50 protein-coding genes and 1 tRNA gene (1 of these 51 running past the window's edge) are annotated in these 57,671 nt (G+C 60.2%); 36 read left to right on the top strand and 15 right to left on the bottom strand.

The window, feature by feature from the left end; translation table 11 throughout:
* The 3 genes in view from brnQ to HMPREF2912_RS00235 are tightly spaced (at most 38 nt apart) and all read right to left on the bottom strand, a layout consistent with a single transcriptional unit that may run on beyond the window.
* On the bottom strand, positions 1-739 hold the 5' portion of the coding sequence (gene brnQ / locus HMPREF2912_RS00245; protein WP_070682953.1) for a branched-chain amino acid transport system II carrier protein. The gene continues 602 nt to the left of window position 1, outside the view; 739 of the gene's 1,341 nt are visible here — the first part of the coding sequence; the start codon lies at positions 737-739; its stop codon lies beyond the left edge, outside the window.
* 38 nt (positions 740-777) lie between these two features.
* Positions 778-1,875, bottom strand: coding sequence for a MalY/PatB family protein (locus HMPREF2912_RS00240; RefSeq protein WP_070682951.1), 1,098 nt, complete (start codon positions 1,873-1,875; stop codon positions 778-780).
* Between the two features lie 10 nt (positions 1,876-1,885).
* Positions 1,886-3,718 (bottom strand): ABC transporter ATP-binding protein, encoded by a 1,833-nt coding sequence (locus HMPREF2912_RS00235; protein WP_070682949.1) that lies wholly within the window; start codon positions 3,716-3,718, stop codon positions 1,886-1,888.
* Between the two features lie 90 nt (positions 3,719-3,808).
* Here HMPREF2912_RS00235 and HMPREF2912_RS00230 point away from each other — a divergent pair, with 90 nt between their 5' ends.
* Positions 3,809-4,345: a hypothetical protein gene (locus tag HMPREF2912_RS00230; protein ID WP_070624492.1), complete on the top strand. Its 537-nt coding sequence runs from the start codon at positions 3,809-3,811 to the stop codon at positions 4,343-4,345.
* A complete protein-coding gene (idi, locus tag HMPREF2912_RS00225) occupies positions 4,342-4,866 on the top strand; it encodes an isopentenyl-diphosphate Delta-isomerase (RefSeq protein WP_070624491.1) in 525 nt (174 codons plus the stop codon). The genes HMPREF2912_RS00230 and idi overlap by 4 nt, the downstream gene beginning before the upstream one ends.
* Here idi and HMPREF2912_RS00220 read toward each other — a convergent pair.
* Positions 4,863-6,134 carry a carboxylesterase family protein gene (locus HMPREF2912_RS00220; RefSeq protein ID WP_070519574.1) on the bottom strand — a complete coding sequence of 424 codons (1,272 nt, stop codon included), beginning with the start codon at positions 6,132-6,134 and terminating at the stop codon, positions 4,863-4,865. The genes idi and HMPREF2912_RS00220 overlap by 4 nt on opposite strands.
* A 174-nt stretch (positions 6,135-6,308) precedes the next feature.
* On the opposite strand from HMPREF2912_RS00220, the gene HMPREF2912_RS12945 reads away from it, so the two are divergent.
* Positions 6,309-6,464, top strand: coding sequence for a hypothetical protein (locus tag HMPREF2912_RS12945; RefSeq protein ID WP_167595632.1), 156 nt, complete (start codon positions 6,309-6,311; stop codon positions 6,462-6,464).
* A 63-nt stretch (positions 6,465-6,527) separates the two neighbouring features.
* On the opposite strand, the gene malQ is transcribed toward HMPREF2912_RS12945, so the two are convergent.
* Positions 6,528-8,627 (bottom strand): 4-alpha-glucanotransferase, encoded by a 2,100-nt coding sequence (gene malQ / locus HMPREF2912_RS00215; RefSeq protein ID WP_198530941.1) that lies wholly within the window; start codon positions 8,625-8,627, stop codon positions 6,528-6,530.
* Positions 8,628-8,720: 93 nt separating this feature from the next.
* Between malQ and HMPREF2912_RS00210 the strand changes: the two genes are divergently transcribed.
* Positions 8,721-10,562, top strand: a complete 1,842-nt coding sequence (locus HMPREF2912_RS00210; RefSeq protein ID WP_070519578.1) for an AMP-dependent synthetase/ligase — start codon at positions 8,721-8,723, stop codon at positions 10,560-10,562.
* Between the two features lie 125 nt (positions 10,563-10,687).
* Positions 10,688-11,368 (top strand): hypothetical protein, encoded by a 681-nt coding sequence (locus HMPREF2912_RS00205; RefSeq protein WP_070519581.1) that lies wholly within the window; start codon positions 10,688-10,690, stop codon positions 11,366-11,368.
* A gap of 118 nt (positions 11,369-11,486) precedes the next feature.
* Here the strand turns inward: HMPREF2912_RS00205 and HMPREF2912_RS00200 are convergent, their stop codons facing one another.
* Entirely contained in the window at positions 11,487-12,554 is a 1,068-nt protein-coding gene (locus HMPREF2912_RS00200) for a CNNM domain-containing protein (RefSeq protein WP_070682947.1), read from the bottom strand.
* The gene (locus HMPREF2912_RS00195; protein WP_070682945.1) at positions 12,554-13,927 is read right to left on the bottom strand and encodes a hemolysin family protein; all 1,374 of its coding nucleotides are present in this window, start codon (positions 13,925-13,927) and stop codon (positions 12,554-12,556) included. The genes HMPREF2912_RS00200 and HMPREF2912_RS00195 overlap by 1 nt, the downstream gene beginning before the upstream one ends.
* A gap of 142 nt (positions 13,928-14,069) precedes the next feature.
* On the opposite strand from HMPREF2912_RS00195, the gene hemW reads away from it, so the two are divergent.
* The 11 genes from hemW to HMPREF2912_RS00140 all read left to right on the top strand — a co-directional run bounded on the left by hemW (position 14,070) and on the right by HMPREF2912_RS00140 (position 25,457).
* On the top strand, positions 14,070-15,218 hold the full coding sequence (gene hemW / locus HMPREF2912_RS00190) for a radical SAM family heme chaperone HemW (RefSeq protein WP_070519587.1): 1,149 nt from the start codon (positions 14,070-14,072) through the stop codon (positions 15,216-15,218).
* Positions 15,219-15,641: 423 nt separating this feature from the next.
* On the top strand, positions 15,642-16,814 hold the full coding sequence (locus tag HMPREF2912_RS00185; protein WP_070682975.1) for an ATP-binding protein: 1,173 nt from the start codon (positions 15,642-15,644) through the stop codon (positions 16,812-16,814).
* Positions 16,815-16,824: 10 nt separating this feature from the next.
* The gene (gene hrcA, locus HMPREF2912_RS00180) at positions 16,825-17,859 is read left to right on the top strand and encodes a heat-inducible transcriptional repressor HrcA (protein ID WP_070530209.1); all 1,035 of its coding nucleotides are present in this window, start codon (positions 16,825-16,827) and stop codon (positions 17,857-17,859) included.
* A gap of 54 nt (positions 17,860-17,913) precedes the next feature.
* The gene (gene dnaJ / locus HMPREF2912_RS00175; protein ID WP_070682943.1) at positions 17,914-19,056 is read left to right on the top strand and encodes a molecular chaperone DnaJ; all 1,143 of its coding nucleotides are present in this window, start codon (positions 17,914-17,916) and stop codon (positions 19,054-19,056) included.
* Positions 19,056-19,796, top strand: a complete 741-nt coding sequence (locus tag HMPREF2912_RS00170; RefSeq protein ID WP_070682941.1) for a 16S rRNA (uracil(1498)-N(3))-methyltransferase — start codon at positions 19,056-19,058, stop codon at positions 19,794-19,796. Before dnaJ ends, HMPREF2912_RS00170 begins: the two co-directional genes overlap by 1 nt.
* Positions 19,797-19,806: 10 nt before the next feature.
* Positions 19,807-20,772 (top strand): PhoH family protein, encoded by a 966-nt coding sequence (locus tag HMPREF2912_RS00165; RefSeq protein WP_070561478.1) that lies wholly within the window; start codon positions 19,807-19,809, stop codon positions 20,770-20,772.
* Entirely contained in the window at positions 20,769-21,344 is a 576-nt protein-coding gene (gene ybeY, locus HMPREF2912_RS00160; protein ID WP_070530222.1) for an rRNA maturation RNase YbeY, read from the top strand. Before HMPREF2912_RS00165 ends, ybeY begins: the two co-directional genes overlap by 4 nt.
* A 50-nt stretch (positions 21,345-21,394) precedes the next feature.
* A complete protein-coding gene (gene pdxY, locus HMPREF2912_RS00155; RefSeq protein ID WP_070564760.1) occupies positions 21,395-22,243 on the top strand; it encodes a pyridoxal kinase PdxY in 849 nt (282 codons plus the stop codon).
* A gap of 720 nt (positions 22,244-22,963) precedes the next feature.
* The gene (era, locus tag HMPREF2912_RS00150) at positions 22,964-23,959 is read left to right on the top strand and encodes a GTPase Era (RefSeq protein ID WP_070530228.1); all 996 of its coding nucleotides are present in this window, start codon (positions 22,964-22,966) and stop codon (positions 23,957-23,959) included.
* An 18-nt stretch (positions 23,960-23,977) separates the two neighbouring features.
* Positions 23,978-24,694: a DNA repair protein RecO gene (gene recO / locus HMPREF2912_RS00145; RefSeq protein ID WP_070682939.1), complete on the top strand. Its 717-nt coding sequence runs from the start codon at positions 23,978-23,980 to the stop codon at positions 24,692-24,694.
* A 10-nt stretch (positions 24,695-24,704) separates the two neighbouring features.
* Complete coding sequence (locus tag HMPREF2912_RS00140) at positions 24,705-25,457, top strand: isoprenyl transferase (RefSeq protein WP_070682937.1); 753 nt, start codon at positions 24,705-24,707, stop codon at positions 25,455-25,457.
* Positions 25,458-25,465: 8 nt separating this feature from the next.
* Here HMPREF2912_RS00140 and HMPREF2912_RS00135 read toward each other — a convergent pair whose 3' ends face one another.
* Positions 25,466-25,885, bottom strand: a complete 420-nt coding sequence (locus HMPREF2912_RS00135) for a Fur family transcriptional regulator (protein ID WP_070530236.1) — start codon at positions 25,883-25,885, stop codon at positions 25,466-25,468.
* Between the two features lie 28 nt (positions 25,886-25,913).
* Positions 25,914-26,213 carry an ArsR/SmtB family transcription factor gene (locus tag HMPREF2912_RS00130; RefSeq protein ID WP_070564773.1) on the bottom strand — a complete coding sequence of 100 codons (300 nt, stop codon included), beginning with the start codon at positions 26,211-26,213 and terminating at the stop codon, positions 25,914-25,916.
* Between the two features lie 190 nt (positions 26,214-26,403).
* Between HMPREF2912_RS00130 and HMPREF2912_RS00125 the strand changes: the two genes are divergently transcribed.
* From HMPREF2912_RS00125 to HMPREF2912_RS00115, 3 genes are read left to right on the top strand one after another with little or no spacing between them, the layout of a single operon-like run.
* Positions 26,404-27,783, top strand: a complete 1,380-nt coding sequence (locus HMPREF2912_RS00125; protein ID WP_070530241.1) for a glycine--tRNA ligase — start codon at positions 26,404-26,406, stop codon at positions 27,781-27,783.
* Positions 27,783-28,301, top strand: a complete 519-nt coding sequence (locus tag HMPREF2912_RS00120) for a hypothetical protein (RefSeq protein WP_070682936.1) — start codon at positions 27,783-27,785, stop codon at positions 28,299-28,301. The genes HMPREF2912_RS00125 and HMPREF2912_RS00120 overlap by 1 nt, the downstream gene beginning before the upstream one ends.
* Positions 28,301-28,720 (top strand): hypothetical protein, encoded by a 420-nt coding sequence (locus tag HMPREF2912_RS00115; RefSeq protein ID WP_070682934.1) that lies wholly within the window; start codon positions 28,301-28,303, stop codon positions 28,718-28,720. The genes HMPREF2912_RS00120 and HMPREF2912_RS00115 overlap by 1 nt, the downstream gene beginning before the upstream one ends.
* A 671-nt stretch (positions 28,721-29,391) precedes the next feature.
* Here the strand turns inward: HMPREF2912_RS00115 and HMPREF2912_RS00110 are convergent.
* Positions 29,392-31,431, bottom strand: coding sequence for a TPM domain-containing protein (locus tag HMPREF2912_RS00110; RefSeq protein WP_070682932.1), 2,040 nt, complete (start codon positions 31,429-31,431; stop codon positions 29,392-29,394).
* Positions 31,432-31,475: 44 nt separating this feature from the next.
* Between HMPREF2912_RS00110 and HMPREF2912_RS00105 the strand changes: the two genes are divergently transcribed.
* From HMPREF2912_RS00105 to HMPREF2912_RS00095, 3 genes are all read left to right on the top strand, one after another.
* Entirely contained in the window at positions 31,476-32,060 is a 585-nt protein-coding gene (locus tag HMPREF2912_RS00105) for a YdcF family protein (RefSeq protein ID WP_070682931.1), read from the top strand.
* Between the two features lie 11 nt (positions 32,061-32,071).
* On the top strand, positions 32,072-33,346 hold the full coding sequence (locus tag HMPREF2912_RS00100; RefSeq protein ID WP_070682929.1) for a deoxyguanosinetriphosphate triphosphohydrolase: 1,275 nt from the start codon (positions 32,072-32,074) through the stop codon (positions 33,344-33,346).
* A 253-nt stretch (positions 33,347-33,599) separates the two neighbouring features.
* Entirely contained in the window at positions 33,600-36,905 is a 3,306-nt protein-coding gene (locus HMPREF2912_RS00095; RefSeq protein WP_070682927.1) for an immunoglobulin-like domain-containing protein, read from the top strand.
* A 39-nt stretch (positions 36,906-36,944) separates the two neighbouring features.
* On the opposite strand, the gene HMPREF2912_RS00090 is transcribed toward HMPREF2912_RS00095, so the two are convergent.
* Both HMPREF2912_RS00090 and HMPREF2912_RS00085 read right to left on the bottom strand, forming a co-directional pair.
* Entirely contained in the window at positions 36,945-37,178 is a 234-nt protein-coding gene (locus HMPREF2912_RS00090) for a barstar family protein (protein ID WP_070682926.1), read from the bottom strand.
* Positions 37,179-37,181: 3 nt separating this feature from the next.
* Positions 37,182-37,700, bottom strand: a complete 519-nt coding sequence (locus HMPREF2912_RS00085; RefSeq protein ID WP_070682924.1) for a guanyl-specific ribonuclease — start codon at positions 37,698-37,700, stop codon at positions 37,182-37,184.
* Positions 37,701-37,857: 157 nt separating this feature from the next.
* On the opposite strand from HMPREF2912_RS00085, the gene dnaG reads away from it, so the two are divergent.
* A complete protein-coding gene (gene dnaG, locus HMPREF2912_RS00080; RefSeq protein ID WP_070682922.1) occupies positions 37,858-39,786 on the top strand; it encodes a DNA primase in 1,929 nt (642 codons plus the stop codon).
* An 8-nt stretch (positions 39,787-39,794) separates the two neighbouring features.
* On the opposite strand, the gene HMPREF2912_RS00075 is transcribed toward dnaG, so the two are convergent.
* Positions 39,795-40,079: a hypothetical protein gene (locus tag HMPREF2912_RS00075; RefSeq protein WP_070513558.1), complete on the bottom strand. Its 285-nt coding sequence runs from the start codon at positions 40,077-40,079 to the stop codon at positions 39,795-39,797.
* A gap of 208 nt (positions 40,080-40,287) precedes the next feature.
* Between HMPREF2912_RS00075 and HMPREF2912_RS12940 the strand changes: the two genes are divergently transcribed.
* From HMPREF2912_RS12940 to HMPREF2912_RS00065, 3 genes are all read left to right on the top strand, one after another.
* Positions 40,288-40,425: a hypothetical protein gene (locus HMPREF2912_RS12940; protein WP_154736808.1), complete on the top strand. Its 138-nt coding sequence runs from the start codon at positions 40,288-40,290 to the stop codon at positions 40,423-40,425.
* A 213-nt stretch (positions 40,426-40,638) separates the two neighbouring features.
* Entirely contained in the window at positions 40,639-41,796 is a 1,158-nt protein-coding gene (wecB, locus tag HMPREF2912_RS00070; RefSeq protein WP_070682920.1) for a non-hydrolyzing UDP-N-acetylglucosamine 2-epimerase, read from the top strand.
* Between the two features lie 75 nt (positions 41,797-41,871).
* Complete coding sequence (locus HMPREF2912_RS00065; protein WP_070682918.1) at positions 41,872-42,534, top strand: DUF1707 SHOCT-like domain-containing protein; 663 nt, start codon at positions 41,872-41,874, stop codon at positions 42,532-42,534.
* 197 nt (positions 42,535-42,731) lie between these two features.
* Here the strand turns inward: HMPREF2912_RS00065 and HMPREF2912_RS00060 are convergent.
* A tRNA-Asn gene (locus HMPREF2912_RS00060) sits at positions 42,732-42,807 on the bottom strand.
* Positions 42,808-43,029: 222 nt separating this feature from the next.
* On the opposite strand from HMPREF2912_RS00060, the gene HMPREF2912_RS00055 reads away from it, so the two are divergent.
* The 10 genes from HMPREF2912_RS00055 to HMPREF2912_RS00010 all read left to right on the top strand — a co-directional run bounded on the left by HMPREF2912_RS00055 (position 43,030) and on the right by HMPREF2912_RS00010 (position 56,785).
* Positions 43,030-44,391 (top strand): glycosyltransferase family 4 protein, encoded by a 1,362-nt coding sequence (locus HMPREF2912_RS00055; protein WP_070682916.1) that lies wholly within the window; start codon positions 43,030-43,032, stop codon positions 44,389-44,391.
* Between the two features lie 3 nt (positions 44,392-44,394).
* Positions 44,395-46,083 (top strand): glycosyltransferase family 4 protein, encoded by a 1,689-nt coding sequence (locus tag HMPREF2912_RS00050; protein WP_083312466.1) that lies wholly within the window; start codon positions 44,395-44,397, stop codon positions 46,081-46,083.
* 152 nt (positions 46,084-46,235) lie between these two features.
* Positions 46,236-47,498 (top strand): nucleotide sugar dehydrogenase, encoded by a 1,263-nt coding sequence (locus HMPREF2912_RS00045; protein WP_070682913.1) that lies wholly within the window; start codon positions 46,236-46,238, stop codon positions 47,496-47,498.
* Positions 47,499-47,550: 52 nt separating this feature from the next.
* On the top strand, positions 47,551-48,666 hold the full coding sequence (locus HMPREF2912_RS00040) for a glycosyltransferase (RefSeq protein WP_148139397.1): 1,116 nt from the start codon (positions 47,551-47,553) through the stop codon (positions 48,664-48,666).
* Between the two features lie 68 nt (positions 48,667-48,734).
* Entirely contained in the window at positions 48,735-49,982 is a 1,248-nt protein-coding gene (locus HMPREF2912_RS00035; protein ID WP_168166641.1) for a nucleotide sugar dehydrogenase, read from the top strand.
* A gap of 19 nt (positions 49,983-50,001) precedes the next feature.
* Positions 50,002-50,919, top strand: a complete 918-nt coding sequence (locus tag HMPREF2912_RS00030) for an ABC transporter permease (RefSeq protein ID WP_083312464.1) — start codon at positions 50,002-50,004, stop codon at positions 50,917-50,919.
* Between the two features lie 79 nt (positions 50,920-50,998).
* Positions 50,999-51,724 carry an ABC transporter ATP-binding protein gene (locus HMPREF2912_RS00025; protein ID WP_246816438.1) on the top strand — a complete coding sequence of 242 codons (726 nt, stop codon included), beginning with the start codon at positions 50,999-51,001 and terminating at the stop codon, positions 51,722-51,724.
* Between the two features lie 110 nt (positions 51,725-51,834).
* Entirely contained in the window at positions 51,835-52,473 is a 639-nt protein-coding gene (locus tag HMPREF2912_RS00020; RefSeq protein WP_070682907.1) for a CatB-related O-acetyltransferase, read from the top strand.
* Between the two features lie 143 nt (positions 52,474-52,616).
* Positions 52,617-56,333, top strand: a complete 3,717-nt coding sequence (locus HMPREF2912_RS00015) for an FkbM family methyltransferase (RefSeq protein ID WP_070682905.1) — start codon at positions 52,617-52,619, stop codon at positions 56,331-56,333.
* Positions 56,333-56,785, top strand: coding sequence for a hypothetical protein (locus HMPREF2912_RS00010; RefSeq protein WP_070682904.1), 453 nt, complete (start codon positions 56,333-56,335; stop codon positions 56,783-56,785). The genes HMPREF2912_RS00015 and HMPREF2912_RS00010 overlap by 1 nt, the downstream gene beginning before the upstream one ends.
* Before the next feature lie 65 nt (positions 56,786-56,850).
* Here HMPREF2912_RS00010 and HMPREF2912_RS00005 read toward each other — a convergent pair.
* Positions 56,851-57,671 (bottom strand): hypothetical protein (locus HMPREF2912_RS00005; RefSeq protein ID WP_210396345.1); only part of this gene is annotated, 821 nt, incomplete at its 5' end.

Raw genomic sequence — 57,671 nt, 5'->3', positions numbered from 1 at the left:
CCGCGGAGAGAATGGTTCCGCGCAGCAGCTCACTGTTCTTGGAAAAACCCTTGGAGCGCAGGGAGGTCACGATGACGATGGAGAAAGCCAGGCCCGCGATGGCGTCCATGGTGTTATAGCCCTCAAAGAGGCCGGTAACGAAGGGTGCGGAGGCATACTCTTCGGTTGGGGTGCCGGGCATGCGGGGATTCGCCACGGTAGCGAGGGTGATGAGGACCGCGAGCAGGATGACCAGCGCCGGGGTGAGGAACTTGCCCAAGGTGTCGATGATGTCATTCGGGCGCCAGGCCAAAGCCAACGCGATAAGGAAGAAGACGACGTTGAAGGCGCCGTTGGCGAAGGTCCCCTCCCAGCCCAGCAGCGGGGTGATGGCGGTTTCCATGGACACCGCGCCGGTACGCGGCAGGGCGTAGAAGGCACCGATGGCCAGGTACGCAATGACGGAGAAGGCCACGCCGAAGATCTTGCCGCCGTGGTTTCCGATATCCCGCACGGACTGGCCGGAAATGGCCACCGCGACCACAGCCAAGACCGGCAGCGCCACGCCGGCGGCGAGGAAGCCCAAAGTGGCGGGCCAGAAGTTGGTGCCGGAGGAGACACCGACTTCCGGTGGGAAGATCAGGTTGCCCGCTCCAAAGAACATGGAGAAGAGCATGAGTGAGGCAACGATGATGATGCCGATGGGAGAACCCGTCTTCGAGGCGGACTGAGAGGGAGCCTGAGCGTCATTAATGGACATTTTTCTAAGAATAATGCCCATGACATGAGATGTAAACTCTAGCTGAAGGCCTTCTCTAGCCGATCCAGCGCTTCTTCGAGCAGTTCGCGGGAGGTGGCGAAGTTCAAACGCGCGTGGTGCTCGCCGCCCGTACCGAAGGTCACGCCCTCGTTGAGAGCCACCTTGGCGTGCTCGCGAACCCACGCTGCGGGCTTCGGGTCATTACCAATAGCGGTCTCGGAAAAATCCAACCACAGCAGGTAGGTGGCCTGCGGGTGGGAAGTCTTTAGGCCCGGCACGCGCTTGGGCAGCTCCTCCACCAGCCAGTCGCGGGTTTTCTTCAGGTACGCGATCTCCTCGTCGAGGAACTCCCCGCCGTGGCGGTAGGCGGCCTCCGCAGCCAGAACGCCGAGCGTGCCGGTGCCGTCCTTGGCCACGCCGGTCAGCGAATTCCAGCGCTCCACGTCCGCGGAGTTGGAGAAGATCACCTGTGCGCACTTGAGACCCGCGGTATTCCACGCCTTGGACGTGGCGGTGACGGTGATGACGCGGTCGGACAAAGCACCCAACGGGATGTGGCGGCCCTCGTAGACCAGCGGGGCATGGATCTCATCAGAGAGAATGCGGGCATCATACTTATCCGCCAGTTCCACGAGCCCCCGCAGCCAGTCCTCGTCGAAGACGATGCCCAGCGGGTTATAAGGGTGGGAGAGCAGGATGGAGCCGGCGCCAGCCTTAAAGGCACGCTCGATATCGTCTAGCTCCAGCGAGGTCTCTATCTTCTCGCGCCCCGCGGTTTCCGGCAGCTCCAGCAGCGGCGGGTAAGAGGGAACCGGTACGGCCACCGCGCCCTCAGTAAAGTACTGGACCCCGAGCAGCAGCCCGCGCACGACGTCCCCAATCCAGAAGACGTGCTCTGGGCGCCAGCCATAGCGCGATTCATAGAAATCCGCCAGGGCCGCGTTGAGCTCGGAGGCCTTCGGCGCCGGGGTGTAGCCGAAGGATTCGGCGTCGACAGCCTCCTGTATTGCTTCCTTCACCGCGGGGGCGGTGAGGAAGTCCGATTCAGCGATCCACAGCGGAATGATGTCCTCATCAAAGACGGTCCACTTGCGGGTGCCGCGGGCACTAAGTTCTTTCAGGCTAGGGAAATGCATGCGCCCCACCTTACTCGTCGTTGGGCTGCACAAATCCGTATTTTTTCAGCCGCTGGCGGTCGGCGGCGGAGGCGGATTGGGTCAAACGCAGCAGCTCGGCGTAGATGCCACCGGACTGCGCCAGCTCGGCCGGCGAACCAATTTCGGAGATGCGTCCGTGGTCGAGGGTGATGATGGTGTCCACGTCCGCGATGGTGGACAGGCGGTGCGCGATGATGAGCGTGGTGCGGTCCTTCATGAGCTCGTCCAGACCGGCCTGGACGGCGCGCTCGGCCTTGGTGTCCAGCGCCGAGGTGGCCTCGTCGAGCACGAGGATGGGGGCGTCCTTCAGCATGGCGCGCGCCACAGCCACGCGCTGCTTCTGCCCGCCGGAGAGCTTGAGGCCGCGCTCACCGATGACGGTGTCGTAACCATCGGGGAATTCCTCGATGAAGTCGTGCGCATTGGCGCGCTTGGCGACGTCTAAGATCTCCTCCATCGTCGCCTCCGGCTTGCCATAAGCGATGTTTTCCTTGATGGTGCCGGAAAAGAGATAGGACTCCTGGAAGACCACGCCGACCGAGGCGCGCAGGCGCTCGGCGGTAAGCTCCGCGGCGTCGTGCCCCAACACCGTCAGCTTTCCCTCCGTGGGCTGGTACAGGCCCAGCAGCAGGTTGACCAGGGTGGACTTGCCGCCGCCGGATTCGCCGACGAGCGCGACCTTGTGGCCCTCCTGGGCAGCAAAGGAAATATCGGCGACGACCGGCTTATCCGACTCATAGGAGAAGGATACGTCCTCGAAGGCAAAGACCGGGCCTTGCGTTGGGCGCAGCGGCTCCGCCGGGGTGAGATCGAGCTCGGGGACGTCGGAGGTGCCAGCGGCGGCGACCAGCTGCGGGTTTACCGTCGGTTCCGGGGTTTCCTCCATGACCTTGAAATAGTCCTTGGATCCGGCGATGGCGCGCTGGCTGACATCCACGATCCAGCTCATCATGAACACCGGCTGCTTGGCCATGTTCACTAGCTGCAGGAGCATGACCATGTCACCGATGGAGAAGTGGCCCTCCAAGGTGCGCCAGAAGATCAGGCCATAGATGCCTAAGAAGATCAGCGCCATGGCCGCGCCGCGCGCGGTATCCATGGAATGCCACCACCGCGATTGCGGCTTCGTCGTGTCCACCACCGTGCGGTAGCGCGAACTGAAGGAGGCCAACTCGCGGGCCTCGGCCACGAAGGACTTGGTCACCTTTACCTGGCCGATGACCTCCGCGAAGCGCCCATTGGCCACGTCGATGTTTTCGTTCTTGATCCCCTCATACTTCTGCCAGCGCTCCGAGGTCAGCGCGGTGAGCCACATATAGATGGGGAAGAGCGCTGCCAGCAAGATAGCCAGCGGCCAGTAGTACACCGCGGTGATGACCAACACCGCCGCGGCCTGGATCAGCATGACGAAGAAGTTATTGGAGAAGGACTGCAGGAACTGCGTGATATTCGCAATCGAGCGATCCAAACGCGCGATGATGGTGCCGGTGACCTGGTTGTCGTAATAGCCCTGCGGCACGGAGAGCAGCTTGGCAAAGTAGCGCGTGGACAGAATCTGGCGCAGGCGCGCCACCATGACGTCGCCGATATAGCCGCCGATGTTTTTCACCACGTTGCCCAGCGCATCCGCCACAAAGAGCGCGACGACCCACCAGAGGATGGTGCGCAGCGGGCCTCCTGCGACGACGGTATCGGTGGCCTCGCGGAGGATGAAGGGAGTCAGCAGCGAGAGAATCGCGGTGACTGACGCAGTGATTAAGACGCCGAGATAGAACGGCCACAGCGCAGATGCGCTGCGGACGATGCGGAGAATAGAGTTCATCGTCGGCCGATGTTACGCCCTTAATAGGAATATCCAACCCGTCGACTAAGGTAAGGGAGAAACCGAAGTCGTGATGGAAAAGGATTCGCGGTGAAGAAGTACCTCCCCCTAGCGTGTGCCCCGCTGTGCCTGGCTGCCCTCTCAGGCTGCAGCATCCTCCAGCCGCCGGACGCGGGCCCGCAGGACAACATCGTGGTGTCCAGCTCGGAGCCGCCGACGTTTGAGGCTAAAGACGTGGACGCCGAAGAGGTGACGTCCAACCTGGCGGCACCCGTCAAGGACAAGGGCCTCAACGTGGAGTATGAGCTGCAGGGCCTGTACTCCGGCGGCGGTGGAACGGTGCTCACGGTGAAGATCCACAACCTCAACGAGGTGCCCATGCCTGCCGACGCCCTCCCGGAACCCACCCTCGAGCGCGCCGACGGCAACGGCGGCTGGGCCACCGTGGATTCGATTGATGTTGACCCCGCTGTCCACCCAGATGTAGCCGCGCCGGGCTTGGACCACCCGCTGGGGGCAGGCGCGTCCACCAACCTCCAGTATGTCTATGACGTTGCCCCCGGCAACCTGTGGAACGCGCGCTTTAGCATCGGCAACGTGCGTTTTGTAGGAGACCTCAATCTATGACGGAACTCGTCGTTCTAGCCTCGCCCGAGGGCAAACCCGCAGGCGTAGCTGAGAAGGCCGCCGTCCACACCGCGGATACTCCGCTGCACTTTGCTTTCTCCGCCTGGGTGGTGCGCGGAGGCGAGCTGTTGCTGACTCGCCGCGCCCTGTCCAAGCTGACCTGGCCTGGTGTGTGGACCAATTCCTTCTGCGGGCACCCGGGCCCGGACGAGCCGACTGCCGCCGCCGTCATACGCCGCGCCCAGTTCGAACTTGGCCTCAGCGGCACACCTCACTTAGTGCTGCCGGATTTTGCCTACCGCGCCGTGGATTCCTCCGGCGTGGTGGAAAATGAAATCTGCCCGGTCTATCTCTTCGAAACCGAAGACGATCCGGCTCCCAACCCAGAGGAGGTGGACTCCTTCGCGTGGGTCCCGGTGCGCGATGTCCTCGCTGCCGCCGATGCCACGCCATTCGCCTTTAGCCCGTGGATGGTTGAGGAGCTGGCCCACGAGCCGCTGCGCGAGGCCCTGTTGGCCTAAAGCAGGCTGCCATCCTGGGCGAAGGCCGCCGAGATGTAATCCAGGCTGGAATAGGCCACGCGGTTTTCGCCGTTATCCAGGTTGTATTCCCAGATAGCGTGCTCGGGGCGGTAGGCCTCGAAACCGGGCTCGCCGGTGCGCACGAAGTCCCGCAGCCACTGTGCTAGCTCCGTATCCCCGAAGAGCGGGCGCAGCTCTTCGCAGTGCAAGGCCGGGCCCGAGGAGCGGGTGAACTCCACCATCCAGGTCTTACCCGGTGCCTTCTCTGCCACCTCGGCCGCCCAGCGGCGGATGATGGCATCACCCACCAACCGTCCCATAGGGCGGTCCTTATCCATGTGCTGTGCCACCTGATACCACGGCTTGAAACCGTTGCGGGGAAAGCCAAAGCGCGGGGCCACATAGCGCAGGATGAGGCCGCGGAAAGGGGAGCGGTCGATCTTCTGCGTGGCCGGGATGTTGTAGAACTCGTCTCGGGTGCTGGCGAGGATGAGGGGGACGTCGGCAAGCTGCCCACACTCCAGTGGGGTGGGGCCCAGCGCCATATCGAGGCTGTACTTCTTGCGGAACTTGGCGTAGCCGGCCGCGAGCTCCTCCTTATCCATCGCCGCCAGGGAGGAGCGCGTGATGGGCTTCTTCATCACCTGGCGCAGCGTGGCCTTGCGCTCCTCGAAGCTCTCCCGCGGGAAGCCCGGGGAGAGCGCCACGGCGCGGCGAAAAGCCCCGCGGTAGTGATCGCGCCGACACAACCAGAGAACGGCATTAGCGCCGGCAGACTGGCCCACGACGGTGACGTTGGTGGGGTCGCCGCCGAAGGACTCGATGTTGCGCTGGATCCATTCCAAGCCCAGCTGCAGGTCCTCGATGGCGCGGTAGTGGTTGGGCTCATCATCGCGGAAGCGGGCCAGGCCCGGCAGGCCCACGCGGTAGCCCAGCTGCACGTGGACCATGCCCGCCTCCGCAGTCGGCGTGCCCTCCGCCCGGGGGTCCTCGTGGGAGCCGTGCTCGTAGCGGCCGCCGTGGATGTAGACCAGGGTGGGTGCTAGGGCGGCGGTGCGATTGCCGGGCGCGGGGGCGGTGATGGTCAGCGCGACCTTCTCCGGATGCGGTTCGCGCGCGTCCTGGTCACGCGGCGGGGCGGGCTCGGGGTTGTCGAAATCTCCCGGGATGTGGGAGTACTCGATGGAGTGGAAATGGGCCACGTCCCCATCGAGGTAGCCGGTGATGGTGCCCGCGGGGCAGGTGACGTCGAAAGGTGCACTGCTCATGGACAACAGGCTACCCTGAGGGCATGGAATGGCTCGTGCAGGCGCCAGTGTGGGCGCAGATGGCGGTGCTCGCCGTGACCGCAGTGCCGGCCGCGACCGTCATGGGGTGGGTGCTGATGTGGGGTATCGACCGTGTGAATTCGTGGCTAGCACCCGCGACTAGGATAAAGAAACATGACTGACGATGATCACCGCGAAGGCCTGTGGGACCCCGAGCGCCCGCAGCCTCCCCACCGCAAACGCGCACTGCCTAAGTCCCGAGTGAGCGTGACCCTCTGGCTGATGATCGCGCTCATCGTCGTGGTGGCCATCGTCGGCGTTGTTTTTTAAGGGGGTCTTCCTGAAGGGAAGACGCCGCTAGGGGCGCCGCGCTTGCCGACGCCCCTCCTAGCCCTAGCGCCCGGCACCCGGCCTCGTGGCGGCCTGGGCGAGGCGCTGGTAGAGCTCCTGCTTCGGCAGATCCTCCAACAACACCGGCTTGCCGGCGGTATCGCACAGCGGGATGCACCAGTTGGGGTATTGGTCCTTTGTCGTGCCCGGCTGGTTTTGGGCGCGCACGTCACCGACCATGTCCACCAGGTTGGTCACCGTCAGCGCCGACGGGGTTCCCGCGATGTAGCGGTGCAGGGCAACGAGCATGTCCTTTTCGCTCTCGCGGTTGTCCAACATGCCATAGGCCTGCAGGTTGTCCTTGACCTTTTCCTGCCACGCGCGGTCCTCGGCTTCTTCTTCCGCCACTGGGCGGGTCAGCAGACCCAAGCGGGCGCGCAGCGCGATGTGGTCGCCGCGCAGGAAGGCGAGCGTCGGCGGCAGATCGTGCGTGCCCACCGAGGACATGGCCATCTGGCGGTATTGATCCTGCGGGCGCGGGGTGGGGCCGTCCTCGGCGTGCTCAAACCAGATGATCGTGGTACCCAGCACACCCATATCGCGCAGAGCGTTTTGGACCCACGGCTCCAGGGTGCCCAGGTCCTCGCCCACGAGCACTGCGCCGGCGCGCTCAGCCTCGAGCGCGAGGATGCCGAGCATAGCCTCCCAGTCATAGGACACGTAGGTGCCGTTGAGCGGGGTGGAGTGGCGCGGGATCCAGTACAGGCGGAACAGGCCGAGCACGTGGTCAACGCGCAGGCCGCCGGCGTTGCCCAGCATCGTACGCAGCAAGTCACGCCACGGCTGGTAGCCGGATTCCGCCAGGCGGACCGGGTGCCACGGCGGCTGAGACCAGTCCTGGCCCTGCTGGTTGTAATCATCCGGCGGGGCGCCCACCGAACACTGCGGGGCGAGGTATTCCGCCAGGTTGACGGCGTCGGCACCGGCGGGGTGGATGCCCACGGCCATGTCGGTGATAAGCCCGATGCTCATGCCGGCGTCGAGCGCGCGGCGCTGGGCAGCATCTAGCTGCTCATCGCAGAGGAACTGCAGCCAGGAATAGAACTCAGCCAACTCGCTGACGTCAAGGCTCAGCGCGTGGCGACGGCCGCTGTGGCGTTCGAGCTCGGTCTCGGCGCACCACAGCGCGAAGTTACGCAGGCCACGGCCCTCGCGGCGCTGGTACTCGCTAAAGGCGGTGCGGCGCTCTGGGGTCATCCCCTTGTTGAAGAGCTCCTGGAGGACCTGCAGCTTGGCCTCGAAGATGGAATCACGATCAATCTCTTCTGCAGACAGGTTGCGCTCGCGGAACTCGGCGGCCAGCTCGGCCACGTCATCCTGGAGTTCCGGGCTGAGTAGTTTCAGCTCCGGGACGTCCTCGATGCGGATATAGATCGGATTGATGAATCGCCGCGTGGTGGGCAGGTAGGGCGAGTCTTCCACCGGCGGAATCGGCTCGCCAGCATGCAGCGGATTAATAAGGAGGAAGTCGTAGTCCGGCGCCAGCAGTTCCGCCAGCTCTGCCAAGTCACCGAAATCACCCATGCCCCAGGACTTCTCGGAACGCACTGAGTACAGCTGCGCCATCGCACCCGCCGCGGGGCGCTCAAGGTAGCGATCCGCCGTGCTCAGGTGGTTCGGCACGACGATGAGCGGGCACTCGTGCTCTCCGATGCCGGGAGAGGACAGGAGCAGCTTATGGAATCCGAGAGGCAGGTCGCCGGGGACGTGGAAGCTTGCCTCGCCCCACATGGTTCCGGAGACGTCGGCAGCCGGGGCATCGTTGGGGTCCTGGTAAGTCGGGCGGGTCTCGCCGCTTTCCAATTCGATGGTGACGGAGACCGGATCCCCGTCGTGGACGTGGACGGCGAAGGACTTTTCGGCGCCTTCGCGGGCCACCACGCAGGGCGGCAGCGGGCGGGAAGCCCGAGCGAGGTAGTCCTCGAAGAGGGCTTGGGTTAGCTCCTCATCGTCCGGACGGTCGGAGATAGAGACGCCGAGTGCGCGCAGCGTGTAGGTGATTGTCTCCTCGCTGACGTACACAGGCTGTCCGTTCTGGGCGGTGTACTCGCAGGCCACACCGTGGCGTTGGGCAAGTTCTTGAAGCAGATCACGGGTAGTCACATCCCCCAATTGTGCCACGCCCTCCCCACGCGCGTAATAAATCAGGTTGGTAGAGTGGGCTGGAATTTAGTTTTTGTGGGAAAGGACACAACTGTGACTTTGAATGAAGCGCACACCAAAGCGGAATTCGAGATCAAGGACGGCGAAACGTGCCTTACCGCCATGATGGCTACGGCGCACGCCCGCCCACATGGCGTGCTGTTTACCCGCCCGGCGAATTACGAGTGGGTCAACGTCACCGCCAAGGAATTCGTCGAGGAAGTCTACGCGGTGGCCAAGGGGCTCATCGCCTTCGGCGTGGAGCAGGGTGACCGCGTGGCGCTCATTTCCACCACCCGCTATGAGTGGTCCCTGCTGGACTACGCCATCTGGGCCGCCGGTGCGGTTTCCGTTCCGGTGTACCCCTCGTCGTCGATGTCCCAGGTTCAGTGGATTATCGAGGACTCCGGCGCAATCCTCGCCATCACGGAAACCCGCGAGCACTCCGAGCTGGTCAAGCACCTGAAGCTGCAGGAGGACGGCACCCCGCAGCTGCACGGTTCCCCCTCCCAGCTGCGCCGTGTTCTGGAAATCAACTCTTCGGCCGTCGATACGCTGAAGTTTGAGGGACGCGACATCAGCGACGACACCGTCAACCAGCGCATCGAAGCCACGCACACTGACGACGTCGCCTCCCTGGTGTACACCTCCGGCACCACCGGGCGCCCCAAGGGCTGCATGCTGACCCACCGCAACTGGCTGGCGGAAGCCCGCGGGTTGCTGACCAACCCGATTGGCGCCATCGCCGTGCCGGGCGCACACGTCCTGACCTTCCTGCCGCTGGCGCACGTCTTCAGCCGTGCGGTGTCACTGGCCGTCACCATCGGTGGTGCGTCCCAGAACCACTGGGCGGACTTCAGCACCATCACCGTTGAGTTCGCTCGTTCCCGCCCGAACCTGATTCTCGGCGTTCCGCGCGTGTTTGAAAAGGTGCGCAACGGTGCCTCCGCCAAGGCACATGGTTCCTCCGCGTTCAAGGGCGCGATCTTCGACAGCGCGGAGAAGGTCGCCATCGAATACTCCAAGGCACTGGACACCCCGGAGGGTCCCAACCGAGTCCTCAAGGCCAAGCACAAGGCCTTTGACAAGCTGGTCTATTCCGCCATCCGCCAGGCAATGGGCGGCGAGGTCAAGTACTGCATCTCCGGTGGCTCGGCCATCTCGCAGGATCTGCTGCACTGGTACCGCGGCATCGGCGTGACCATCTACGAGGGCTATGGACTTACGGAGACCGCAGCGGCTGCCGCCGTGGACTTCGTGGATCAGTCCATCGGCACCGTCGGCCCGCCGCTGGGCGGAACGACGATGCGCATTAACGAGGACGGCGAGATCCTGATCAAGGGCGATATCGTCTTCAAGGGCTACTGGCAGAACCCGGAAGCCACCGAGAATGCCCTGCAGGATGGCTGGTACAACACCGGCGACCTCGGTGAGATCAACGAAGAAGGCAAGCTCGTTATCACCGGCCGCAAGAAGGACCTCATTGTGACTGCGGGCGGCAAGAATGTCTCGCCCGGCCCGATGGAAGATATCCTGCGCTCCCACCCGCTGATCTCCCAGGCCATGGTGGTCGGTGACGGCAAGCCCTTCGTCGGCGTGCTGCTCACCCTGGATGAGGACGCGCTCAAGCGCTGGAAGGCGGACCACAACATCGCCGCGACCAAGGGGATGCGTGAGGTAGCTGCCGATCCGGCGCTGCGCGCGGATATTCAGGACGCCATCAACCAGGTCAACGCCACCGTCTCCCACGCGGAGGGTATTAAGAAGTTCGTCATCCTGGATCAGGACCTCACCGAGGAAAGCAACGAGCTCACCCCAACCCTGAAGGTCAAGCGCTATGTGGTGGCCCAGCGCTATGCGGCCGACATCGAGCGCCTCTACGCCGGCAAGAAATAAGGCTGGACGGAGTCTGTGAATTCCTTCGGAGTGTCGCGCAGCCGAATGCGAGGATCTCTAATAGAGTCAGCGGGGTCAGAAAAACTCTAAACCTCAACTAGAGGTTCTCACGGGAAGGGCGGCCTATGCACAAGATCGCAGCCGAGCTGCGCCACCGTGAGCTGACCCAAGAAATCTATAACATCGGCGATGAAGTCGTCGACTACATCGAGCACCTCATCGAGGCCATCGAGGACTGGGACGATGAACTCTCCCTCGACTGCTTGGCCGAGCTGGGGGATATCGTCGAAGACGCCCGCGTGGATTCCGGGCGCTGCGTCGGCGAGCTCATCGGCCTGCGCCAGGCGCTGGTCTCCGGCCTGAAGTCCGGCACTATCTCGGCTGCCTCCTCCGGCGACAATGACGTCGAGGAACCGAAACAGCTCACCGCCCGCGCGCTCGCTGAGGGCCTGCCCATCTCCGGCCCGCCTGTCGTGGTCTCCGAGCTGGCAGAAACCCTGCGCGGCCGTACCGCCGCGGTGGCTGCCTACCTGCGCGAGCTGGTGGAGTACGTGCTGGCGCAAACCGACGCGGTGGCCCGCAACCTCGACGTGGTCTCCCTGCCGAACCTGTACAAGCGCGCGGGAGAATCCTCTCTTATTGCCGTGCAGGCCTGGCGCCACACCGTCGTCGAGGCGCACCCCGCCTTCGTGCGCACCATGCGCGGGCACAATCCGCCGCCCTTCCTCGAGGAGCGCGCGCGTATCGACGCCGTCGTCGCCCGCGTCCGGGCTAAGCGCCAGAAGCAGGCCGCCACGACCGCTTAAGGAGCCGCATCACAGACTTCCTTGTTGCCAACACACAAGGACAAAAGGAAAGCGCCACCGAGATTCCCTCTCTCGGTGGCGCTTTTCGTTGCTTGGCGTGGCGCCTAGCGCGTACGCGCTAGGCCCCCGGGTTCTTGGCGGCCGGCGCGGCCTGGTCCAGCTGCTCCGTAATCTGCGGCCACAGCTGGCCCATGATGTCATCCCAGGTCAGGATCCACACGGTCTTGTCCTTGGTGGGCTTGCCCACCATGACGAGCTGCTCGTTGCGGGCGCGCATCTGATCCAGAGTCTTCTGCACGGTCGAGGAGGAGCTCACCGCCAACGCGGGGCGGGAGAATTCCAGCACCGGGGTTTCCGGATCCGCCAGCAGGGTATCGCGGACGTGGACGATGCGCGGAATGCGCGAGGCGCGCGGGTAGACAAGCACGCGCATGATGGACTTGTGTACGACGAGGTCGTGCAGCTCAGCCACCGTGGCATCGGAAGACAGAGGCAAGATTTCCGAGCCGTGCTCGCGGGCCAACTGTGCGGCGGTGGAGGCTTCCAGCTCGATGACGCCGGTGATCTGGTTCGCGGAGTCGTCGTCAAGCGTGCCCGTCTGCCGCGAGTGCTCGACGAGGTGGCGCAGGGTCTCCGCGTCATAGCCAGCCGCACCGGCGCGGTCGACGGGTTCCTCGCCGGTCATGAGCACCAGCTTGTTCGCCATCTTGTTAATCCAGATCAGCAGCGGGCGGAAGAGCCAGATGAAGCCGCGGGCAGGAACCGCAATGAGCTGCAGGGCCGTCTCCGGGTGGGCGATGGCCCAGGACTTCGGCGCCATCTCACCGATGACCAGGTGTAGGAAGGTCACGACGAAAAGTGCGAGGAGGAAGGAGACGACGTCAGCAACGCCCAGCGGCAAGCCGAGGGCCTCCAACGGACTCATGAGCAGGTGATGGACCCACGGCTTGGTCACGGCACCGAGGACGAAGGTTGCGGCGGTAATGCCCAGCTGGGCGCCGGCCAACATGATGGTCAGCTCGTTGAGCGAGCGAAGGCCCGCGCGCGAGGCAGCGGAGGATTCCGCGGTTTCCTCCAGACGGTTGCGGCGCGCACCCATGAGGGAGAACTCGATGACCACGAAGAAGCCGGAAGCAGCAATGATGAGAATGGTGATGAGGAGGTTGAACCACCAAGTATCAGTCATTAGTCATCGTCTCCTTCCGGGAATTCCTCCACCAGCTCTAGGGCTAGGACGGAGGGCACGTGGCGGTCGATTTCCTCGACGCGCACGTTGAGCGTGCGGGTGGGGGCTTCATCGCCGTCGACCCAGTCTTCAGGCTCTGCCTCCAGCTCGATGGCGAGCTCTTCGCCTTCCTCCGGCAACGTGCCGGAGTGCGCGATGAGCAGGCCGGCGACGGTTTCGAAATCACCCTCCGGCAGGTCGTGGCCGATGGCGCGCTCGACCTCGTCGATGGGTGTGTCACCGTCGACGATCCAGTGCGTCTCGTCCTGCTCGGTGATCTCCTCGGTCTCTTCGAGGTCGTGCTCATCGGTGACATCGCCGAGGATCTCCTCGGCCAAGTCCTCCATGGTCACAATGCCCACGAAGCCGCCGTATTCGTCGATGACGCAGGCGAGTTTTTCGTCGGCGTCGCGAAGCTCTGTGACGACGTCGGGAAGCGGCATGAGCTCCGGCACTACCACGGGTTCCTTCATGATTTCGCGGGCCGGGGTGGCCACGGGCAGCTCGGTGCCCAGCACGTCGTAGAGGTGCACCACGCCGATGGGATTGTGCTCATCGTCGATGATGGGGTAGCGGGTGTGGTTCTCCGACATCATCTCGCGCACCTCGCCGATGGTGGTCTCCGGCTCAATGACATCCACGCGCGAGCGCGGAATCATGGCGTGTCCCACGTCGTGTTCGGGGAAGTCGAGGAGGCGGTCGAGCACCAGGTAGGTGTCCTCATCCAAGTCGCCGGCCTCGTGGGAGGCATCCACGATGGACTCCAGGTCATCGGTGGTGGCAGAGGAATCGACATCCTCCACCGGTTCGATGCCGAAGACCTTGAGGATGGCGTTGGAGGAATACTCGAAGAAGTGGATCAGCCAGCCGAAGATCTTGAGGTACCACATCGTGGACGCGGACAGCCACAGCGCTGTCTTCATGGGGGCGGCGATGGTGTAGTTCTTCGGGAAGAGCTCGGCAAAGAGCATCGTGAGAACCGTCGACACGGCCAGCGCGGTCACCGTACCGATGGCAACGGACACGCCCGTGGGCACGCCCACGCCGCCGAGCAGCTGGCCCAGGCCTTGGCCCACGAGGGGCTCGGCCACATAACCAATAAGCAGGCCCGTAATCGTGATGCCCAGCTGTGCGCCGGAGAGCATGAAGGAGGTTTTCTGCGTGATTTTGAGCGCGCGCTCCGCTGGTTTATCCCCAGTCGCAGCGCGCTGGCGCAGCTGCGTGCGGTCCACGGACATGAAGGCGAATTCTTGCGCGACGAAGTACGCGTTGGCCACGATAATGAGAGCGATGACGGCGAAACCCGCCACAATCATCAGGATGGCAGATAACACGGCTTACCCCACCGCCTTAAGGAGACGGCGGGGACATCGACTCGGAGGTTCCACGAAAAAGGGGGCCTTTCTTCACTATCGGGGTTGCAAATCTGCACTATAGACTACCGCTTCAACGGTTTAGTCGGTTATTTTGTTCCCCATGGATCCCTTCGGTCTTTATATTCACGTTCCCTTCTGTGCCTCGCGCTGTGGCTACTGCGATTTCAACACCTATACGCCCGGTGAGCTGGGAGGGGATCTGACCAGCGATTATCTGGCTGCGCTGGAGAAAGAGCTGGAGATGGGGGCGGCCCAGGTAGGCCGCGAGGCCGAAACAGTTTTTATCGGTGGCGGCACGCCGAGCTTGTTGGGTGCCGAGGGGCTGGGCCGTGTGTTGAATCGGGTGCGCGACACCTTTGGCCTAGCCCCAGACGCGGAGGTCACCACGGAATCCAACCCGGAGTCGACCTCGCCGGAGTATTTCGCCGGGCTTCTCGACGCCGGCTTCACCCGCCTCTCCCTCGGCATGCAGTCCGCCTCACCGGGCGTGCTCGCAGTGCTCGAGCGAGCCCACACCCCGGGCCGTGCCTTCGATGCTGCCCGCGAGGCTAGTGCCGCGGGCTTCGAGCACGTCAACCTGGACATGATTTATGGCACGCCGACGGAAGAGGACGCCGACGTTGCCCTGACCTTGGAGCGCGCCCTGGAGACCGGGGTGGACCACATCAGTGCGTATTCGCTCATTGTGGAGGACGGCACGCGCATGGCCCGCAAGGTATCGAAGGGCCTGCTTCCGGCTCCGGACGAGGACGTTCTGGCCCGGCGCTATGAGATGATCTCCTCCACGCTCGAGGCCGAAGGCTTTGAATGGTACGAGGTCTCCAACTGGGCCAAGCCGGGTGGGGAGTGTCAGCACAATCGCATCTACTGGGTGGACGGCAATTGGTGGGGCGCGGGCCCGGGCGCGCATTCGCATTTGGGCAACGAGCGCTTCTTCAACGTGAAGAACCCGCGGACCTATATCAAGGCCGTGGGCGAGGGGGAGCTGCCCATCAAGGATCGCGAGGAGCTCAGCGCCGCCGATCGCCACACCGAGCGCATCATGCTGGGCCTGCGCCTGCGCGAGGGCATCCCCGCGTCCTGGCTAGCGCCGGCGGCGGAGCCAGTCATGGCTGACTACATCTCTCGCGGCCTGCTCGAGCGCGCCGGCGACCACCTCCGCGTGACCAAGGCGGGACGCCTGCTCGCGGATGGGATCATCACCGACCTCCTTGTCGCCGAAGATACCGCCGAAGGCACCGCTCGCTAGGGGCTTGCCCCGCCTGCGGGCCGACCTCCGGATCCGCATCAGCTGGCTCATTAGCGGCCGTACCCTGCTCGTGGCCTGTCCTCAGCCTTCCGCACATGGTTCCAGTGGAAAGGTTCTAGTCATAAGGTTTGTTTGGGGGCAAACAAACCTTCCTTAGGCTGCTAGAAGGTTCGTTTGGGGGCAAGTAAACCGTATGACCTGAACCATCTGAGTAGAACCAGCTGTGTGATGCAACCGCGAAGCTGCGAAGAAGTGGCTAGGCCTTGGCCTTTCGACGTCGAGGAGACATGGGGACTTAAAGTTAGCTCCGCCGGGAATTTGTTAGTTTTGCTCCTGTCGTCGGGAAGTTTGATAGCGGTGTTAGTTTCTCTCTCCACGTCGAGAAACCTGTTAGTCGCTCTCGATATTGCTAGTATTAGTGGCATGGATGACGCCTTAAACCCCTATACTCCTGGCTCGGGCATCGCGCCGACAGTTCTTACTGGGCGCGAGAGAGACCTTCATGCGTTTGACAATCTTGTCAAACGCGTCCAGAACGGATTGCTTGGCCGTCCAATGCTGCTCGTTGGCTTGCGTGGAGTGGGTAAGACCGTGCTGCTCAACCAATTAAAAAGGAAGGCTGACCAAGCCGACTGGCTAACGATTAAGTTTGAGGCTTCGCAGGGGGCACGTGGACGAGAAGGAGCCCGCCGTGCTCTAGCGCAAGGTTTAGCCAAAGCCTCTTTGCGCTATCGGACGAAAGCCAAGGTATCTGAGGGTTTTCACTTTATTGCTGCGGTCGTAAAATCTTTTTCGCTCTCGGTAGGACAAAGCATTATTGACCTTGGGGTTGAAGTAGGAGACATTCCTCCGGCAACAGGAAACCTTGAGCTTGATCTGCACGATGTGATCGAGGCCATCACTACGACGCTCCTCAAGGAGGATAAAGCTTTAGGAATCTTCATCGACGAAATGCAAGACCTTGATGAAGAGCTGCTCGAAGCACTCATTTCTGCACAACATGAAGCAGGGCAGCTGGGCTTGCCTTTTTACATTATTGGCGCTGGGCTCCCGAGTCTGCCAGGGATTCTGGCGGAGTCCCGCTCTTATGCAGAGCGAATGTTCGAGGTGCACCAAATTGGCAGGCTCGAAATGTATGCCGCAGTTGCCGCCTTCCGTGAACCTGCGCGGACACAGAATGTGGAATTTGACGATGAAGCAGTTGAATATCTAGCTAATGTATCGGGGCAGTATCCGTATTTCATCCAGGAATTTGGTGCACAAATGTGGCGCACTGCGCGAACTTCACCTATGGATTCCGATGCAGCTCGACGCGCCGCGCGGCTTGGAATTGAGCAGTTGGACCGCGGGTTTTTCCAAGCCAGGTGGGATCGCGCTACTCCAGCCGAGCGGGACTACTTGACCGCGATGGCAAAGGTTGGCGGAGAGGAAATCTCGAGCAAGGACATCGCGGACATCTTAGGTAAAGACACGAAGAAACTGGGTCCTGTGCGAGCCAAGCTCATTAGTAAAGGATTGATCTATGCTCCAGAACACGGCAGGGTGAGCTACACTGTGCCAAATTTTGACGACTTCATCGCCCGCCAGAACGGATAGCCTTAAAGACATGTCCAGCTCCACCGATGCCCGCCGCCAAGAGGTCCTGCGCGCCATCGTCGCGGACTATATCGCCTCGCAATCGCCCGTCGGCTCCAAGGCCCTGCTCGAGCGCTACCAGCTGGGCGTGTCCTCGGCGACGATTCGGAATGACATGGCCGTGCTCGAAGCCGAAGGGCTCATCGCCCAGGAACACGCCAGCTCCGGGCGCGTGCCCACGCAGAAGGGCTACCGCCAGTTCGTCGATACGCTGCACGACGTCAAGCCGCTCTCCAAGGCCGAGCGCCGCGCCATGCTCACCTTCCTCGAAGGCGGGGTGGATTTGGAAGACGTGCTGCGGCGTTCCGTTCAGCTGCTGGCCCAGGTGACGAAGCAGGCAGCCGTCGTGCAGATGCCCAACCTCAAGGTCTCCCGCGTCAAGCACTGCGAGGTCGTGGCACTCTCACCGGTGCGCCTGCTTTTGGTGCTCATCACGGATAATGGGCGCGTCGATCAGCGCAATGTGGAGCTCGATGACGTGATCGACCCCGAGCAGACCCACCGCCTTCGCGACATCCTCAACACCGCCCTGGAGGGCAAGACGCTCACCGATGCCTCGGTGGAGCTGGCCGCGCTTGTCGACGACTCCCCAGCCGACATCCGCCCCCACCTCCTCAAGGCCGCGACGACGCTGATTGAAACCCTCGTGGAGCAGCCCTCCGATCGCCTGATCATGGCGGGTACTTCCAACCTCACCCGCGTGGCCCTGACCGAGGGCCTGCCCTCTATCATCGAGGCCCTCGAGGAGCAGGTCGTCGTGCTCAAGCTGCTGGCGCGCGTGCCGGATTTGGGCAATGTTTCTGTATCCATCGGCGAGGAGAACGAAGCCGACGAGCTGCGCCAAACCTCTGTCGTGGCCACGCGCTATGGTTTTGGCACCGGTGAGCATGCGGCGGCACTCGGCGGGCTGGGTGTCGTGGGGCCGACGTATATGGACTATTCGGGAACAATTTCCAAGGTCTCTGCCGTTGCACGCTATGTGAGTGAAATCCTGGCGGGCGAGTAAGCTAGCCCGTCGGATTAGATTTAGTATCAACGAGAAATAGAAGGATGACAGTACGTGGCTCGTGACTACTACGGCATTCTTGGTGTAGAAAAGTCGGCGTCCGACGCCGAGATTAAGAAGGCCTACCGCAAGCTGGCGCGCAAGTACCACCCGGACGTCAACCCGGGCGATGATGAGGCCGCGGAGAAGTTCCGCGAGGCTTCCCTTGCACAGGAGGTTCTGCTCGATCCGCAGAAGCGCCGGATTGTGGATATGGGTGGTGACCCCATGGAGGAGCGCGCGGCCCAGGGCGGCGGCTTTGGCGGTTTCGGCGGCGGCGGACTCGGGGATATCTTCGCCGAGTTCTTCGGCGGGGGAGCGGCCTCCCGCGGCCCGCGTTCCCGCGTGCAGCCGGGCGATGATGCGCTCCTGCGCACCACCATTACCCTCGAGGAGGCCTATAGCGGCGTCAAGCAGCAGGTCAAGGTGGACACCGCCGTGATCTGTGACCGCTGTGAGGGAACCGGTTCCGAGTCCAAGTCCAAGCCGGTCACCTGTGACCATTGCGGTGGCATGGGCCAGGTCCAGGAGGTCCAGCGCAGCATGCTGGGCAACATGATGACTACCCGCGATTGCCCGAAGTGCTATGGCTTCGGCGAAGTGGTCACCGATCCCTGCGGCCACTGTGGCGGCGATGGCCGCGTGCGCAAGCGTCGCGATATTACGGTGAGCATCCCCGCCGGCATTGGTGATGGCATGCGCATCCGCATGGCCTCCCAGGGCGAGGTCGGTCACGGCGGCGGCCCCGCCGGTGACCTGTACGTGGAGGTGCACACCGAGCCGCACCCCGTCTTCGAGCGTAATGCCGATGACCTGCACCTGACCGTTCGCGTGCCCATGGTGGATGCGGCTCTGGGCTCTTCCTGTACCGTCGAGCAGCTCGACGGCGAGGAGCTCACCATCGATATCGCGCCGGGTACCCAGCCGGGCGAGTCCATCACGCTCCAGGGCAAGGGCATGCCGCGCCTGCGCACCGATGGCTTTGGCAACCTTCACGCCCACGTGGATGTGGTGATCCCGACGGACCTGGATAAGAAGACCCGCGAGGCCCTCGAAAAGGTCCGCGCCGCCGGTCACAGCGGCACCGAGGTGCACCGCGCCGGTGACAATCAGGGCGAATCCCTCTTTACCCGCCTCCGAGGCAAGTTCCGCCGCTAATGTCTCTGCCCGTCTTCCTCCACCCGGACTTGTCCCTCGCCGAGGTCGGCCAGCCCGTGGGCCTCGACGGCGCGGAGGGCCGCCACGCGGTCACTGTCAAGCGCATGGGCCCAGGGGAGAGCCTGGTGCTTATCGACGGCTCCGGGCGCCGCGCCACCGCCACCATCACCGAGACGCAGGGCAAGGACACGCTAGCCGCGCTTGTCGCCGACCTCGTGAATATCCCCGAGCCCTCCCCGTGCGTCATCGTAGTCCAGGCCATTCCGAAGTCGGAGCGCGCCGAGTTGGCCGTCGACCTGGCTACTCAGGCCGGGGCGGATGAGATCATCGCCTGGCAGGCGGATCGCTGCGTGTCCAAGTGGGATGCCAAGAAGGCCCCGAAGGCTTTGAGCAAATGGGAATCTGCGGCCGTGGCGGCGGCGAAGCAATCGCGCCGCGCGCGTGTGCCTGTCGTGCGCGGCCCGCTGACCACCCGCCAGTTGTGCCAGGAGATTGCGGGCGCACGAGCCTTGGTACTCCACGAGGAAGCCGAGGTTCGGCTTAAGGACCTTGCTGACCTCGACGCCGCCGAGACTATCTACCTTCTGGTGGGCCCGGAGGGCGGCATCGGCGCGGAGGAACTAGCCCGCTTGCAGGACTCCGGTGCGACGGCGATCAAGTTGGGGCCGGAGGTGTTGAGGACGGCGTCGGCAAGCATGGTGGCGTTGGCCAGCATCGGCACCCTGACCTCGCGCTGGTAGCCTTTTGGGCGTGCCTATTATCACCACCAAGTTTGATCTCGATTCCGCCTACCTGGCCACGGTGCTCGGCCCGGCGGACGATAACCTGCGCGTTTTGGGAAACCTTCTGGGCGTGGACCTCTTTGCTCGCGGCACCACCATTACTGCCGCCGGCCCCGATTATGAGGTGGCCCGCGCGCACAAGGTCTTAGAGGAGCTCGAGGCCATCGCGCGCCGCGGCCACCCGGTGAGCACGGATACCGTGAAGCACACCCTGGACCTGGTCACGGTGGATGCCCCGGCGTCTGTGTCTGAGACGCTCGCAGCGGATATCGTTTCGCGCCGCGGTAAGGCCGTGCGCCCGAAGACGGTGGGCCAATCACGCTATGTGCAGGCCATCGATGAGAACACGATTGTCTTCGGCATCGGCCCCGCCGGTACCGGTAAGACCTACCTGGCGGTGGCCAAGGCGGTGCAGGCCCTGCGCGCCAAGCAGGTCAGCCGCATTATCTTGACCCGCCCGGCGGTTGAGGCGGGGGAGAAGCTGGGCTTTCTGCCCGGCACACTCAACGACAAGATTGACCCCTACCTGCGCCCGCTGTACGACGCTTTGCGGGACATGATCGATCCGGAGATGATTCCGAAGCTCATGGAGGCCGGCATCATTGAGGTCGCGCCGCTGGCTTATATGCGTGGCCGCACGCTCAACGATGCCTTCGTCATCCTCGACGAGGCCCAGAACACCACGCCGGCGCAGATGAAGATGTTCCTGACTCGTTTGGGTTTCGGCTCCACCATCGTGGTGACCGGCGATATTTCCCAGGTGGACTTGCCGGGTGGCCAGGTCTCCGGCCTGCGCCTGGTGCGGCGCATTCTCAAGGGTGTGCCGGATATCCACTTCGCGGAGCTGGGCGCGGCCGACGTGGTGCGCCACCAGCTGGTCGGGCGCATCGTGGAGGCTTACGATAACTTTGCTGAGCAGGAGGAGAAGAAATGAGCATCGAATTTATTAACGAGTCCGGTTATGACGGCGTGAACGAGGAGATGCTGATCGACGTCTGCTCCTACGCCCTCGGCCGCCTCGACGTTAACCCGGATGCCGAGTGCACGATTACCGCCGTGGATCTGGATACCATCGCGGACTTGCACGTGCGCTGGATGGACCTGGAAGGCCCGACCGACGTGATGAGCTTTCCCATGGATGAGCTCACCCCGGGCGCTACTGGCGGGCGCCCCGACGCCGCCGAAGCCGGACCGGCCATGCTGGGCGATATCGTACTCTGCCCGGAATTTGCGCAGCGCCAAGCCACCGCGGCCGGCCACTCTTTGGGCCACGAGCTGGCTCTGTTGACCGTGCATGGTTGCCTGCACCTGCTGGGCTATGACCACACCACCGCGGCGGAGGAGAAAGAAATGTTCGGCCTGCAAAATGAGCTGCTGGCGGACTGGTACGAGGACCTGGCGGCGCGTGGCGTGAGCTACCAGCCCAAGCCCTCGGGCCCGAAGGCCTTCCCGGATGCCGCCGAGCGCGCGAAGCTCGATGAGGAAGTTCCCGGCGGCGGAATCTAAAGCGGCCCAAACGTTGAGGTGCTACGTGGGGCGTAGCACAATGGAGGACTATGAACATCCTCTCCATTCAGTCCCACGTCACCTTCGGTCACGTGGGCAACTCCGCAGCAGTCTTTCCACTTCAGCGCGCTGGCCATGAGGTATGGCCGATTCATACGGTGAATTTCTCCAACCACACCGGTTATGGCGACTGGGGCGGGCCGATGATCCCGGCGGAGGAGGTCACGGCGATTGTGGATGGCATCGAGAAGCGCGGCGCCTTCCCACGCATCGATGCAATCTTGTCTGGCTACCAGGGTGGTCCGGATATTGCCGGCGCCATCGTGGATGCAGTGAACCGAATCAAGGCGGTTAACCCCAAGGCCCTCTATGCGTGTGACCCGGTGATGGGCAACGCCAAATCCGGCTGCTTCGTCTCCGACGAAATCCCGCCGCTGCTGCGCGATAAGGTCGTGCCGGTCGCGGACATCATCACCCCGAACCAGTTTGAGCTGGGCTACCTGACGGACTGCGAGGTGGGCACCCTGGAGCAGACCCTCGCCGCGGTGAAGCGCGCGCAGGAGATAGGCCCGAAGACCGTGCTGGTGACCTCGGTGCAGCGCCCGGAGACCAGCGAGGACGAGATTGAGATGCTCGCCGTTGATGGCGAGCGCGCCTTCTTGGTGGCCACCCCCAAGCTGCCTTTCAAGCGCAACGGCTCGGGCGATGTCACGGCTTCGCTCTTTACGGGACACTACGTGGAGACCAACGACGCCAAGCTGGCCCTCAAGCGAACCGCGTCCTCCGTCTTCGACCTGCTCCAGAACACCTACGAGGCGGATTCCCAGGAGCTGCTGCTCATCGAGTCGCAGGATGTCTTTGCTAACCCGCAGCTGCAGTTCCGGGTGGAGGAGCTCTAGCCGTCAATCCGTGACCGCCCTGCGCGCGCGTTCGCGGCCTGGCGTGGATGTCTTGACCCGGCGTCATGCCCTGGCCCGGCATTTGGTGTCCGGCAAACGGCATCTCGCAGAAGGCATCTGTCAAAAGGCGTTTTCACTCCTAAAAACGCCTTTTGCGGTGGCCAGATGGCGTTTTTGCGGTCAAAGACGCCTTTCGGAAGACACCATTTGCAAGATGCCATTTGGCGCAAGCTTTTCGCAGTCGCCATGCGGCGGATAACCTCGCGTCATCAGCTTTCACCCTCACCTCACCTCATCGCTGCTTTCGCGGCCCTGCTTCAACGATGTCGTTTCCAGCCATAAGGTTCTACTCAGATGGTTCGGCTCAGAAGGTTCTCTTGGGGGGGCGAACAAACCTTCTGGAGGTCGCTAGATGGTTCGTTTGGGGGCAAAGAAACCTTATGACCAGAACCGTCTGACTCAAACCATCTGCAGGCCAGACAAACCCTGCGCGAGCACAGAAGGTCCCTCTAGTCTGGTCCCTTCGCACACTAAAGGGACCTTTCAGTACGCGAAAACCACCACCAGATGGTCCCTTTGCACAGAGAAGGGACCAGAGTAGAAGGACCAAACTACAAGGCCCCTCGGCAGGAAGCTCTCGGGGCCGCACGTCGAGAGCCAGAGCAGGGCCATACAACAAGAACGGGACTCGGCAGCTCGTGCGTTATGATATGAGGCGATATGAGCACTGATTTCGATGCCGCCTTCGCGGACCTGCCGGCTGAGGGCGAAGCCAACGCCGCTGACTATTCGCAATACACCGACACGCCCGAGGGCTTCCGTTCCGGCTTCGTGTCCTTCGTCGGCCGCCCCAACACCGGCAAGTCCACCCTGACCAACGCCCTGGTGGGGCAGAAGATCGCCATCACCGCCGACCAGCCGGAAACCACCCGCCACCCCATCCGCGGCCTCGTACACCGCGAGGATGCGCAAATCGTCCTCGTCGACACACCCGGCCTGCACCGCCCGCGCACCTTGCTCGGCGAGCGCCTCAACGAGGTAGTCAAGGACACCTACGCAGACGTCGACGTCATCGGCCTGACCATCCCTGCCGATGAGAAGATCGGCCCCGGCGATCGCTGGATTCTGGAAAACGTCCGCAAGGTCGCCCCGAAGACCCCCATCATCGGGATCGTCACCAAGCTGGACAAGGCCTCCAAGGACCAAGTCGGCGCCCAGCTTGTAGCCCTTCACGAGCTCCTCTCCGAGGAGAACCCAGACGCCGTGGTCATCCCCGTCTCCGCCACCGAGCGCGTGCAGCTGGATGAGCTGACCCAGGTCATCGTGGACCACCTCCCCGAGGGGCCTAAGTTCTATCCCGATGACCACATCACCGACGAGGATCAGGCCAAGCGCATCGCTGAGCTTATCCGCGAGTCTGCGCTGTCCGGCCTGAAGTACGAGCTCCCGCACTCCGTCGCCGTCGAGGTCGATGAGATCCTGCCCAGCCAGGAACGCCCAGACGTCCTCAACGTCCACGCCATCCTCTACCTGGAGCGGCCCGGCCAGAAGCGCATCATCGAGGGCAAGGATGGCCGCCGCTTCCGCCGCATCGTGGGCACCGCCCGCAAAGAAATCATCCAGCTGCTCGGCCAAAACGTCTACCTCGATCTGCGCATTAAGGTCCTGAAGAACTGGCAATCGGACCCGAAGGCGCTGGGCCGCCTGGGCTTCTAGAAGCGGGGGTGCTTCTAAATGCGGGAGAATTTCCGCGACCGCGCCCTCGTCATCCGCTCCTATGATTTCGGCGAGGCGGATCGCATCATCGTGCTCTTGACCCGCCACCACGGCCTCGTGCGAGGGGTGGCCAAGGGCGTTCGCCGCGCCAAATCGCGCTTCGGCTCGCGCCTGCAGCTCTTCGTCAACCTCGACGTGCAGCTTTATCCCGGCCGCAACCTCTACACCATTTCCCAGGCCGATACCGTGGACTACTTCGGCGCGCGCATCATCGAGGACTACGAGCGCTACACCGCCGCCTGCGCCGCCCTCGAATCCGCCGAGCGCCTCGCCGCCGCCGACGCCCCCGGGGACCCCTATCTCTACAATGCCTGCGTCGACGTCCTCGACAACCTTCAGCACGGCGATCCGCTCATGCTTCTCGACGCCTTCCTCCTCCAAGCCATGTCCCACGCCGGCTGGGCACCCAGCCTTTTCGATTGCGCCCAGTGCCAAAGGCCCGGCCCCCACCACGCCTTTCACCCAGCCGTCGGGGGTGCTGCCTGCCACCAATGCCGCCCGCCCGGAGCCGCCGAGGTGGACCCGGAAACCCTGCACCACATGTGGCTTATCGCCCACGGCCACCCCAGCCAGCCGACGAACACCCAAGCCCAGGAGGCCCACCGGCTGACCCGTGCCCACCTGCAATGGCACCTCGAGCGCTCCGTTGGCGCGTTGGGGATCATGGAACAGTAGACTGTAACCCGTGATTACGCCTGACCCGAACCGAGTCCTTCATCCGCCCGCTATCCCGCAGGAGTTCCTGCCGCGCCACATCGCGCTGGTCATGGACGGCAACGGCCGCTGGGCAGAGGAGCGCGGCATGAAGCGCACCGAAGGCCACCGCCGCGGGGAAGCAGTGCTTCTCGACGTCGTCGATGCCTGCCTCGCCCTCGGCGTTCCCTACCTTTCCGCCTACGCCTTCTCCACCGAGAACTGGCGCCGCAGCGCGGAGGAAGTCCGCTTCCTCATGGGCTTTAACCGCGACGTCCTGCGCCGCCAGCGCCATTGGCTCAACGATAGGGGAGTGCGCGTGGTGTGGGCCGGCCGCCGCCCGCGCCTGTGGCGCTCCGTTATCAAGGAGCTCGAGGCAGCCGAGGAGCTCACCAAGGACAACACCAAGATGACCCTGGTGATGTGCGTGAATTACGGTGGGCGCGCCGAGCTTGTCGACGGCATCCGGGAACTCGCCGAGCAAGTCTCCCGCGGCGAGCTCGATCCGCGCTCCATCAACGAGAAGACGGTGAGCTCGGTGATGTATGACCCCGATATGCCGGACGTGGATCTGTTCTTGCGCCCCTCCGGTGAGAAGCGCACCTCTAACTTCCTGCTGTGGCAATCGGCCTATGCAGAGATGATCTATCAGGACAAGCTCTTCCCGGATTTCACGCCGGACGACCTCTTCGCTGCGGTGGAGGAGTACGCGCGGCGCGACCGCCGCTTCGGCGGCGTCAAGTAGCCCGCAATCTAAGACGCCGCGGAGCAGTTGGCACAGATGCCGAAGATTTCGGCATCGTGCCCGGTGAGCTCGAAATCGTGCTCCTTGGCTACTGAGGAGGCCCACTCTTCGATGGGGCCACCGTCGATTTCCTCGGTGCGGCCGCACTTGGTGCATACCAAGTGGTGGTGGTGCGCATTGCTTTCGCAGTGCCGGTAGAGGGTCTCGCCGGAAGGCATGTGGAGTGCATCGACGGCTTCAATCTCCGAAAGCGATTGGAGCGTGCGATAAACGGTGGTGAGGCCGACTTTCTGGTTGCCGTCGATAAGCGCCTGGTGTATGTCCTTGGCAGAGGCGAACTTGTCGAGACTACGCAGGACTTCGACGACGGCGGTGCGCTGGCGGGTATTGCGAGCGCCGAGCTTGGGAATACTGTCGTGAATGGCCATGGGTCTAAAGTTTATCAACACACTTCCATTAAGAGGTGGCCAGTGAGGCGTCGCGAAGCAGCGGCAGCACCTTTGGAGCCGCCAAAAAGTATCGGACTTCGCGGCCGAGGCGTTCGCTGTCGACGATGTGTGCGCGCTTCAAAACCCGCAGGTGTTGGCTGATAAGCGGTTGGGATTTGCCGGTGGCGGCCACGAGCTCGTGGACGTAGTGATCGCGCTCAGCTAGGCGCCGGATGATGTCGATGCGCAATGGCGAATCTAAAGCGCTAATGACGGTGGCGGCTGCCGCGGGATCGAACGAGAGAGCTTCTTTCTGGGTGTTGGTCACACCATTCACCTTCAAACATTTCTATTGGGGGAGAGTTAAAAAGAGAGATATAGGTACTATAGCTGAAGAATGCGAAAAAGTGTATAAAATGCACCACAGTTTCGGGGTGAGGGCACGCGGTGTCAGGGGGCGCGCTAGACTAGGCCGCATTGTATAAAGACTGTCCCCTACCAGAGGAGTCCCATTAGCTATGGCATCCGTCATTGATACCGTCGTCAGCCTGTGTAAGCGCCGCGGCTTGGTCTACCAGGCAGGTGAAATTTATGGCGGTTCCCGCTCTGCGTGGGACTACGGCCCGCTCGGTGTCGAGCTCAAGGAGAACATTAAGCGCCAGTGGTGGCGTCACATGGTGCAGTCCCGCGACGATGTCGTGGGCGTCGATACGTCCGTGATCCAGCCGCGCCAGGTGTGGGTGTCCTCCGGCCACGTCGAGGTCTTCACCGACCCGCTGGTGGAATCCAAGCACACCGGTAAGCGCTACCGCGCGGATCACCTCATCGAGGCCTACGAGGAAAAGCACGGCCACGAGCCGGCCAACGGCCTCGCTGACATTAACGATCCGGAGACCGGCCAGCCGGGTGACTGGACTGAGCCGAAGGCCTTCTCCGGCCTGCTCAAGACCTTCCTCGGCCCGGTCGACGATGAGCAGGGCTTGCACTACCTGCGTCCGGAGACCGCGCAGGGCATCTTCGTGAACTTCAAGAACGTGATGACCTCGGCCCGCATGAAGCCGCCGTTCGGCATTGCGAACATTGGTAAGTCCTTCCGTAACGAAATCACCCCGGGTAACTTCATCTTCCGCACCCGCGAGTTCGAGCAGATGGAGATGGAGTTCTTCGTCAAGCCGGGCGAGGACGAAGAGTGGCACCAGTACTGGATCGATGACCGCTACAACTGGTACGTCGACCTGGGCATCAAGGAAGAGAACCTGCGCCTCTACGAGCACCCGAAGGAGAAGCTCTCCCACTACTCCAAGCGCACCGTGGACGTCGAGTATGCCTTCGGCTTCAAGGGCTCCAAGTGGGGCGAGCTGGAGGGCGTGGCTAACCGCACGGACTACGACCTTTCCGTCCACACCAAGGGCTCGGGCGAGGACCTGTCCTACTTCGACCAGGAGTCCGGCGAGCGCTGGACCCCGTACGTCATCGAGCCGGCTGCCGGCTTGGGCCGCTCCATGATGGCCTTCCTCGTTGACGCTTATGACGAGGAGGAGGCTCCCAACGCCAAGGGTGGCACCGACAAGCGCGTGGTGCTGCGCCTGGACCGTCGCCTGGCGCCGGTGAAGGTGGCCGTGCTGCCGCTGTCGAAGAAGGAAGCGCTGTCCACCCCGGCTCGCGAGCTGGCGAATAAGCTGCGCGCGAACTGGAACGTGGAGTTCGATACCTCCGGCGCCATCGGCCGCCGCTACCGCCGCCAGGATGAAATCGGCACGCCGTTCTGCGTGACCTATGACTTCGACACCTTGGAGGACAACGCGGTCACCGTGCGTGAGCGTGACTCCATGGAGCAGGAGCGCGTCAAGCTCGATGAGCTTGAGGCTTACCTGGCCGCTCGACTGATCGGCTGCTAATGCATTACACCAGCTGGGACCGCAGCGACCGCAAGAACCCGGTGCTCCTCGTGGGGGAGGGTCCGGCGTCGCTGGGCATGTTCCAGGAGCGCTCGGCGGACGTGGAAGGCGAGCACTGGCGCCTGGGGCTCGATGATTTGGGCGCGTCGGTGACGCTGGAGGATGACCGCGTCTACCGCCTGGCGGGCAACCCCAAGCGCGATAAGCGCTTGGAAGCATCCCTGGATGGGCGCACGTTTGCCTTCATCAACGAGGTCGGCGGCGACTGGATTGTTGAGGACCACGACGGGCTGAAAATCGCGCAGTTCTCCTCAAAGAACTCGGGTGTGCGTAAGGCCATCCTGGAGTTTGAGGGTGAGAAAAGCGATGATTCCGATGACCTCAATCATTCGGAGATTGCGGCGCTGAGCTGGTTTACGCGTGTGATTCTGGAGGCGCGGACGCAGAGCACCGCTATCCCGATCATCGCGACGTTGGTGCTGCTGACCATCGTCGCGGTCGTTGTGGTGCTGCTCTGATGCAGCGCTGGGTGTGGCACGGCGATGCGCTTCTCGACGAGACCGGCGAGGTCATCGCCCGCGTGACCCCGGCAGGCCTGCTGCTGCCCGGGACGGGCGCCACCATCGCCTTCGAGCACATCCCGGGCGCTCGCAGCTTTACTGTGCGCGGGCCCGACTTTTCGGCGGAGCAGACCAGCTTCACGGTGAAGAAGCTGCGCGCGGTCTGTCAGGGCCGCGAGTACTTGCTCGAGCGCACGAACCCCTTCCGCCGCGAGCGCCGCATCCTCGCTCTCGCAGACGCCATCGAGGTCGCCCGCACCGCCCCGCGGGGCCGCGACCTCGAGGTTGCGGTGGGCGAGCTCCCCCTTACGGACGCCGCCTTCACCAGCTACTGTTGCCTGCTTCTCGACGGCTCCACCCGCCCCTTTCGCACCTAACCTACCTTCCGCGATATAGCCAGAACTGGCGTGGAAACTTGGGTGATTTCATCAAAAGGGGAGCTCTTCTGGCATCCTTGCTCGGCTTGGTATGCCAGTAGAGGGTTCTAGTTAGATGGTTGCAGTCATAAGGTTTGTTTGCCCCCAAACGAACCATCTAGCTCGGTGCAGAAGGTTTACTTGCCCCCAGGTAAACCGTTTGACTGCAACCTTGTGAGAGAAGCCTTTTGACGAGAACCATGTGCATGACCGTGTTCCACCTACCGTGCATTCGCACCACCCCGTATCCGAGGAGCTGATTGGCCGGCTACCGAGACGCGGTCCAATCGCCGGATGCGTGCACAGGAAATCCGGCCGAAGGCATCTCGCAAACGGCATCCGACAGAAGGCATCTGGCAAATGGTGTCTGACAAAAGGCGCCTTTGGGGCTGAAAACGCCATGTGGAGGGCTCAAAAGGCGTTTTTAGCTGTGAAAACGCCTTCTAGAAGATGCCTTGTGCAAGGCGCCTTTTGTGAGATGCCATGCGGGACCGCCCCGGTTATGAGATGCCGGGTGTGGGCCGCGGGCTTCGAGGCCTAGGCGCCGGGCAGGGGAGAAGTATGAAGGCGGCTGGGGGAGCCGCCGGCGGAAAAGGGGAGAAGGCGAGGAATCGGAGCAGGGGAGGGGGCGGCTAGAAGGAGCCGCCGCGGAAACCGCCTCCGCCTCCGCCGCCCGAGAAGCCACCGCCGCCGAAGCCTCCACCACCGGAGAAGCCGCCACCGAAGCCTCCACCACGGGAGCTGCCGCCGCCGAGGATTTGGCCAATGACCATGCCGGTGAGGATGTTGCCCGCGGCATCGGTGGCCTGGCGGCGCTGCTCCCGGCGGCGATAAGCCTCCAGGTCTTCCTTCGCGCGGTTGAGCGAAGTCTGCGCAGCAGAAGCGGCATCGCGGGAATAGTTGAGCGCCGCGCGCAGATCCTTGGAGGCGGAGTTCTGGGCTTGGGCGAAGAGGCGGGAGGCATCGGCAAGCGCGACGCGCGCATCGGGGCCCACCACGCGGCCACGCGAGGAGAGCAAGTCTTCCGCCGCCTGGATGGCGGACTCGGCCGCGGCAATCTGCTGGCGGTAGAGCGCAATCTGGCGCTCGCGGGTGGCGTTGGTTTCGCGGACGGTATCGAGCTGCTCGTCCAGCTTGCTATCGAGGGCCGTCAGCGCGGTGTACTGCCCCAGCGGGTCGGCCTTGCCCTGCTGGCGAGCCGCACTGAGCGCCTCCTGCGCCTGAACGAGCAGCGACTCCAGCGCGGACCAATCGGCAGGGGAGCCCTGGGCCTTTCCTTGTTGCTCAAGGCGCTGTGCTTCGGCGATTTCTTCCTCGACCTCATCGATGAGCGCCGGCAGGTTATCCTGCGCCGCGGTGATCGAGTTCTCGGCGTTTTCCACGGCGCTGAGCAGACGGTCGGAGACCTCCAGCGCATGCTCTGCATCGCGGATATAGCCCACCAACGGCCCCTGCTGCCCGGCGGGCTGGGATTGCAGCTCGCGGCCGCGCGACAGCAACTTCTCAGCCTCGTCGAGCGAAACCTCCGCCATCTCCGGGTTACCCGCAATCGAGGACAACGCTTCCTCGGAATGAGAAGCACTGAGGGAGGACAATGTCGTGCGCGCCTGCGGCAAGCGCCCGCGCAGATCAACCGTGCGCTGGGTTAGCTCATCCAGCTTGGAGCCGGCGTTGATGAGCAAGTCACGCATCTTGGCAAAGTCCGCCGCCTGCTCATCCAGGGCATCGTCGGCCTGCCCGCAGGAGGAGATAATCTCCACCAGCATCTGACGGCGCTCCGAAGTCGATTCCGGCAGGTTGTCCTGCAGCTTCTGCTGCAGCTGGAACGCCTTCTGCAGTGTTAGCGTGGAGTGGTTCATCGCGCGCGTGAACGGGCGGGTGCGCTCGGGACCGAACTCGGCCACCGCGATGTCGAGCTCCTCCTTGCCGCGGCGGATCGATTCATCGGTGGAGACCAGCTCCTCCTGCGCCAGTTTCTCCAACGTATCCATATCCAGGCGGTCGAGCTGCGCGGTATTGCCCGGCTCAATCTGGCGCGCGGACTCCAGAGTGGCCGCCGAGTCCTTCTTTGTCTTGCGCCTGTTGGCCACCGCAATTCCGCCACCCGCCAAAGCCAGCGCGCCCGCGCCGCCAGCTAGCCACAGGCCTCCCGAGCCATCGGAATCAGAAGCAGCAGAAGCGCCAGAAGAAGACCCCGCAGAACCGGTAGCGGCAGCGTCGACAAGCGCAAGCGCGGAGGGGCCGTACTGGTGACCGTCGGCAAGCTTGGCGTAGGCCGCGTCATACATCGCATCCAAGCGCCCACGCGGCCAGTCTTTACCCGTCTGCACGCCCACGGTGGAATCATCCACGCCCACCACATAGGCCGCGGAGTTCGGGCCCTTGGACTGCACAATCTCACCTGCATAGCTCTCCGCGCCCTCCGGGAGCGTTGAGGCAAAGACCACGAAAATCACCACGTGGTTCTCCTGCTGCAGCGCGGCAATCTTGTCCTCCAACTCGGACTTCTCCGAGCTCGAGAGCACCCCCGCCTCATCCGTCACCTTGTCCTTAACGGAGGCCGCCTCGGGTGCGGCAAGAACATAGTCCGCCGCCACGGCGGGGCTAGCAGTGGCCAACCCCAACACCACAGCGGCAAGGGCGGCGCGACCAAAACGAGCAGCAGTAGTCATGCGCACCACGATACCTTCCCACCCAGCGCTAGAGTGGTCAGACAGTGAAGTACGTTATTGTCCTCGGCGCTGCGCAATACGACGGGCGCCCCTCCCGCATCCTTACCGGCCGCGTGCGCTGTGCCGCCGAGTACGCCGCCGCGCACGACCTGCCCATCATCACCGTCGGCGGGAAGCTGCCCGGCGATAGGTTCACCGAGGCCGGGGTGGCACGGGCCTTGCTTGACGACGATCCCCTCAACGTCACCGCCCTCGAAGAAGGCCTGGACACCCGCAGCGAGCTGATTGCCGCGCGCGAGAAGCTCGGCGTGACCGAGGCCGTCATCATCACCGATCCGCTCCATCGCCTGCGCACCTTCCTCATCGCCCGCCAAGAGGGGATTGACGCCACGGTGCTGGGCACGCCCTATTATCCTTCCCCGCGCTTCTCCATCCCCTGGTGGCGCTACCTGGCTCACGAGACCGGCGGCCTGGCCTACCTGGGCCTGCGCACCCTGCTGGGGGAGGAGCGCACCGAAGGCGTGCGCGCGGCCTTCTACCGCATCGAGCGCCTCATCCGCCCCAACCAGGCCCTGCGCCACCGCGTCATTGGCGCGAGGCAGACCCAGGAAGGCCAGGACTCCGCCTAAACTTAAAACCCGTGAGCTATTCCTATCGCGCAGAAGACGTCGCCCGCCTCGCTTCCGAGTCCCCCAAAGGCTCGGCCCTGCTCAAAAGCGAGGAACACCGCGGCGCCTTCTCCCGGGACCGCGCCCGCGTCCTGCACTCCGCGGCGCTGCGCCGCCTGGCGGATAAAACCCAGGTCGTCGGCCCGCGCGATGGTGATACCCCGCGCACCCGGCTTACGCACTCCCTGGAGGTCAGCCAGATCGCCCGCAGCATTGGTGCTGGCTTAGGGCTGGACCCGGACCTGTGCGACATGGCAGGTCTGACGCACGACATCGGCCACCCGCCCTACGGCCACAACGGCGAGAATGCGCTCAACGAGGTTGCCCTCGGCGGCTTCGAGGGCAACGCCCAGACCCTGCGCATCCTGGCCAAGCTGGAACCCAAGGTGGTCCTGGATACCCCGGCGGGCCCGCGCAGCTATGGCCTTAACCTCACCCGCGCCTCCCTGGATGCGGCCTGCAAATACCCCTGGACCAAGACCAACTCGGATGGCACCACCAACCGCAAATACGGCGCCTATGACGAGGACATCGAGGTATTGGAGTGGCTCCGAAAGGGCCACTCCGATAAGCGCAAGTCCATGGAGGCGCAGGTCATGGACTGGTCAGATGACATCGCCTATTCCGTCCACGACGTCGAAGACGGCATCATCTCCCGCCGCATCTCTTTGAACGTGCTGTGGGACCTGGTGGAGCTGGCCAACCTCGCGGACAAGGGCGCCAAAGCCTTCGGCGGCACTGCCGACGAGCTCCTCGAGGCCGCCGACCGCCTGCGCCAGCTGGACGTCATCAACGCCATCGGCAACTTCGACTACTCCCTGCGCTCTTATGCCAACTTGAAGAAGATGACCTCGGAGCTCGTCGGCCGCTATGTGGGCGCTACCGTCTCCGCCACGCTCGCGGCTAACGACGAACCGCTTGGCCGCATGAACGGTGACCTCGCCGTCCCACCGGGCGCGGTGGCGGAGGTAACCCTGCTCAAGACCATCGCCGTGCTCTACGTCATGGATGAGCCCGCCCACTTAGCCCGCCAGGACCGCCAGCGCGAGCGCATCTACCGCGTCTACGACTACCTGGTGGCCGGTGCGCCGGGCTCGCTGGACGCCACCTTCGCCCTGTGGTGGAACCAAGCTGAGACCGATCTGGAGCGTGACCGCGCCATCATCGACCAGATCGCCTCCATGACGGAATCGCGCCTTGAGCGCCTGGCGCAGCGCAGCGCCGAGCTCTTCGGCTTCTTGAGCTAGGGCTGAGCTAGCGCGCCAACGCACCCTGCCCACGGGCAGAAGGCGGGGAAGGGCCGTGCTGTGCGCAACGGCCGGGCTAAGCGGGAGATATCCGTCACTCGATAGTTGAACACCGTTTACTTTGACGTCATGCACCTGACAACTCGTTGTTAAACGAGCGGCCTAGCCTCGGGCGGGCCGTAAACTGTGCGGCTCCTGTGGAGCCCTCAGAAGCGGAAGTCTCTTCATTTTTGCTATCTGTCAAGGAATTTTTGTGTCTCAAAAGAAGTCTCATAAAAAGCTGCATCAAGCCGCGCTGATCGCCTCCATCAGCCTCGTTGGCTCAAGCCTTGTTGCTCCCGCATTCGCCTCCGCCCAGGACCTGCCCAAGGCAGACATCCTGGATCTCTCCTTTGAGAACGGTGTCATCAGCAACTCCGCATCCGATGCCGCACCGCTGAGCATCGGCGCGCCCACCGTGGAACAAGACAGCGTGCTTGAGCGCCCCGTGGCCCACTTCGACGGCCGCAAGGATGCCGTCGGCTTCGACATCGGGGACAAGTTTGACCAGATCAAGGACGGCTTCACCGTCGAATGCGTCTTCCGCTACGACGGGGAGTTCGACGGCAACGAAAAGAGCCTCTGCGCCAACAAGGAAGCCGGCGGCTGGGCCATGGTCATCTACGGCGACCAGCTCACCTTCACCGTCAACGGCAGCGATGGCTACAAGAAAGCCCAGCAGCAAGTGGAGCCGGGGCAGTGGTACCACGCGGTGGGCGTCTACGACGGCACCAAGAGCGAGCTCTATGTCAACGGCGCCAAGGTGGCTGAAAACACCGAGATCAACGGTGAGGTGACCAAGCCCAAGTCCAATTCCACCGCCGTGATGATCGGCGCGGACTCCGGCCGGGATAACGTGGCCCAGTTCTACTCCGATGCCGTGGTGAGCGGGGCTCGGATCTTCTCCGATCCGCTCGGGGAGGAGGAGATTTCCGCCCTCTATGAGGACTCCAACCTGAGCACCGACAAGAAGGCGGAAATCACCGGCTCCACCCCGAGTGCCGACCAGCACCTGACGGGCCCGGTGACTTTCGACGTCCAGTTCAACGACGCCGCCCTCATCTCCCGCGAGCTCACCTACACCCTGGATGGTGAGGAAATTGAGCGCGGGCAGGAAATCGGCACCGGCCTCAAGGAAGGAAACCACTCCATCCAGGTCGAGGGCCGCGATGTCTTTGGCAACCCCATCTCCCAGGCCATCGACTTCACCTCCGGCAACCTCCCGGGTGCTGCCGGTACCGACTCCACGCCGAGCGGCGAGGGCGTGACCATCTCCGCCCGCGCGGACAACCCGAGCGGCGGGGAGGTGGAGACCACCTTCACCGAAGCAGACGTTGCGGTAGCAGACAAGGGCTTCCAGGGCACCTTCACGGATATCCCGGAGACCCTGGACTTCGAGTACGAAGACGGCGAGGATTTTGACAAGTCCCTCAACCCGGACAACGAGGACGCCCAGGAGACCGGCTCCACGGAGGACATGCCCTTCCAGCGCTTTGATCTGAAGGTCAAGGACGCAGAGAAGAAGGCCCACGACCTCGCCTGGTCCGGCACCGTGGACCCCAAGCGCTCGGTGCGGTTTATGGCCTGGAATACCAAGACCAATAGCTGGGAGAAGCTGGAAGAAACCCGCGGCGCGGCCGACGCCCAAGTCAGCCTCAGCGCGGAAGTCAACCAGGACTTCGTCGACGGCGGAAGCATCCACACCATGCTGGTGGGCTATGACGTCTTTGCCGATGACCTCAACGAGCCCGTCAACGAAGAGTTCGCCGACGCAGGCGACTATGACTTTTCCATCGCCCACCACACCGATACCCAGTACCTCTCCGAAGGCGCAGTAGAGAAGGCCACCGCCGAGGAACGCAAGAAGTGGGAAGACGGCTACACCGCCGCCACCCAGTGGATCGCGGACAACGCCGAGAAGCGCAAGATTGCCTACTCCGCCCACACCGGCGACATCATCGAGAACTGGATTGGCAAGGACAATGACCGCCCCAATGCCAAGAAGGAATTCGAGGTAGCCTCCAACGCACAGAAGATTCTGGAGGACGCCGGCGTGGTCAACGGCGTGCTGCCGGGCAACCACGACAACCAAAGCGGCGCGGATGTCGGCGCCGACAACCTGTACAACGAATACTTTGGGCCGGAGCGTTACGAGGCTCAACAGGGCAAGGGCAAGTGGGCTGAGCAGGATGCCTCCTACCACCCCTATGCTGAGGGCGATAACGATAACCACTACGACTTGTTCTCCACCAACGGCATGGACTTCATTGCCCTGCACCTGGGCTATGACGTCACTGAGGAGGAAGCCGCGTGGGCGGATAAGGTGCTCAAGCAGTACTCCGACCGCAACGCCATCCTGCTCACCCACGCCTACCTCAAGCCTTCCGCCAACCCGGATGGCCGCGGCTCGGACTTCTCCCACGACGGCGTGATGGTCTACGAGAACGTCATTGAAAAGAACCCCAACGTGGCCCTGGTGCTGGCTGGCCACGAGCACGGCGTGTCCATCGTTAGCCGCAAGGATGTCGGCCACACCAACAACCATGTGGTGGAGCTGCTGGCGGATTACCAGTTCTACGAGGTCGGCTCCGATGAGCTGGGCCTGACGGAGCTAGGCAAGTATGACGGTGACACCGGCCTGCGCTTTGGCTCCAGCTACCTGCGCCTCCTGCAGTTTGACCTGAAGAACTCGGAGATGGTCGTGGATACGTATTCGCCGCTTCTCGACGACCACAATGCCACCGAGTACGACGACCGCCACCGCTACAACGGCCACGAGGACGAGTTCCGTGTGCCGATCCAGTTCCAGACCCGCAAGACCAGCTTTGCGACGAACTCCATGCTCGCCCTGACCGATACCGGCAAGGAGATTGGCAAAGACACCGCCAAGTCCGGCTGGCCCGCCAGCGTGACCTACAAGGACGTCAAGGCCGGCCAGGCCTATGGCTGGTACGCCACCTCCGCCGATGCCTCCTCCAAGGAGGACACCAAGCCCGGCATCGTGCGCCAGTTCGGCGTCTTCACCGCGCAGGAGCAGCAGGAGAAGGATAACGAAGCCCCTGAGCTCACCGTTCCGAGCGACAAGCTCACCATCACCAAGGGTGAAAAGGCCAACCTCCTCGAAGGTGTTAGCGCCAAGGACAATAAGGACGGTGACCTCACCGACAAGGTGAAGGTGGTGGGCAACATCGACACCGCCAAGCCGGGCGTGTACTCCGTCACCTACGCCGTGACCGACTCCGCCGGCAACCAGGCCCTGGCCTCCCGCGTCGTGGAAGTCACCGCCGGCAGCGCGGACGACAACACCGACAGCAGCAGCGAGAGCAGCAGCGGATCAAGCAACAGTGGCTCCAGCGGCTCGAGCGACCACTCGAGCAACAGCTCGAGCCGCGGAAGCGTCCTCCCCGCCATCCTCGGCGCCCTCTTCGGCGCCGCAGGCGCCACCGCGGTTATCGCCGGTCTGCTGAACTACCTCGCGCCGGAAGTGCGCGATACCGTCAAGCGCGCCCTCGGCCTCTAAGGCCCCGGCGGGCTAACCACCCGCCGGTCAACAACCTCACTAGCGCACCAGCGCGACACCCTGGTCCTCCAGTACCATGCTGATGGGGGCCAGGTCTTTTTCCACCATGTCAAAATCCGCGGCAATAATCGCCACGATGTGTTGCTCGCGGAGGAAGTCCGCCAAAGCGTCAAGGTTGCGCGGGGCACCGGACGTGCAGCCGTGCAGGCGGCCGAGCGCGCCATAGAGATCCTCGCGTGTGCGGATGGGTTCAGTAATGAGAATGCGTTGCATGTCTTAGTCCTCCGCGTCCGGGATACTGCAGAAGCTGTCGTAGTGATCATCGGTGTAGTACCAGACATCCGGGTCGGTCTCGCTGCCGCCACCGGTAACAATGCGCTTGGCCCCGCGGTGCCCAATCCCCGGGGTTTCCACGGTGTATTCGCGGTAGTAGTTCTTCGCCTGCTGCGGCAGCACGCCCTCATAGTTTCCGAAACGCACATTGTCGTTATCCGGATAGTCATAGGGCCCGCCGGCCAGGATGTCCTCGGCCGTGTCGTGGGCTTCCTGGGGAAGCGTATCCATGGCGCAGGAAGGCAGGTCTGCTCCGCCTTGCTTGGCGACGTCCCCCTCATTCTCACCGGACGCACCAGCGGCAGAGGACGCACCCGCCGCAGCGGACGACGGTGCCGCCTTCTGGTCCGCGCCATCGCCGGAGCCACCGAGGTCAATGCCGAAGTAGCCCGCGACGAGGACTAGAACCGCGCCACCGATGATGGCCGGCAGCGATTTTTTGGAGGGGGAGGATTGGGACATGGCCCCCATCATTGCAGGTATTGGGCCTGAACCAGAAATCCGGATCAGGCCTTTTATTAATACCCACCGCAGGGTCTTTGCGGATGTGGGACTCGGCCGCCCGGCTCCACCCAGCCGTGGGTACCTGTAGCTCCGGCGGGCGGGGTAGTCTGTACGCATGGCACGAGGCAGAATTCCGGACAGCGATATCCAAGCTATCCGTGAACGCGCGCCTATTGATGAAATCGTGGGCGAGTACGTTCAGCTCAAACCCGCTGGCTATGACTCTTTGAAGGGCTTGAGCCCCTTCAAAGATGAGAAGACTCCATCCTTCCACGTGCGCCCGCAGCGCGGCTATTATCACTGCTTCTCCACCGGCAAGGGCGGGGATGTCTTCAGCTTCCTCATGGAGATGGAGCAAGTCTCCTTCCCGGAGGCCGTTGAGGCCGTAGCTCAGAAGATTGGCTACCACATCAACTACCAGGGCGGCTCCACCGGAGCGCGCGATGAAAAGCCCGGTACTCGCCGCCGCCTCATTGCCGCCAACAAGGCCGCGCACGAGTTCTACCGCCAGCAGCTGGAAACCCCGCAGGCCGCCGCCGGCCGCGAATTCCTCCTGGACCGCGGCTTCTCCAAGGAAATCATCTACGAATTTGAATGCGGCTATGCCCCGGAGGGCTGGGACACGGCCACTAAGCACTTGCTGCGCATGGGCTTTTCTTTTGAGGAGCTCGACGCCGCCGGCATCTCCAAGATGGGCAAGCGCGGTCCCATCGACCGCTTCCACCGGCGCCTACTGTGGCCCATTAAGGACCTATCCGGCAATGTCATCGGCTTCGGAGCGCGTAAGCTTTTCGACGATGACAAGCTGGGCAAGTACATGAACACGCCCGAAACCATGCTCTATCACAAGTCCAAGGTGCTCTTCGGGCTGGATTTGGCCAAGCGCAACATCGCGGAACAGCACCAGGCCGTGGTGGTGGAGGGCTATACGGATGTCATGGCCATGTACGCCGCGGGCGTGAAGACGGCCGTGGCTTCCTGTGGCACCGCCTTCGGCGCGGATCACCTGCAGGTCTTGCGCCGCCTCATGTTGGATGATTCCTATTTCCATGGCGAGCTCATCTATACCTTCGACGGCGACGAGGCCGGGCAGAAAGCCGCCATGCGTGCCTTCGAGGGCGAGCAGAAGTTCACCGGCCAGTCCTTCGTCTCCGTGGCCCCCGACGGCATGGATCCCTGCGATCTGCGCTTAGAGCGCGGTGACGCCGCGGTGCGTGACTTGGTGGCGGACCGCATCCCCATGTTTGAGTTCGTCATCCGCTCCGTCATCTCAGACTTCAGCATCGATACCGCGGAGGGCCGCCTCCAAGCCCTGCGGCGAGCGGTGCCCGTCGTGGCCCAAATCCGGGACCAACCCCTTCAGCGCGAGTACGCCCGCCGCCTTGCCGGCTGGGTGGGCTGGCCCGACCCGGAAGAAGTCCTCCACCAGGTACGCCAAGAGGCGCGAAAGCCGAAGAAGGAGCAGCGCCCGCGCTTTGCCTCCCTAGAGCAGACTTCGTCTGTGCCGGCGCAGACCAACGCCCCCGTTATGCACATCCCCGGCCCCCGCGAGCCGCACCTATGGCCGCAGCGTGAGGCCCTCAAGTTGGCCCTGCAGTACCCGCAGATCGCCGGCAGCTACTTCGACGGAATCACAGACGACGCCTACTCCAACGAGGCCTACCGCACCATCCGCCGCGCCATCTCGACCCTTGGCGGCGTGACTGCCGGTGCCGAGCAACCCGGCGTGGAATGGCTAGCCGCCGTGGCGGGTGAAATGCCGGACCTCATGGCCCGCAACTTCGTCTCTGAGCTCGCCGTGGAACCCATCAAGCTGGGGGAGACCGGCAACCCCGATACCGACCTTGAGGCCTACGCCGATTCCGTACTCTCCCGCCTCCAAGAGGCCCGCGTGGGCGACCAAGTAGCCCAACTCAAGGCTCAATTAGGCCGCATGCGCCCCTCCGACGACGAAGAATCCTACAACTCACTCTTCGCGGACCTCGTCGCCCTCGAGCAAGCCCGCCGCGAGCTCAACGACCGTGCTTTCCGCGGCGTGCGCTAACCGACGCGTTAATCTTCGTCCGGCTCGTAAATCCGATCCGCCGGCATTTCATCCGTGGCACCTCTGGTGCCACGCTTGCCGCGGCGCCCCTTGTTGTAATCCTTGAGTTCGCGCATGCGCGGCTCCGGATCCAAACGGTTGGCCACAGCCTTGCGTGCGGAGCGCACAGCAGCCTTGGTGGCGGGGGAGTTTACGGCCTTTTCGTAGGCGCCCTTAATTTGGTGATAGCGCTTGCGCCCAGCCTTGGTTCCAAAGACGTATCCGGCGGCAGCACCCACAACAAATTGGATCATTGGAAACTAGTCATCCCCTTACTTCAAGCCAGCAAAAACAGCCGGCGTTTGCGTACAACGTACGGGCAACGTGCAATTCTCATGAATAGCCTACCTGCCCAAGCGGTCCGGGGCAGGTGACCTCTTGGCAGGGGAGCGAACAGGGATACCGAATAGATATGACGAGAACTCTTCCCATAATGCATTCGCTTCAGTTAACTTAATACCTGTGAAGACTTCGAAGCGTACGCATGCGGTATCGGCAGCCGTGGCCATGTCAGCGCTGCTAACAGCCAGCGTAGCGGCAGCTGAACCCCGCACCAATTGCCTTGAAGAGCCGCGCGAAGTCACCGTGAGCGAGGATTAGAACAAATAGTTCGGCCATTCCGCCGCGTACAGGAGCCGGTGCGGTGTATAAATGCGGCGGTGTCTAGACTTTCCGAGGTTCGGATGGGGTGAGCAGTCGTGGACTGCGGAACCCCGTGTATAGTCTCGCTGTAGTTTCTCCAAGAACTAAGGCCGAATCTATTTTCCATCCCAAAGAGAAGAACGATTGACTTCTCGCACACCAAGGAGAAAAATGCCCCGACCGAAAATTGTGACCGTTTATGGCACGCGCCCGGAAGCAATCAAGGTCGCTCCTGTCATCACTGCCTTGGACAGAGATGGGCGTTTTGAATTGGTCTCGGTCTCCACTGGTCAGCATCTTGAAATGCTAGAGCAAGTAAACAAAATGTTTGGAATTAAACCGAAGTGGGACCTTCATTTGATGAAGCCTGGCCAAAGCTTGAACCGCCTAGTTTCTCGAGCAGTAGAGGGGTTAGACGAGGTTATTGATGCTGAAGCTCCCGATGCCATTATCGTTCAAGGTGATACCTCCACGGCAATGGCAGCGGCGTTGGCTGGGTTTCATCGTGGGGTGAAGATTATTCACCTCGAGGCAGGATTGCGCACTGGCAACATTCATTCTCCGTTCCCGGAAGAAGCCAACCGCAAGCTCATTAGCCAAGTAACAGAGCTACATCTTGCCCCGACTGCAGGCTCAATGGAAAACTTGCGCCGCGAGAACGTTCGCTCTAAGAACATTGCAGTCACTGGTAATACGGTCATTGATGCTCTTTTACAGGCTGCCAGTTGGGATACTGTTCTTGAGAATCCTGCCTTGCAGGAGGTGCTTGAGTCAGGCGAGCGTCTTGTTGTGGCCACTACTCATCGTCGCGAGAATTTTGAGGCGATGAAGGAGATAGGTGGTGCGGTTAAGGACCTTGCAGAAATCTACTCTGACATCAATTTTGTACTTCCGCTGCATCTGAACCCTAAGGTTCGTGAAGCTGTGCTTCCGGAAGTCGAGTCCTTGTCCAACGTTTTCATTACGGATCCGCTTCCGTACGACGAGTTCACCAAGCTTCTTGATCACGCAACGATCATCCTCACTGATTCCGGTGGAGTCCAGGAGGAAGCGCCATCACTGGGGAAGCCGGTCCTAGTTATGCGCCAGAACACTGAGCGCCCTGAAGCCGTTGTAGCCGGCACCGTGAAGCTGGTGGGCACCAACCGTAGTCTCATCGTGGCGGAAGCCAAGCTTCTGCTCGATGATGACGCCGCGTACACCTCTATGGCCAACGCCGTAAACCCCTATGGCGACGGTAAGGCCGCAGAGCGTGCCGTTGCCGCTATTGCCGAGCTCCTCGGCGTAGGGGAGCGTCTGCCGGACTTTGACCCAGGTATTGAGCTATAGCGAACTGAGGTGAATGGGTAGGTACCAATTTCTAAGTGCCCTGCCCATTCATGCGGTTCCACGTAAGGTAAAGCCATGGAACCACGCGACATTAAATGCACTAATTCCCAGCGCACCACAGCCTCTCAAGTCTTGGCTGACGCGATGTCCGTCGGCCAACTCAGCGTCGCCGAATTTGAGGAACGTTCTTCTGCATGCGCCAACGCGACGACGCGCGGCGAGTTGCTCGACCTCGTTTCCGATCTCCTTGAGGATCCCGGAAGAGTTCTCTTTGGTAGCCATGAGGTCGCCTCAAAGAGCTCTCACGCGATGAATACTGTGGATGGGGAGCTTGCTACGAGTGTTGACCGCGCACTAGCTCAAGTCGAACCCTCCGTGAGCGGTGCTCAGAGCCTTTCCTTGGGCATCTTCGGTGGCACCACGGTCCGAAGTACTCCCATTGCCTCTCGCCACACCACAATGGGTATTTTTGGTGGGACTGACGTTGACCTGCACGGTGCTGCACTTCGAGAACACGTCACCATCATTCAAGCGGTTGGAATCTTTGGCGGTGTCGACGTATGGATTCCCGAGGGCTTCCGAGTTCGCGTTAGCGGTATCGGCCTCTTCGGTGGGCACGACATCAAGGTTGACCGTGGAGCTATCGACCCCGCCGATCTACCTGCCAGTGCTCCGGAGGTTGTCGTCAACTGTTTTAGCCTCTTTGGAGGGGTAGACGTACACGTTGTTAAGCGTTAGATCGGTGACGGGGATTAAAACGGCACGACATTTCCGCGACAATAGTCACCACAACATGCGGGTAAATAGAAGAAGCAGAGCCCCAAGCCGCAACGTTGAGGTTAAATACGTTCTGACTTCCAAGTCTGGAAATATCCCTTAAACCGGTGAAGCCTAGATAGGAAAGCAAAAAGCCGCTCGAAATATAAGCGGCTATTTGGCTCCTCCAACTGGGCTCGAACCAGTGACCCTTCGATTAACAGTCGAATGCTCTGCCAACTGAGCTATGGAGGAATATTGCTTCAGGAGTGTGCTCCCTGCAACGTGTAGTAACTATATAGAGTCCGTTGAAAGATGTGCAAATTGCCTGTTCAGGACTGGATTTGGTGGCGGATTTTGGCTTACTTTGGGAAGATGATGTCCGTGCATAGCGGATACTCTGAATAATCAGTCAGTGCGTCAAGTGCGCTTGCTATGGTTTAGGGAAGAAGCACACGCCACTGTGAAGGACATTCCATGGAAATTCTCATCGTTTCTCAATATTGGGAGCCAGAGAACGGCGTACCTCAGCGGCGGTGGGCATGGTTGACCCGCGAACTTGTTGAGGCGGGGCACTCCGTGTTCGTAATCGCACCGTATCCGCATTACCTCAATGAAGGGATTGCTTCTCAAAAGCAATCTGGCGGCGGAGTTGTAAATGGTGCTGTACTTCGCCAACTTTGGGAATTCTTCTCAATGCCCGTTGAAGTTGAGATTGGGGAAAATGGCGAATCCATTTATCGAAGCCGTTTCATTCCGGCTGGGCATTCCATTTCGTCGCGCGTGCTAAACCAAGCTTCGGTTGCACTGGGGCAATTGCTTGCAATGAGAGCAGTGCGTAGGAGAGCGGCGAACGCCCCCTTTGGCGTTACGATTGGCACTGTACCTGCGCTTCCCACGGCGATGGTTGCTTATTTGATCTCGCGTTATCTAAAGACAAAATTCGCGATCGATCTTCGTGACGCATGGCCCGACCTATTGAAATTTTCGAAGTCTTGGAATGCAGGAACGGGTCGTAAGTCTTTGCGTGAAAAAGTTTTGACTAAGGGGCCCGCGCAGCTACTAACCGCCCTCAGCGGTGCGATGCTGAATTTCTGCTTGCGACGAGCTGATGGAATTGTCGTGACATCGGAGTACCTGGAGCATGAACTAAGCCGCAGATTCCCGAAACCGAGGGGGAACTACGCAACGGTTCGAAATGCTTTCCCAGTCGAGTCGGAAGTTGACCATCGTCCTTTTGAAGGGGTGCATGACCGGCCATTGCGGATGCTATATGCCGGCACGTTGGGGCGTGCGCAAAACCTGCGCAACGCGATTGATGCCGTTGAGCTGCTTCAGGCAGAAGGAGTGGCTGTCCATCTCAAGTTAGTGGGTGGTGGAGCCGCCAGGGACTATCTGAAAGCTCGGGCGGAGGAATCGCCAGCGATGGTTGAAGTCTTGCCTCGAAAGTCTTCCGATGAACTCTTAGGTGAATATCAGTGGGCAGACACGGCGCTAGTTCACCTCACCGACTGGGAACCGCTGGATATGGCGGTGCCGTCAAAGCTGTACGAGCTACTTGAGAACGGAATTTACATCTCGGCCGTCGTCAGCGGCGAGCCAGCGGAACTGGTTCGGTCCCTGGACAGCGGTGTTGTAGTTGACCCAGAAAATCCACGTGCGCTAGCTGACGCGTGGCGCGATCTCTTGAGCGGTGAATACCCGGAACATCATCCGGAGAAGGGGCGTGAATGGGTGCGCACCCAGCGTGAGGAAGTGGCACCCCGTGAGTTGCTCAAGTTCTTGAATGAGGTTTGTAGTGAGAGTACGGGAATTCTTCCGTCTGGTGGGAACAGCTAGAAGATGAATCACACGGAAAAAGCCTCGTGGTTTGAAAAGGCTGTTTGTATTGCACAGAGCTGCACGCAACTGATGGAATTTGCCATCGTCGATGGCCTCCTTCAACCGCGTGTCTTTCGCGCCAAAATTGGGCAGCGGCTTCGGCAAGTGATCCATGCAAGCAGGATCGACAAAATTCGACGGCACATCGTCTCTCTGACCGAGCGACGAAATGCCCTAAATTTCGAACCAAGATCTCAATTCCAGCGTTTGGAATCGGGTCCTGGAGGCGTCTACTTCAACGAACTCCCGAACTTTGGGGAGCTCATGGATGATGGGCGTTTTGACGAGGCTTTCAAGCTCGCGCGTCATGGGTGGCAACGTCGAATCGCGAAGCAAGCAATGGTGAATATGCAAGTATGTGCGGTTCCGTCAGTGCCGTTGCCGGATCGTTCGTCAATGGCTCGTCATCAGGCACCTCGGGTTCTCTTCCTCATAACGAACAGTTATCCGTTTACCCAGAGCGGATACGCTGTCCGCACTCATTCGCTCCTTCAGGCTATGCAGGATTCAGGGGTCTATGTTGAGGCAATGACGCGTTTCGGATATCCGGCAATTGTTGGAAAGCCGATTTTTCGGCGGACGCAGATAGTTGATGGCATCGCCTATCATCGTATGCTCGACTGGCGTTTTCCGTTGTCGGTGCAAAAAGTGCAGCAACGCGCTGTTGCCGCTGTTGTAGAGCATGCCCGCGCAATGGGCGCGACCCATATTCACACAACGACGGACTTCCATAATGCGGCCGTCGCGTCGGCTGCAGCCGTGCAGTTGGGGATCCCGTGGATTTATGAGGTTCGCGGAGAAGCAACAGAAACCTGGGTTTCTGGAGTTGAGTATCCACGAGACGAATATAGAAACAATTCTTGGCGTGCAATCGAGGCACGAAAACTAGAGGCTAGTGCGGTTGAGGCTGCAAGTGGTGCTGTATTCCTCAGCGAGGTCTCGCGACAGCATTTTCAATCACTTGTAGAAACGATGCCGCCATCAGTTCTGGTTCCCAATTCGATTTCGGAAACAGACGCTGAGGAGTCTCGTCAAATTCTCCAGCAGATGTTGCAAGCAAAACAAGACGAAACGGTGACAGCAAGTGTGCGCAGTCTTCGTCGTGATGCCGCACGTCAGGAACTGGGCGGATTCGAGGAGTTCAACACGTGGGTCGGTTCGGTGTCGGCGATTGTCGACTATGAAGGATTCGAAACGCTTATTGAATCCCTGAAATATCTAGATGATGACGTTGCAGTCCTTCTTGTCGGCGGAGGTTCTGCGCGTGGACGTCTAGAGGAACTTGCGCGTTCGCTTGGGGTCTCGCACAGAGTCCGCTTTGCGGGAGTGCAGCCGTTTTCGGAAATCAACAAATGGTATGAGGCGTTGGATGCATTCGTCATTCCGAGGCGCAATCAGACTGTTTGTCGACGTGTGACACCCATTAAAGCTCAAAAAGCTATGGCGTTGGGTGTACCCGTTATTGCCAGCGACTTGCCCGCGCTGAGGGAGGTAACGGGGGGAAATGCGACCTATTTCACTGCCGGTGATGTCTTTAGGCTTTCAGAAGCAGTAGGTGAGTCAAAATCCCAAGACATTGCGCGTTCCATGAGGTGGATTCAAGGGCAAGTGTGGAAAGCATCAGTTGAGCGGCTAATTAACTTCTACTAACGCTGAAAATTCACAGATACGGGTTGTGGTGGTGTGATAAGCTTCCCCCAGAATTTCGTTCAAAAATCGGTCGAAAACAAATCTTTCGTATTCGAGAATGGACTAAGCACCTCCAGCATTCGGCTGGCATCTATATAAGTGGGAAGGCGAAAATGACCAAGACCGTAACTATCGTGGGCCAGGGCTACGTGGGGCTGCCGCTGGCTCAGGCAGCAGCACTCGCTGGCTGGAAGGTTAACGGCTTCGATATCTCTACACGCGTGGTCCATAACCTCAACGCAGGCATTAGTCACATCGATGACCTGAGCGACCAAGACATCAAGGACATGCTGGCCGCAGGTTACGAGGCAACCACTGACGTGTCGGTTGTTTCCGGTAGCGACATGATTGTCATTTGTGTTCCCACGCCGTTGGGGACTGCTGGCGCTCCGGACTTGGGTCCGGTTGAAAGCGCAACGAAGTCGATCGCGCCGCACTTGACCAGGGGCACCACCGTGGTCCTTGAGTCCACGACGTACCCGGGAACCACCGAGGAAGTTTGTGTTCCGCTCATTGAGTCCAACTCCGACCTGAAGGTCGGCGAGGACGTGTTCGTGGCCTTCAGCCCTGAGCGCGTGAACCCAGGCTCCAAGGATTTCGGCATCAAGAACACCCCGAAGCTTGTCGGTGGTGTTTCCCCGGAGGCGACCAAGCGCGCCGTCGCTTTCTACTCTGACTTCATCGATACGGTCGTTGAGATGAGTGGTGCCAAGGAAGCAGAGACCGCAAAGCTTCTTGAGAACACGTTCCGCCACGTCAACATTGCCTTGGTTAACGAGATGGCCAAGGTATGCCACGAGCTGGGCATTGACATCTGGGAAGTTATTCGTGGTGCTGCTACCAAGCCGTTCGGTTTTATGAAGTTCACCCCGGGTGCTGGCGTCGGTGGACACTGCATCCCGATTGACCCGAATTACCTCTCCTACGAGGTCCGCCGTCAGCTGGGATACCCGCTCCGCTTTGTTGAGCTGGCACAGGAGATCAATAACTCCATGCCGATCTACGTTGTCGACCGCATTGCCGAGAAGCTGAACAACGAGCGTAAGGCGCTGAACGGTTCCAACGTTCTCGTTCTTGGCGTTACCTACAAGGCCGACATCGCTGATCAGCGCGAGTCGCCGGCACGACCGGTTGCCAAGGAGCTGCTGAAGCGCGGCGCAAACGTTACTTTCCACGACCCGCGCGTGTCCAAGTGGATTGTTCAGGACGGCGTGGAGCTCGAGTGCGTTGCCGACCTTGAGGCGGCTATCAAGGAAGCTGACGTCGTTGCTCTGCTGCAGAAGCACAGTGAGTACGACATCGCAATGATCGAGTCTAACGCCAAGGTCCTTCTTGACAGCCAGGGTAATGCCGCTGCTGCGGAGAACCGACTCTAGTTAGGTCGCACCCTCGTTGAATCTTGATCGAATCAAGTACCTTCCGCTCCGCTTGAGCCTGTGGTCTCGGGTTTTTGCTCGGTCTGGGGCGCAGGCGGAGCGTTTGCGTGCTGAAATGTATACCAGCCCCGTGCTCATGGTGAGTAGCAATGGCGGGGGACTGGGGCATTTGACCCGTCTGTGGGCCGTGGAACGCCGCCTTGATAAAGAAGTTGTTACTTATACCTTGTCTTCGGCGTATGACAAGCTTGGGAAGCCGAAGTCTCGCATGATCTATTTCCCTTCATACGGGACTATGGGTATGTACGGGCGAGTTTGGAACATCCTGCTTGCTGGCCATTTCGATGCTGTCGTCAAAGGATTGAGGCCACAGCGCATCGTCTTCGATGGGACGAGTGTATATCCCGGAATTATTGCGGTGGCTCAAAAATATGGCGTTCCCGTTACCTGGATTCAGCGAGGCTGCTGGAAGCCAGAAGCAGATGCGCGTTCTAAGCAGCGTCATTCCGCAAATCGATTCGCTGATCAAGTTATCTTGCCAGGCGACTATGGTTGCGAGGAGTCCGTTGATGTCGGCTTGCCACCCGTGACCGTTGGCCCGATTGTTTTGTCGGATGACCACGAACTCTTCGATCGTGATGCTGCACGGACCATGTTGGGTTTGCCTCTGGATAAGAAGGCATTTCTTATCCAGCTCGGCGGCTCAACTATTGGTGACTTGAATGAATTGCTCGACGAAGTCCTTGATGCGATTAAGAGTCTTGGTGACGACTGGATTCCCGTTTTTGTACGCAACCCCCTGGCAACCGTTGAACCGGGTAGGGAAGTTTATGAGATTTCTGGTTATCCGCTAGCTCGTTACTACAACGCGTTCGATGCCGCGATTTTCCCTGCTGGCTATAACACCAGCCAGGAATGCGTCCAGTTCGGGTTGCCGGCCGTGCTTGTTCCGAACAATGCGACCGTGACTGACGATCAGAATCGTCGAGCCCGGACGATGGCAGAGAGAGGGATTGCCCTTTGTGCGGAGTCGGTGCACGAATTGAGAGTCGCGATCAATATGCTTGGGGAAGATAATTTTCGCGAGGGCCTTCGTAAGGCTGCTGGAACAGCAATTAGGGCAAACGGAGCTATTGCGGCCGCTGAGGCCATTGAATCTAAGTTGTAATTGGAATTTTATTCAGTTGGTGAAGGTGCATGGTCCAACCTTCGGCTGCGAGTAGAAAGGTTATGGCAGTGGCACAATTTGATATTTGCGTCGTTGGACTCGGATATGTTGGGCTTCCAACTGCTGCAATTTTTGCCAACGAAGGATTTTCGGTTCTTGGTGTCGATGTAAATGAGTCTCGACTTGATCGGATTAAGAGCGGGCATTCTGACGACGCAGAACCTGGACTAAATGCATTCGTACAAAAATCGCTGCAATCAGGGAATCTTCAGCTTTCAGAGCGTCCCGCGACTGCAGACGTTTTTATTATTGCAGTGCCGACGCCTGTGACTCCGGAACAGGGATATGACAACTCTCATGTTCTCTCCGCTGCACGGGCTGTAGCATCCGAAGTCGTGCCCGGAGGACTAGTGGTTCTGGAATCTACCATCCCGCCAGGGGCGACTGAGGAGTTTGCCTATGCGGTGCAGGAGCACCGATTGAAATGCGGATTGGAACCGCACATCGGTCTCAAGTTCGCGCATTGTCCTGAGAGGGTCTTGCCCGGCAATGTGCTGCACGAGTTGTTTCACAACGATCGTGTGGTCGGCGGAATCGACAGAGCTTCTACCCAGGCGGCCCGAGAGCTTTACTCGAGATTCTGTAAGGGCAACATACTTGAAACGACTGTGCGTACGGCTGAGCTGACGAAGGTCGTCGAAAACTCCTACCGCGATGTTAATATTGCCTTTGCGAATGAGGTTTCGATGATTGCAGCCAAGATGGGAGTGGACGATTCAGAATTGATTCGTCTTGCTAATCAACATCCGCGCGTCAATATTCTCACACCTGGAATTGGTGTCGGTGGGCATTGCATTTCGGTTGATCCGTGGTTTGTCATTAGTGCGTTTCCTCAAGAAACTTCACTACTGCGGGCGGCTCGCGAAGTCAATGATGAGAAAACAAATTGGGCAATTTCGAAATTGCGCAATGTCCTGAAGGAAGAGCAGTTCCAAAGGGTTGCACTGTTGGGGTTGGCCTACAAGCCAAATATTGGAGACTTAAGAAACTCGCCAGCGCTGAAAGTTGGTGAAGCGCTTGTGACCGCGTTTCCCCAGATTCAATTTTTGGCAGTCGAGCCTCACATTTCGGAGCTTCCCTCGGATGAAGGGCAGATAGGGTCTTTTGAGAATGTGAGTTTTGCGAAAAGCCTGGCTGGAGCGGTCGACGTGGATTGCGCATTTCGTCTCGTTCCGCACGATGCATTCGCAGACCTCAATTCTCAGCAATCCTCACTTCACATTTACGAATATGATGGTTCGCTAGAGCAGCGCTGATGAAGGTGAGGTACCGGAATTGAAAAAGCGTTCCAAGAAGGCGTTGTCTGATTCGCAGGCAGATCGTGTGGTTACTGAGCTGTCAGGGAATGGCGTGCTCGTTAATGAGAATGGCCTAGAAGTTGTCGGTCGTCGAGTTTCGCTCTTGGCGTATTGCCGTGACTTGATTGCTCGCTTGCCCTTCATCTGGGCGGAGGCACGGTCTAAGGCATTTCAGAGTGGGCGCGGCACGTTACTCGGAAGCCTCTGGCTAATCATCGATCCCCTACTTCAAGTTGGGCTTTACGCAGTTGTGTTTGGCCTTATTATGAAAACGAATCGCGGAATGGACAATTTCATTGGCTTCCTGGTCATTGGCGTTGTGTTCTTCCGAATCGCCACTCAAGGGATCAATGACGGTGCAGGGCTCATTAAGAGGTCTCGACCTTTGATTTCTTCTTTTGCTTTTCCTCGGGCCGCATTGGCTGTGTCGACCAATATACGTCAGGTTTTGGACAATATTCCCTCGATTCTCGTTGCGCTTGTCTTGGCCCTGTCGACCCAAATCGGTAAGCCAATTGGGATATCTCTCATCATGATTATCCCGCTCGTCCTTGTCGTTGCAGTCTTTAACCTCGGCTGGACGCTGATTGTTGCGAGAGCGACAGCATTTGTTCCAGATCTCATTCCTCTTGTATCGACTGTAGTGCGTGCTCTGTTCTTTATCTCCGGCGTGTTTTTCTCGATTGAGCGATTTGAGACTCACAAGTGGCTTCAGGACTTTGTTTTGGCCAACCCGATCTACAGAATTATTAGCTTGACTCGAGCGATTGTTCTCGATTCCTCGTGGGGAGCCTTTAATGATTGGGCGTACATCATTGCGTGGTCTATTTGTCTGACGATTGTCGGCTTCATTTATTTCTGGCGTGCGGAAGCGAGGTATGCCGGTGTTGTCTAAGGCAACAGTCGTTGTGAGAGACGTCAGGAAGACTTACAAATCACAGAACGGGCCCGTCCCTTTCCGGAGAAAGAAGGGCTTGGACGTCGAAGCGCTCAAGGGAGTATCTTTTGTCGCGAAACAAGGCGAGTCAATTGGACTAATTGGAACAAACGGCTCTGGAAAGTCAACCTTGCTGTCCATCATTAGTAGCGGTGAGTCTCCGACATCGGGATTGGTGTTGTCTTCGTCGCAACCCACTTTGTTGAGCGTCAATGCAGTCCTGCAATCGACGTTGACTGGGTGGCAGAATATTCGCCTTGGCCTCCTGGCGAAGGGGATCACGCGTCGTGAGATTGAGAAACTGGTTAAAGAGGTCGGTGAGTGGTCGAGCATTGGTTCGGCACTAGACCGTCCACTGGGAACGTACAGTTCTGGAATGCGCGCACGCTTGAAGTTTTCGATTGCGACGGCAGTACCAAGTGAGATCTTGCTTGTAGATGAGGCCTTGGGAACAGGCGATGCATCATTTGCAGCTAAGGCTACGCGGAGAATGCAGGACTTCTTGGATGAGGCGGGAACGGTATTTGTTGTGGCTCACTCTGCGAACACGATCAAAACCCAATGTAACAGGGCGATTTGGCTTGAAAAAGGCGAAATTATCGCTGATGGCGATGTCGAAGAAGTGGTTGATACGTATTCTGAGTGGTCGAGGCTGAACAGCGTCGGTGATGAAGGTTCTGCTGAAGAGCTTCGAATAGAAGCCCTTGACAAATATGAAAGACCGCAGATCATCTTGAGTAGGGAAGCCGAGTCAATGTTGTGAACTCAAGCTTCTTCGCAAATCTCATCAAGGAAGGCGGATCAGCCGAAAGACTAAAGTCCAGAATCGGCAATTACTTCCGTTCGAACACGACAATATTTGAAGGAATTGATATGAACGAATATCGTGCCCCGCGAGTTATTGGTCCTCAGGGCAGTCTTTGGGCGTTGAAAGCTGAACCGGAAGTGGTCCTCTCTGAGGTAGAACTTCAGGGAACCAGTTTCTTTGGTTTTGGCTCATACATGAATAAAGGCCAAGTGCGGTCCTACGTCGAAGTTGGCAGGTACTGCAGCATCGGCCGAGGTGTTTCGTTAGGTCTTGGCTATCACGACAAGGAGATGCCCTCGACGTCTTCTTACTTTGAGTTTCCAATTTCCACAACAACAATGAAATTGGCTTGCGAAGAGCCTAAGCGTCGAGTGATCATCGGACATGATGTGTGGATCGGCGATGGCGTCCGCATTGATTCTGGCGTGACGGTCGGAACCGGCGCGATTTTGGCGACAGGAGCAGTTGTCAATAAGGACGTTGAGCCCTACGCAATTGTTGGTGGCTTACCTGCAAAGTTCATCAAGTGGCGATTCGAGGAAGACGTCAGGAATGCACTTCTGGAATCGCAATGGTGGACGCTCGAGCCCAGCGAGTTGAAGAAATACATGTGTACCGATCCACTTGAATTCGTAGCGCGTCTTAAGGCTGCGAATGTGAAAACGTATCCGCCTTCACATCAGAATATCGTTTCGGCACGATAGGTGGGAATGGGTGAAATCGGGGTGAATTTGCCTTGATTCTCCCCGATTTGTTGATAATCTAAAGAATCATGTTGTCGGTTTCGATAATCTAAATTCCAAACTGACAGAAAGGACCCGAGTTGGGTACTCAAGAGACAATAAGCTTGAAGTCCGTCAACGGAAACCTTCTCGTTACCGGTTTCAAGGACGAGTACATTTTCGAGCAGATCCGGAAAACTGGTCGCTTTTACGAGCTTGACCTCCTGCAGCGAACTGCGGAGAACTCTTCCCACTTGGATGGAATTGTTGTCGATGCCGGCGCAAACCTTGGCAATCATTCTCTGTACTTCTCGTCTGTTCTTGGCCGTAATGTCGTGTCATTTGAGCCGGAGACCGCGAATTTCGCGCTGCTGAAGCGCAATATCGCGGATAACAATCTCGAGTCTAAGGTAGAGATTCACAACTGTGCACTGTGGGATTCCGACGGTTTTGTGCATCTCGATCAGGCCGTGGACGGCAACAATGGCACCTTCAAGGCGGCGTCCGCTGAGTCCGGTATTCCGCGCACCACGATCGACAATGTCGTCCGTGACCGCCAAGTCGCGGTTATCAAGATTGACGTCGAGGGTGCCGAAGTCAAGGTTCTCGGGGGAGCCGTGGAGACTATCAAGCAAAGCCATCCGCTAATTGTCGTTGAGTCTCATACGACGGAAATCAAGTCGGAAATTGCGGCTTTCCTGGAGCCTTTGGGTTATACCTGCGTTGCGATTGCTGGCGCGTCTGACAACTACTTCTGGCTCCACCGCGATATCAACCTTGATTTCACTGACCAGGCAGCTGCCCGTGTCAATGCTGAAGGTCATCGTCGCGCTGAGCGGTTCTTTAACGAGTTCCGTGGCCAGCAGAAGAAGACGATTGACTCCATCCAGGGTGTGGGCAGGGACGTCGAGGGTATTTCCAAGAAGCTTGTCGAGTTGGAAAAGACCTTGGCTACCGCTCAGGAGAATACCCAACTTGCGGTTGCCGCCGGTGAATCCAACGGCACCGCGCAGGCAAAGTTTGCCGATACACCGGCAAATCTGCAGCAGAGCATCGATGAGCTCAAGGCACTCGTTGCTCAGCCACAGCAGGCCGATCTTTCCGCAATTGAAGGTGTCCGCGAACGGCTTGAAACGCTGGGCAAGTCCCTACGAGACTCCCATGCCTTCGAGTCCGTGAAGTCGCAGCAGAAGTACGACGAATTGCTCGCTATTCAAGAGAAGCTTATGGCTTCGGTTTCTCGTCTCCAGCAGGACATTGTCAAGCTTGAGCAGACGTCTATCCCGGCTATCGTGTCGAAGATTGCGCCGACTGTGGAGCAGCACGTTTCTTCTTCGATGAACGAGCACCGTCTGCGCCTCGATGGTGTTTCTACCGAAACGACGACGGCACTGGATACTTTCCGAAATTCGATTGCGCGCGAACTTAATGTGTCCTCTGGTTCGCTGGACCTTCTTTCGGAGCGCGTCGTAGGCTTGTCATCACGCGTTGACGAGGTCGTCCGATACTTCGAGAATCGACGTGATGACGAAGTTTTTCAGCGGTTCCAGGGAGTCGAAGCACACCTCGGCGGCATCGCCGAGCAGTCATCCGTAGGATACGAGGAACTTACCCGCAAGCTCGAGGAAAATGAGTCGGGAACAGCGGAGAAGCTTCAGAAGCTTGAGAATATGCTGGCTGAGCTCCAGAAGAGCATTGAAGCTCAGTCCCAGAACGATGTCGTCGGTTCTGTCGAAAAGCTGCTCCAGGACCACACTGCGGAGGTTAGCTCGCTGATTGAAAAGCAGGCGCCTGCATCCTTCGCGGAGGTCATCGAGGAGGAGTTCTCTCAGCACAAGTGGCTCAATGACGACGACGCAGAACTTGGTACTAAGTTCGCTAAGCTCCTCATCGCCTATGAAGCTATGGCAAAGCGTCTGGAGGCACTTGCACCGCATCGGTGGAACGCCAAGATGCTCGTGGATGGGCTCCACAAGCAGCTTGATATTGTCGAGGCGGATCTGCCTACACCGCAGCTTGCTTCTCAGGGGCCGGCACCCATTGTCGCTGAAGGTGGTTTCCGAGAGTACGCTGCTCCGGGCATTTTGGATCGCCCCAAGTACGATCCAATCCGCATTGGTATCGCCAGTATGGCAGGCCGTGAGGAGGGTCTCCGCCAGGTCGTCGAAATCCTGTCGCCGCAGGCTGATGAGATCTTCGTGTACCTCAACGACATGGACTCGGTGCCGGACATCCTTCCGAAGCGCCCCAACGTTCGTTACTTCCTTGGCCCGGATACCGGCGATCGCGGCAAGTTCAAGTTCATGGAAGGTTTCGAAGGCTATTACCTGACATGTGATGACGACATTGCCTACGCGCCGTTCCACGTTCAGTCCATCATCGACGGTATCGAGCGCTATGAGCGCAAGGCCGTGGTTGGCTGGCACGGGTCCATCTTCAAGCCGGACTTCCAAGAGTTCTATAACGCCAAGTACCGCCAGGTGCTCTCGTTCCGATTCCTGCGCGGAAAGGACACTCCGGTTCACCTGCTGGGCACTGGCGTGTGTGGCTTCCACACGTCGACGCTGAACGTCGATTACGACGAGTTCATCTACCCGAACATGGCGGACGCGTTCTTGGCGATCGCCGCGAAGCGTCAGTCTGTTCCGATGGTTGTCCTGGCTCACGGTAAGGATTGGGCTACCCCGATCGACGTCGGCCCGTCTATCTCCAGCGTTTCTTTGAAGCGCGACAAGGACACCACCAAAACGCTGGATGTCGCGACTACCGTAACCAACTTGGTTAAGGCTGAGATGCCTTGGGAGATTCTTGAGCCGACCCCGGTTTACGAGCGTAAGCCGATGCAGCTGGCATTCATCGGTCGTACTGATAAGGAGCGTTGGAAGAAGGGCGGCATCCTCAAGTCTGCTCACCTTACTCGCGACATGCTCGAGCGTTTCAATGTTACGACCATCCTCGAGGACATTGAGACTGGCGATCCGAAGGATCTCCACGGAGCGGATCCCGAAATTGTCATGATCTACGTCGGCGATCCTGAGCGTCCAGATTTCAAGGACGTTGAGGTGCTCATCGCGCATCACGCCAAGAAGGGCCGCCACGTCGTCGTTAACCTCTCATATAACGCTATCCCGAGCCGTTCTGAGTTCATCGTCCGGAAGATGAAGGAGTTGCGTTCCCGATTGGGCAATCGCATTTGGCTCATGGTCTTCACGGAAGCGATGCTGTCTTCCGCTGACCTCGCGGAAATTCGCGATTGGCTTGTGGTCATTCCGAAGACCATTTCCTTGCCGGACGAGCCGGTAGCCAGCTTCGGTCGTTCTGAAGGCATCTTCATCGGCGACATCGCAAAGCTCAGCAATGACGGTCTCCTGGGATTCCCCGGCAAGGAGTGGGTTGCCGCTATTCGTCGCGCGCTGCCAAACGTTCCGATCTATGCCGTTCAGCAGTACAAGCCGAAGGACAAGATTGACTTCGGAATCGACGAGATTTGGCCGTTCATGCGCGGCGACGAGTTCGCCCGAAATGTCGGCAAGGTTCGCGTCATGATCTCCACCGTCAAGTACGCCACCTTTGAGATGGTTCCGCTTGAGGTTGCCTCGCTGGGCGTCCCCGTCATTTACCCGGAGATGCCTCAGTCGCTGGGCGAATATCTTGGCCTCAGCGGTTTCTCTGTGCGCTCTCCTGAGCAGCTCGAGCGCATTCTCCCGGTCCTTTACCATGACCCCATTGTGTGGAGGAGCCAGAGCCAAGCAGGTATCGAGCGTGCATGGAGCTCCGAGCTCAACCGCCTCGCTGGCCAGACTTACCTGCGTCTCATCGACCTCGTCGGAAGGAAGAACTAATGCAGTCTCTGAAGAAGTCCAAGGTAACGCAGGCCTTGTTTGCGTTGGTATTCCTCGGCGCCGTCCTTTCTGGGGCCACTTGGTACCTCGGTTTGGAATGGCTTGGCCTATTTTTCGCCGTCATGACTGTCGGCGGCGCGGCGTCGGTTGTGTACTGGCGCCTTCGCGTTGCGCTAATGCAGCAGTCGAAGCGATTGGCTGATTTGCGCGACAGTCATAGCCACCTGCATGGTCGAGTCAACCAGCAGCTGAATTCAGTGAGTTCAGCAATCCGTGGACAGCTGAAGACAGTTGATAAGAGCCTTGTAGCGCTCACGCATTCTCAAAACCAGCCGGAGGCAGAACTAGGCGATGTTGCTGAGTTGCGCGAAGAGATGGTTGCGATTCAGGAACAGCTCAAGGGCCAGCAGGCTCTTCTACAGGAAATTATTGTTGCTCTCGATATGAAATAAGCAGCCAAAGAAAGGGGGCGCAGCGCGGGGCGTTAGCCCAGCGCTGTGCCCCCTTTGGGCTACGGCTATACAGTTCCGATGACCACCTTCTGGGTGGCGAAAGGCGGGTCATTGAGAACGAGCTGATGAAGGAGTTCCATAATCCCAGCAAAGCGCCGAATATGAATGTTCCATTGGAGAACTCGCGATTCAAGGTGTTTTAAGCGTGGAATGCCCACGATTCCAGCAAGAATCTCTGCGTGCTGACGCATATGAGACAAAATACGAGGCTGCAGTTTAAGCGTCGACAAGCTGCGCAATTCCTCAAAGGAATAGCCAGAGTTCTTTTGCTCGTATTCCTTGTGACGTGCGTCAAGTGAAGCCCAGTCGATGTTTGAAGGAAGGCTGGCGGCGAAATTGGCGTTGACGGAAAACTCAAAAGGAATTGAATTGAGGCGCGGGTCAACGTTCGAGTTGATATCCTTCCAGACTTTTCCGTCAGCGCGCTCTTCCCGAGACAACAAGGAGGCCGCGTAGGCGAACTCGGGAATACCGAGGATATTTACTGGCCAGCTGTTGCGGGTCCAGTCGTATGCAACGGTGCTAAAGTGCCCGGGCATCCTGAACAACTCAGAGAAAACATCAAGCCCTTCCCAGAGCGTTGGGGAATTGACGCAAAATATTGAGTCGTAGAAGAGTTCCTTGGTCTTTTCGTAGACACCAGGTTCTGATTGCGGAAATTTCAAACAAATCTTTTCAAAGAACGCGTCAAAATCAGACTCTTTTGATTCGGGCGTGAACTTCAAATCGAGGTTCAGCCGGTCAACGTAGTCAGGTACCTTCGTTCTGTAATTCTCGCCCATCGCACCAATGTGTTGCGACCGGCTATTTGGTAGCAGTGTCGTGA

It is taken from the genome of Corynebacterium sp. HMSC056E09, from assembly GCF_001813425.1.
Lineage (GTDB): Bacteria > Actinomycetota > Actinomycetes > Mycobacteriales > Mycobacteriaceae > Corynebacterium > Corynebacterium hesseae.
Note: the sequence above shows the minus strand (reverse complement) of the source record. Positions and strands in the feature narration are given on the sequence as shown.

What these genes read in the sequence shown, in the direction of transcription:
- HMPREF2912_RS00240 (WP_070682951.1), bottom strand. Translation starts at nt 1,875, where the DNA reads ATGCATTTCCCTAGCCTGAAAGAACTTAGTGCCCGCGGCACCCGCAAG.
- HMPREF2912_RS00045 (WP_070682913.1), top strand. Translation starts at nt 46,236, where the DNA reads ATGACCAAGACCGTAACTATCGTGGGCCAGGGCTACGTGGGGCTGCCG.
- HMPREF2912_RS00200 (WP_070682947.1), bottom strand. Translation starts at nt 12,554, where the DNA reads ATGACTGATACTTGGTGGTTCAACCTCCTCATCACCATTCTCATCATT.
- HMPREF2912_RS00120 (WP_070682936.1), top strand. Translation starts at nt 27,783, where the DNA reads ATGCATTACACCAGCTGGGACCGCAGCGACCGCAAGAACCCGGTGCTC.
- HMPREF2912_RS00220 (WP_070519574.1), bottom strand. Translation starts at nt 6,134, where the DNA reads ATGAGCAGTGCACCTTTCGACGTCACCTGCCCCGCGGGCACCATCACC.
- dnaG (WP_070682922.1), top strand. Translation starts at nt 37,858, where the DNA reads ATGGCACGAGGCAGAATTCCGGACAGCGATATCCAAGCTATCCGTGAA.
- HMPREF2912_RS00235 (WP_070682949.1), bottom strand. Translation starts at nt 3,718, where the DNA reads ATGAACTCTATTCTCCGCATCGTCCGCAGCGCATCTGCGCTGTGGCCG.
- HMPREF2912_RS00065 (WP_070682918.1), top strand. Translation starts at nt 41,872, where the DNA reads ATGGAACCACGCGACATTAAATGCACTAATTCCCAGCGCACCACAGCC.
- HMPREF2912_RS00110 (WP_070682932.1), bottom strand. Translation starts at nt 31,431, where the DNA reads ATGACTACTGCTGCTCGTTTTGGTCGCGCCGCCCTTGCCGCTGTGGTG.
- idi (WP_070624491.1), top strand. Translation starts at nt 4,342, where the DNA reads ATGACGGAACTCGTCGTTCTAGCCTCGCCCGAGGGCAAACCCGCAGGC.
- HMPREF2912_RS00085 (WP_070682924.1), bottom strand. Translation starts at nt 37,700, where the DNA reads ATGTCCCAATCCTCCCCCTCCAAAAAATCGCTGCCGGCCATCATCGGT.
- HMPREF2912_RS00010 (WP_070682904.1), top strand. Translation starts at nt 56,333, where the DNA reads ATGCAGTCTCTGAAGAAGTCCAAGGTAACGCAGGCCTTGTTTGCGTTG.
- HMPREF2912_RS00125 (WP_070530241.1), top strand. Translation starts at nt 26,404, where the DNA reads ATGGCATCCGTCATTGATACCGTCGTCAGCCTGTGTAAGCGCCGCGGC.
- HMPREF2912_RS00205 (WP_070519581.1), top strand. Translation starts at nt 10,688, where the DNA reads ATGCACAAGATCGCAGCCGAGCTGCGCCACCGTGAGCTGACCCAAGAA.
- HMPREF2912_RS00020 (WP_070682907.1), top strand. Translation starts at nt 51,835, where the DNA reads ATGAACGAATATCGTGCCCCGCGAGTTATTGGTCCTCAGGGCAGTCTT.
- HMPREF2912_RS00050 (WP_083312466.1), top strand. Translation starts at nt 44,395, where the DNA reads ATGAATCACACGGAAAAAGCCTCGTGGTTTGAAAAGGCTGTTTGTATT.
- HMPREF2912_RS00135 (WP_070530236.1), bottom strand. Translation starts at nt 25,885, where the DNA reads ATGGCCATTCACGACAGTATTCCCAAGCTCGGCGCTCGCAATACCCGC.
- HMPREF2912_RS12945 (WP_167595632.1), top strand. Translation starts at nt 6,309, where the DNA reads ATGACTGACGATGATCACCGCGAAGGCCTGTGGGACCCCGAGCGCCCG.
- hrcA (WP_070530209.1), top strand. Translation starts at nt 16,825, where the DNA reads ATGTCCAGCTCCACCGATGCCCGCCGCCAAGAGGTCCTGCGCGCCATC.
- HMPREF2912_RS00185 (WP_070682975.1), top strand. Translation starts at nt 15,642, where the DNA reads ATGGATGACGCCTTAAACCCCTATACTCCTGGCTCGGGCATCGCGCCG.
- era (WP_070530228.1), top strand. Translation starts at nt 22,964, where the DNA reads ATGAGCACTGATTTCGATGCCGCCTTCGCGGACCTGCCGGCTGAGGGC.
- ybeY (WP_070530222.1), top strand. Translation starts at nt 20,769, where the DNA reads ATGAGCATCGAATTTATTAACGAGTCCGGTTATGACGGCGTGAACGAG.
- HMPREF2912_RS00090 (WP_070682926.1), bottom strand. Translation starts at nt 37,178, where the DNA reads ATGCAACGCATTCTCATTACTGAACCCATCCGCACACGCGAGGATCTC.
- wecB (WP_070682920.1), top strand. Translation starts at nt 40,639, where the DNA reads ATGCCCCGACCGAAAATTGTGACCGTTTATGGCACGCGCCCGGAAGCA.
- HMPREF2912_RS00170 (WP_070682941.1), top strand. Translation starts at nt 19,056, where the DNA reads ATGTCTCTGCCCGTCTTCCTCCACCCGGACTTGTCCCTCGCCGAGGTC.
- pdxY (WP_070564760.1), top strand. Translation starts at nt 21,395, where the DNA reads ATGAACATCCTCTCCATTCAGTCCCACGTCACCTTCGGTCACGTGGGC.
- recO (WP_070682939.1), top strand. Translation starts at nt 23,978, where the DNA reads ATGCGGGAGAATTTCCGCGACCGCGCCCTCGTCATCCGCTCCTATGAT.
- HMPREF2912_RS00055 (WP_070682916.1), top strand. Translation starts at nt 43,030, where the DNA reads ATGGAAATTCTCATCGTTTCTCAATATTGGGAGCCAGAGAACGGCGTA.
- HMPREF2912_RS00115 (WP_070682934.1), top strand. Translation starts at nt 28,301, where the DNA reads ATGCAGCGCTGGGTGTGGCACGGCGATGCGCTTCTCGACGAGACCGGC.
- HMPREF2912_RS00075 (WP_070513558.1), bottom strand. Translation starts at nt 40,079, where the DNA reads ATGATCCAATTTGTTGTGGGTGCTGCCGCCGGATACGTCTTTGGAACC.
- hemW (WP_070519587.1), top strand. Translation starts at nt 14,070, where the DNA reads ATGGATCCCTTCGGTCTTTATATTCACGTTCCCTTCTGTGCCTCGCGC.